Source organism: Nocardiopsis chromatogenes YIM 90109 (genome assembly GCF_000341185.1).
Classification (GTDB): Bacteria; Actinomycetota; Actinomycetes; order Streptosporangiales; family Streptosporangiaceae; genus Nocardiopsis_A; species Nocardiopsis_A chromatogenes.
The window spans coordinates 1-57103 of record NZ_ANBH01000137.1 but is presented as its reverse complement, the minus strand read 5'-3'; the positions used below and the strand labels follow the sequence as shown (position 1 = coordinate 57103).

Here is a 57103-nt window from a genome sequence, read left to right as displayed (position 1 = left end):
CGGCGGCGCCCGCCGCGCGGAGGAAGAGGAAGGCCGGGACGGTGGTGTGCGGCAGGCCCGCCTGCACGGCCAGCGGCCCGCTCGCCCACAGCAGGACGAACACGGCCGGGGCCGCGGCGGCCGCCGCCCGCACGGGCGCAGCGGAGGAGGCCATGGGGACTCCGATCCGGTTGGGGCCGGGGAAAAGGGGAAAAGGCCGACGTTGGACGTTCCACGGCCCGATTTCTTTTCTAGCCATTCACCGGTGGCGGCGGGAAATGCCGTTTCCCGATGGGGGTATGCTCTGCAGGCATGGGGGTCGAGATCCGCCACCTGCGGGCGTTCCTGGCGGCGGTCGAGGAGCGCAGCATCACGCGGGCCGCACAGCGCCTGCACATCACCCAGCCCGCCCTCTCGCGCACCCTGTCCGCGCTGGAGCAGCAGGTGGGCGCCGCGCTGCTGCGACGCTCGCCCCGGGGCGTCGAGGCGACCGCCGAAGGGGAGGCGTTCCGGGACCGGGCACAGCGCGCCCTTGACGCGTTCGAGGAGGCGGTCCGCGCCCCGGCCGGTCGCCCGCTGCGGGTCGGCCACGCCTGGGGCGCCTTCGGCCCCTTCACCAGCCCGCTGCTGCGCGCCTGGCGCGAGGAGCGCCCCGACCACCCGCTCGAACTGGTCCGCCGCGACGACGCGGCGGCCCGCCTGGAGGCCGGGGAGGTGGACGCGTGCGTGGTGCGCGGAACGACGCCGCCCGGGCGCGGGTACGCCCGGGCACGCCTGCACCGCGAGGAGCGGTGGGCGGCGCTGCCCTCCGGGCACCGGCTGGCCGGTGCGGGGGCGCTGCACCTGGCCGACCTGGCGGGGGAGGGGCTGCTGGTCAACACGGGCACCGGCACCACCGACCCGGGCATGTGGGGTGAGGGGCCGCGCCCGCGCGTCGTGGGCGACACGGCCAACGTCGACGACTGGATCGACCTGATCGCGGCGGGCGCGGGCATCGGGGTGACCCTGGGGTCGGTGGCGCTGACCCGCAGGCACGCCGAGATCGTGTACGTGCCCTTGGAGGACGCCCCCGCCGTGCAGGTGCACCTGGTGTGGCGCCGCGACGCGGCCCACCCGGCGCTGGGGTCCTTCGTCGAGACGGCCGGGCGCATCACCGGGGCGGACCGGCTCTGAGCCGTCGGCCCGCGCTCGGCCCGCGGCACGTCGTGGCACACGTCGCGGCGGTTCGCGGCGCTGGAAGGCGTACCCGCTCGGGGAGGCGGCTGCGCGCCCCCGCCCCTCGTCAGTCTTTGCGTCCCGTCACGGCGACGGTGACGCCCAGGCCGATCATGGCCAGCCCGCCCGCGCCGCCGATCGCCGACAGGCGGCGGGGCGAGCGGGCGAACCAGGCCCGCGCACCGGAGGCGCCCAGGGCCCAGCCGCTGTCGCAGACCGCCGCGAGGACGCTGAAGACCAGGCCGAGCAGGAGCATCTGCAGTGCCACGTGCCCTTGGGCGCGGTCGACGAACTGCGGGAGCACGGCGGCGAAGAAGACCAGGGTCTTCGGGTTGGCCGCGCCGACGGCGAACCCCTCCCACAACAGGCGCGGCAGGCCGCCTCCGGCGGCGGCGCCGGAGACCTCGGCCTGCAGGTCCCCGCGCTCGCGCCAGGCCTTGATGCCCAGGTAGACGAGATAGGCGGCACCCGCCAGCTTCAGCACGGTGAACAGCACGACGGAGCGTTCCACGAGCGGGCCCAGACCGAAGGCGACGGCCATGACCAGCGCGTAGGCTCCGATCGCGTTGCCCACGGCGCTGGCCAGGGCCACGCGGCGCCCGTGCGCCAGGGCGCGGCCCACGACGAACAGCACGCTGGGGCCGGGGGCCAGGATGATCAGCACGGAGGCGACGGCGAACGCCGCGAGGAGGTGTGGGTCGGTCATCCGGCCATTCGAGCACGGCCGGGAGCGGGGATTCCAGGCGTTTTCCGCGCCGGGGGCTCGGGGCGGGCGGGTGAGCGGGCGGTAGGCTTCACGCCGTTCACGGGCCCACTGGGACGAGCGGGGGAGAGGCATGTCGGAACCGATCCGGATGAGGCGGGCGCAGGCCGAGGACGTCGCCGAGATCGTCGAGATGCTGGCCGACGACATGATCGGGCGGGGCCGGGAGACCGCCGAGGACCTGACGCCCTACCTCAAGGCGTTCCAGGAGATCGACGCCGACCCCCGCCAGCTCCTCGCGGTCGCCGAGGCGGACGGGCGGATTGTGGGGACGCTGCAGATCACGTTCATCCCCTACCTGTCGCGGCGCGGCGCCACGCGGGCCCTGGTCGAGGCGGTACGCGTGCGCACCGACGAGCGGGGCAAGGGCATCGGCGCCCGGATGATGGAGTGGGCCGAGTCCCAGGCCCGTGAGCGGGGGTGCCCGCTGGTCCAGCTCACCTCCGCCCGCACCCGCGAGGACGCCCACAGGTTCTACGAACGCCTCGGCTACGAGCCGACCCATGTGGGGTTCAAGAAGCCGCTGCCCCCGTCGGCCGACTGACGGGAGCAGGGGTTTCCGCCGTCCGGGGCCGATCCGCCCAAGAACCGGTGCGGCCCCGGAGGTGCCGAGCGCATCTTCTGCCACATATCCGACGATTGCTTCGGCGATCCACGGCGCGGTCGAAGCGACTGCCACGATCTGGACGCCTGCCTCGGGGCGGAGGAGGAGATCGGCGCGCGCCGTGTGCCGAACATCAGGTGCGGGACCGGGGGATTCGTCCTTTCTCCTCGCCGACCGCGGGAGCGAAGTGGCCCAAAACGGGGAACGACCGCGTAGGGCGGGTCCGCGGCGACACACCTATACCTCTTCCCGCGCGGCGTTCATGACGCCGTAGTCATTGATGATCATCCGGAGGATATCCCCCTTTTCGAGGATGCCGTCCTTGTGCCCGAGGTCTTTGCGCATGGCCAGGATCAATTCCTCAAACTTGTTCATCATTGACATTCCTTTCCGAAGGGGGCGATCAGAGTTATCCTCTTTTCCGGCCTACCGAAACCCCAGCCAAGCCGTGAGCACCCTTGGGGCCCCCAGGACATGAACTTGCTTGAGAATTTGGCAATGAATTTGATCAGGGCGCCTTCATCGGGAGCCCCCCGCTCGTCTTTCTTTTTGTCCAGCTCCATGGTGCCCAGGAACTCGGCGATGAACTCGTCATAGACGGCCGCCCATTTTTCACGCTGCTTATTCTCGATCTCACGTTTACGCTCAAAGTACCGACCGAGGACAACCGCAACCGTGGCGGCGAAAACGGTCGCGAACGCGGTCACCAGCGTCGCAGAGACCTCGACCGTCAATACTGAAAGGGCCTCCCAGGCCCCCCAGACAAGCACGGCGAACAGCAGACCGACGAGAGCCAACGCAAGGAGCGCCGCAACAACACTGAAAGAGGTCGTTCGTCGAGAACGACTTTTCTTTCTCATTGCCAGATGATCGCACATTGCAGACGCACACTGCAGCCGAACCGAATATTCCATCACCTTTATCTCCCCGTGCTGCCCGGGCTGGCGTGCCAGAGCTTCCTCGGGGCCGAGTCGGCGCCGCCGCCCGGCGGGCCGATCTCCGCGTACGGGGTCAGCGTGAACCCGCTCGCGTAGCGCACCCGGCGTCCGCCCACCCCGGCCAGGCGGCCGCGGCCCGGCCCCCGGCACAGGTGGGCGTCCATCGCCTCGGGGCCCTCCTCGTGCCACAGGCGGGTCAGCTCCTCCAGGTCGAACGCCTCGGTGGCGTTCACCGTCGGCAGGCCCGACCCCGCCCTGCGCACCCGGCCGCGCACCGCCAGCAGCCAGGACCCGAACACCGTGGCCGCGCACCGGTCCTGGACCGACTCGAAGAACGTCAGGTCCACCAGCCCCGTGGCATCGTCCAGGGTCGTGAAGATGATCCGCTGGCCCGACCGCACCGCCGGGGTCTGGGTGGCCACCTTCACCCCCAGCACCAGCACCTGCTCCCCGTGCCGCGCGCGGGCCAGGTCGCGGGCGCGCACCGCCCCGTGCCGGGCCGCCAGGGCCGCCAGCACCTCGGCGTAGCAGTCCAGCAGGTGGCGGCTCGCGTCGTAGCCCAGCACCCGCAGCTCGGCCTGCACCTCCTCGGCCGGGGTCATCTCCGGCAGCCCCGCCGCCCGCGCCCCGGCCCCCGGCTCCACCGCCAGCCCCAGCTGGCCCCCGCCCGGCCCCGAGCGGCCCACACGCTCCAGCTCCCCGGCGCGCAGCAGCAGGTCGCGGCGGCCGACCCGCTCCCCGCCGGGCCCGGCGCCCACCCGGTCCAGCGCCCCCACCTCGATCAGCCGGTCCAGCACGTCCCGCGAGACGCCCGCCCGGGCCGTGAAGTCGCGCAGCGAGGCGTAGGGCGCCCCGGCGGCGACCGCGTCGATCTCGGCCGAGGAGATCCCCTTGACGTCGGCCAGCGAGGCCCGCACCCCCCACCGCCCCTCCGGGGTGCGCTCGGCCCGCCACTCGCGCCCCGACCGGTCGACGTCCACCCCCAGCACCGGCACCCCGAAGCGCCGCGCGTCGTCGATGATCGCCCGCTTGGGGTACATGCCCGGGTCGTGGGTGAGGATCCCGGCGTAGAAGGCCGCCGGATGGTGCCGCTTGAGCCAGGCCGACTGGTAGGTGGGCAGGGCGAACGCCGCGGCGTGGGCCTTGCAGAACCCGAACGAGCCGAACGAGGCCAGGATCTCCCAGGCCCGCTCGACCTCCTCCGCGGGCCGCCCGCACTCCAGGGCCATCCGGGTGAACAGCCCCCGCACCTGCTCGCGCCCCTCCTCGGTGCCCAGGCGGCGGCGCATCACCTCGGCCTGGTCCAGCCCGCACCCGGTCATCAGGTGCAGCATCATCAGCACCTGCTCGTGGTAGACGACCACCCCGCCGGTCTCGCGCAGCACGCCGGCCAGCACGGGGGAGACCAGGTCGGGGCCCTGGGGGAGGCCCCCGGGCGCGCTCTCGGCGGCCTCGCGGCGGGCGGCCAGGAACGGGGCGACCATGTCGCTGCCCACCGGCCCGGGGCGGAACAGCGAGATGTCGATGATCAGGTCGCCCATGTCCTTCGGCCTGAGCTTGCCGACCAGCTCCCGCTGCCCGGGCGACTCGATCTGGAAGCAGCCCAGGGTGGCCGAGGAGCCGATCATGGCGTAGGTGGCCGGGTCGCCGTCGGGCAGCGCGTCGATGTCGACCCGCCCGCCGCCGGTGCGCTCGATCTCGTCCAGGGCGTGCGCCATGGCCGACTGCAGCCGCACCCCGATCACGTCGAGCTTGATCAGGCCCATCTCCTCCACGTCGTCCTTGTCGAACTGGACCATGTCGAAGCCGGTGCGGCTGGGCTGCAGCGGCGCCCGGTCGCGCAGGGAGGGGTCCGACACGACGATGCCGCAGGGGTGCATGGCCGCGTGCCGGGGCAGCCCGTCGAGCCGCTCGGCCAGGCGGAACAGCGCGCGGGCCGGGTGCTCGCCCAGCCGCCCGGTGCGCAGCTCGGGCAGGTCCTCGCAGGCCTGGCGGATCTGCCGGGCCCGGATCCGGGGGAAGGCCTTGGCCAGCACGTCCACCTCGTGCGGCGGCAGCCCCATGGCCGCACCCGCGTCCCGGATGGCGCTGCGGGCCCGGTAGGTCTCCATCATCGACACGCAGGCGGCGTCGGGGTAGCCCTCGAACACCGCCTCGTAGGCATCCAGGCGGCGGGCCGACTCCACGTCCAGGTCGATGTCGGGCAGCCCCTTGCGGCCGGGCGAAAGGAAGCGCTCCATGAGCAGCCCGTTGGCCAGGGGGTCCACCGCCGAGATGCCGATGAGGTGGTTGACCAGGCTGCCGGTGCCCGAGCCGCGGATGGAGCAGCGGATGCCGCGGGCGCGGATGCGCTCGGCGATGTCGGCGACGGTCAGGAAGTAGGCGGAGAACCCCTTGTTCTCGATGGTCTCCAGTTCGGCGGCCAGGCGGGAGCGGGCGCGCTCGTCGCCGCGCAGGCCCCGCCGGTCCAGGCCGTCCTCGCAGGCGCGCCAGAGCCGGTCGCGGGCGTCGGCCACGTGCGGCATGTGCGGGCGCCCCAGGCCCAGGTCGGCCTCGGGGTCCAGGGCGCAGGAGGCGGCCAGGGCGCGGGTGTGCGCGAGCAGGCGGCGCGCCTCGGCCGGGTCGGGCCCGCAGACCCGCTCGGCGACCTGGAGCATCTCCTCGGTGCCCTTGAGGTAGGCCTGCGAGGTGGCCGGGCCCTGCGGCGGCGCGCCGCCGGGCAGCCACCGCCGCGCCTCGTCGATGACCTGGGCGACCTCGGCGTCCCGGGGGCGGGGGTAGCGCACGGCGTTGCCGAGCACGGCCAGGGTGCGGCTCTCCCGTGCCAGGGACAGCAGGGCGGCGGCGTGGCGGCGCTGTCCCGGGCCCAGGTGGTCGACGACCTCCACCGCGGTCTCGGCGGCGGCGCGCCAGCGCTCCAGCAGGCGGCGGGCGCGCTCGCGGTGGCCCCGGGCGGCGGCCAGGCCGGCGTCGGAGTCGGGGCCCAGCAGCACCACCAGGCCTTCGGAGCGGGCGGCGAGGGCCTCGGGGGAGACGGCGGGCACGGCGCCGGGGTCGGCTCCGGCGGCGGCGTGGGCGCCGGTGACCAGGCGGCACAGGGAGGCCCAGCCGCGGGCGCCGCGGGCCAGCAGGGTCAGGCGGCCGCCCCCGGGGGCCGCAACGGCCAGGTTCACCCCCAGGACGGGGCGGATCCCGGCGTCGCGGCAGGCCTTGAGGTGGGCCACGGCGCCGTACACGCCGTCGCGGTCGGTCAGCCCGAGCATGTCCATGCCCAGTTCGGCGGCGCGTTCGGCCAGCGCGGCGGGGTGGGAGGTGCCGTGGCGCATGGAGGCCGAGGAGGACACGTCCAGGTGGGCGAAGGGCGCGGGCGCGGCAGGGGTCATGGGCGCGCCCCTCGTGCCCGGCCCGTCCGCGGACCCACCGGCATCGCGTTCCTCCCCTTCGCGGATCGGCGCCCGGGACGGGCGCACGGCCCGGGGGGCGCGGCGCGGGGCCGGACGGTGAACCGCCCAGAGCACGCAGACCGGCACACGACGGGGAAGACAGGCCGAAATCGAACTTCTGTACGAATACTAACGCAGGTGGTGCGGAGGATGCACCTGTGACCTGGGGAGAAGGAGGGGGGCACACCTCCCGGGGCGCCGGGAGGCCCGCAGCCACAGGGGTTTCAGGAGTCACAGAAGACCCACGGGCACCGGTTCCGGTCGGCGCGGCGCAGGCACGGAAGGGACCTTCGGAACGCCCGCGCCCCCGGGGGCGCGGGCGGTGCGGGCCGCCGCATACGTGCCGGGACCGGCCTGAGACCGGCCCGGGGCGAGCCGGACCCAAACACCCCAGGGCGGCGCCGACTGGAGTGGTGGAACCTTCGGCCGTCGCGGCCGCGGTGGGCGGGCGGCCCGATGCGGCCCGCCCACAGGCCGGGCGCCGATCGAGTCGCCGACGCGGGGGCAGGGCTGCCCCGAGGCCGTGGCGATCACGCTCACCTGGTCGGACGGAAGTTCCGCGGACGTGATCGCGACCGCCGACGACGGGAGGGGCGCCGGTCCGGGCCCCGAAAGCGGTCCGGGCCCGCCCCGAGGCCGTGGCGATCGCGCTGACCTGCTCGGACGGAAACCGCGCCGCTCCGGCCGAGGCGCCCCTCCCCGGCGCGTCCGCCCGGACCGGTACCCCGCGCCCGGGCAGCATGGGGCCGGACGCGGCGGGAGGGCCCGCCGCGGCCCGCCCACCCGGCGGGCACGACCAGGAGGAACGGAAGGACACCCCCGTGTGGCACGAGATGTTCGTCCCCGACATCCCCACGGCCGAGAAGACCATCCGGACCGTCCTGGTCTACCTGGCCGTCTACCTGATGCTGCGCCTGGTGGGCCGCCGCGACCTCGCCCAGCTCAACACCATGGACCTGGTCGTGGTACTGCTGCTGTCCAACGTGGTGCAGAACGCCATCATCGGCCAGGACTACTCGGTCACCGGCGGCGTGATCGGCGCGGCGGTGCTCATGGCCGCCGACTGGGCCATGGTGCGGGTGCGCACCCGCTGGTACTGGGCCTGGCGGCTGTTCGAGGGCCGCACCAGCGTGCTGGTGCGCGACGGCCACTACGACCGGCGCACCATGTGGCGCCTGGGGGTGCGCAAGGCCGACGTCGAACAGGTGGTGCGCCGCGACGGCGGCTCGGACGTGGGCGACGCCAAGCGCGTGATGCTGGAGCCGGACGGCACACTGCTGGTCGAGCTGCGCCGCGGCAAACGCGCCGCGACGGTCGGCCAGGTCGACGCCCTGGAGGAGCGCCTGGCCCGCATCGAGGACCTGCTCCGCGGCAGGGCCGAGAACGGCCACGGCGGCGGCGAAGACGGGAAGGGCGGGAGGAACGGCCGCCGCTAGCGGTTCGTTCGACGGGCACACCGCCGGACGTGCGGGCCCCGGGAGGCCGACAGGCCGGGCGGACACCCCCTGACCGCGAGAAGGAAGGCCGCCATGGCAGCCCCCCGCGCCCTCACGCGCCGACTCCTGACCGCCGGCGCGCTCGCCGGGCCGCTGTTCGTCGCCGTGTTCACGATCGCAGGGAGCCTGCGCCCCGACTACGACCAGATCCGGCACCCGGTCAGCTCGCTGGCGCTCACCGGGGCCGGGTGGGTCCAGATCGCCAACTTCCTCATCGCCGGGGTCCTGATGCTGGCCCTGGCCGTGGGCATGCGCCGCTCGGCCCTGCTCGCCGGGCGCGCCCGCGCCGCCGCCTGGCTGGTGGGGGCCGCGGGGGTGGGCCTGCTCGGCTCCGGGGCCTTCGTCACCGACCCGGTCAGCGGCTACCCGCCCGGCGCCCCCGGCACCATCGAGTACACGCCGGTCGGGGTCGTCCACGACGTCGCCGCGCTGCCGGTCTTCCTCGGGATCCCCGCCGCCTGCGTGGTCCTCGCCGTGTGGGCGCTGCGCACACGCCGCCCGCTGCTGGGCGCCTACTCCCTGCTGAGCGCGGTCGCGGGGATCGTCCTGCTCCAGCTGTCCAGCCTGGGGTTCCAGCAGGACCCCGGCCTGGTCGAGGTGGCCGGGATCTACCAGCGCGCCACCATCGCGGCCCTGCTGGGCTGGACCACGGTGGTCGCGCTGGTGCTGCTGCGCGCGGAGCCCGCCGGGCACCGGGAGGGGGCCGGGCCGGGCTGAGCCCGCCCGGCGCCGTCCCCGGCCCATGCCGCTCGAACAGGGAACACAGGGGTTTCACGGTAGCGTTGGAGGCATGGAGTCAGCACCGGCGGAGCGGCCGTCCACCTCGGTCGAGGACTACGTGAAGGTCATCTACGACCTGCAGGAGAGGGGGAGCGGCCCGGTCACCATCTCGGCGATGGCCGAGCGGCTGTCGGTGTCCAACTCCTCGGTGTCGGGGATGCTGCGCAAGCTCGGCGACCTGGGGCTGGTCGACCACCGCCGGTACGGGTCGGTGCGCCTGACCGAGACCGGCACCAAGGCCGCCCTGGCGGTGCTGCGCCGCCACCGCCTGCTGGAGACCTACCTGGTGGAGGCGCTGGGCTATTCCTGGGACGAGGTGCACGACGAGGCCGAGGAGCTGGAGCACGCGGTCTCCGACAAGTTCGTCGAGCGCATCGCCGCCCACCTGGGCGACCCGGTGGCCGACCCGCACGGCGACCCCATCCCCACCCGCGACGGGCGGGTGGTCAACCGCGCCACCGGCCTGCTCTCGGACGCCGAGAGCGGCGCGGTGGGCACCATCGTCCGGGTCAACGACTCCGACCCCGAGCTGCTGCGCTACCTGGCCGAGCAGGACATCGGCATCGGCATGCGCGTGGAGGTCGTCGAGCGCCAGCCCTACGGCGGATCGCTCATCGTGCGCATCGGCACGGGTGACGGAGCCGAGGAGCGCTCCCTGGGGCTGGTGGCCGCCGAGGCGCTGTGGATCGCCCCGGACTGAGACCCCCTCGGCCCGCCTGCCGCACGGGTGCGGTCCGCCCTCCCGGCGGGAAGGGCGGACCGCACGCCCCCGTGCGGGGCGGCCAGGGCGCCCCGCTAGGTGTGGGACGCCGACGCGGCCCGGCGCCGCTCGCCCGAGCGCCGCGCCACGTCGGCCCCGATGAGCAGCCCGGCCGGAACCAGGCCCAGCAGGAACCCGCTGGGCCCGACCAGTGCCGCGCAGCCCAGGGCCCACAGGCCGATCGCCCATCCCGCGTAGGCCGGCACCGCTTCGCCGCGGCGCCCCGTCCTGGCCACGAGGAGGCCGAGTACGGCCAAGGGGACCACGAAGCCGCCCGGCAGCGCCCAGAAGCCCAGCATCGACTCCGTGGCCGCCCCGTGGCTCCACAGCTCGCCCGAGAACCATTCCCCCCAATAGGGGTGGGGGAGGAAGAAGAGGGTGTGCAGCAGGGCGATGGCCGCCATGCTCCAACCCCCTGCGACGGTGAGACGCGCTGAAGTGCTCATGGGGACCAGCCTGGCGCCCGGCGCCCGGCCCGGTGATCCCTCGCGCGGGGGAGAGCGCGCCCCGCGCGGGGGAACGTGCCCGGACCCCGGCAGCGGCCGGGGGCGGGCCGGGGCGGGCGGCCCCGGCCCTGGCCCGCGCGTCTGGGCCCCTATAGGTTCGGTGATCATGACCGTGCTGCGTGGTACCTACGTCACCCTGCGACCCGCCACCGACGACGACGTCCCCGCACTGGCCGCCATCCGCCGCGCCCCCGAGGTGCAGGCATGGTGGCGCGCGGGCGAGGACCTGGACGCCAAGGTCTCCCAGGAGCTGGCCGACCCCGAATCGCGCACGCTGGCCGTCGAGCACGAGGGCCGCACGATCGGCGCGATCCAGTGGTGGGCCGAGGAGGACCCCGAGTACCGGCACGCCGGGATGGACATCTACCTGGACCCCGCCGTGCACGGGATGGGGCTGGGCACCGACGCGGTGCGCACCCTGGCCGCCCACCTGGTCGACGAGGAGGGCCACCACCGCCTGACCATCGACCCGGCGGCCGACAACACCGCGGCCATCCGCAGCTACATCAAGGCCGGGTTCCGCCCGGTGGGCGTGATGCGCCGCTACGAGCGCGGCGCCGACGGCACCTTCCACGACGGCCTGCTGATGGACCTGCTGGCGGAGGAACTGGTGCGCTGACCCGTCCTGGGGCCGAGAAGGCGGCGACAGGGCGCATTTCCGGAGGAATCGATGACTTTCCTCTTTTCCGTGAAGGCGCCCTGCGCCGCCTTGTAATTTCTCCCCATGCCTTCCCTCGAACACGAGTTCCCCCTCGACATCATCCGGCACAACCCCGAGGCGGCCGTGGAACTGCTCGAATCCGCCCAGCGGGTGCCGGTACCGAAATTCGGCCGCGTACGGTGCGAATCGGGTGATGCGACGACGACCGCGGCGGTGGAGTACCGGATCGACTCCGCCGTGGTCTGCGAAGACGACGATGTGCCGAAAATGGCGATCATCATCGAGAACCAACTCAAAAAAGACGAAAATAAGGAGTACAGCTGGCCCGTTTACGTCGCCAACCTGCGGGCCCGGCTGCGCTGCCCGGTCCGGCTGGTGGTGCTGGTCCCGAAGGAGGGGGTGTCCCAGTGGAGCGGCACCCCGATCGACCTGGGGTGCGGGGAGATCCGCCCGCTGCCGCTGCTGATGGGGACCCTCCCGCCGGTCACGGACCCCGAAAAGGCCCGGGCCCACCCAGAGCTGGCCATCATCGCGGCCGCCCACAACACGAAGAGCCCCAGGAGCGAGGAGGGGCAGGCCGCCCTGCACGCGTTGCTGGCGGCGTTCGAGGCCATCGATCAGTCGATGACGAGTCTGTATTCTGATTACGTGCTTGCGGCGCTGCCGCGCGAGGCGCGTGAGTACTTGGAGGAGATCATGGGCACCGGCACCTACGAGTATCAGACCAAGCTCTTCCGCCGCAGCTTCGCGGACGGAAAGGCCAACGGCTTGGCGGAGGCCGTCGTGACCGTGCTGGAGAGTCGGGGTATCGACATTCCCAGCTCGGCCCGCGAGCGCATCGCCTCCTGCACCGACCGCGACACCCTCACCTCCTGGCTCCAGCACGCCGCGGTGGCCGACTCCGTCGAGGTAATGTTCGGCGACTCCTGATACCGGGGGGCGGGGCGCCCCGCCCCCCGGATCCATCTCCGACCGGGAAGGCCACCGACATGACCAGCAGGTTCACCGAGCTCGCCGTCGACTGCGCCGACCCCGACGGCCTCGCCGGGTTCTGGTGCGCGGTCCTGGACTATGAGGTGCTCGACAAGCACGAGGGGGTCGTCATGATCGGCCCGAAGGCGATCCCCGACGACGGGAGCCGCGGCGGCCCGGTGCCGCCGGTGATCACGTTCGCGCAGGTTCCCGAGGACAAGACCGTCAAGAACCGGCTGCACATCGACGTCAGCCCCTCCGACCGGGACCAGGCCGCAGAGGTCGAGCGGCTCATCGGCCTGGGCGCGCGCCGCGCCGACGTGGGCCAGGGCGCCGACGACAGCTGGGTGGTCCTGGTCGACCCGGAGGACAACGAGTTCTGCGTCCTGGCGGGCCGCCGCCCCTGACGCAGGGCGGCGCGCCCGGTCGGCGGGCCGCGCAGGGCCCGGGGACAGGGCACGCGCCCCGCCCCCGACCCCGCGACAGCGCCTACCCGGCCTCGCGCGCCGCGTTCGCGCGGGTGATGAAGTCGATCATCTCCTGCGTGGGGCCGCCGTGCTCGGCGGCGATCTCCTCGCTGTTGTCCTCCCGCATCCGGTACAGCGACGCCTTCAGCCCCTCGTCGCCGCCGTGGAAGGACTCCAGCAGCCGCATCCACCGCTCGGCCAGCTCCCGACCCCGCTCCGAGGCGGGGTCGGCGCCCTCCTCCACGGCCCGGCCCACGGCCGCGATCAGCTCCGGCCAGGCGGCCACGTCGGCGGCCACCGCCTCCTCGCCGCGCTCCTCGCGCCGCCGGTGCAGAGTCCGCATCTGCTCCTCGCTGAAGTAGGTCCGCATCGTCTCGTCCACTCCGCTCATCCCTTCGATCACGCGCATCAAGCGTTCCGGCTCCGGAGCCGGGCCGCCGCGCGAGGCGCTCACCACCGCCGACAGGCGCCCGCGTAGGGCGTGCAGCGCGGCGATGCGCCGCTCGACCTGCTCCAACTGGTCGGCGAGCAGCTCACCAAGGCGCGGCCCGCCCCCTTCGAGCACCGAGCGCACCTCGTCCAGGGACAGCCCCAGATCGCGCAGGGCCAGCGTGCGGTAGAGCAGGCGCACGTCCGCCCCGGTGTAGAGCCGGTGCCCGGAGGCGGTGCGCGCCGAGGGCCGCACCAGGCCGATGGCGTCGTAGTGGTGCAGCGTGCGCACCGTCAGCCCGGTCGACCGGGCCAGCTCGCCCACCTTCCACGTGCGGTCCGCGCCGTCCATGCCCGCTCCGCCTCCTGTCCCGTATCCGCCGGTGCCCGCATCCCGGAGCGCCTCAGGCGCCCCTTCGCGGTGCCGTGGCGACGACGCTAGGTCCTCACGCCGCGTGAGGTTCAAATCTGGACTATTGACAACTGATCCCCGCGAGTGAATGGATTGCGGACGCATCGCAGTGATCCACGGCACATTTTCCGGGTGGTTCGGTGCAGGGGGCGCCGCCCGGGGAGGGAGCGGCATGCACAGACGCTGGACGACGGCCCCCGCGGCGGCCCTGGCAATGGGCCTGGCGGCCACCGGCTGCGGCGGGGGCACAGGCGGCGGGGACGCCGCCCAGGTCGAGGTCTTCTCCTGGTGGACCGGCGGCGGCGAGGAGGCCGGCCTCGACGCCCTCATCGAGATGTTCGAGGAGCAGCACCCCGACACCGAGTTCGTCAACGCCGCCGTGGCCGGGGGTTCGGGCACCAACGCCCAGGCCGTGCTGGAGGGGCGGCTGCAGAGCCAGGACCCGCCCGACTCCTTCCAGGGCCACGCCGGGGCCGAGCTCCAGGACTACATCGAGGCCGGGTACCTCGAACCCCTCGACGACTTCTACGACGAGCACGGCCTGCGCGAGGCCATGCCCGACCAGCTCCTCGAACAGATCAGCTACGACGGCAGCGTCTACTCGGTCCCCGTCAACATCCACCGCTCCAACGTGCTGTGGTACAACCCCTCGGTGCTGGAGGAGGCCGGGATCGAGGAGCCGCCCCAGACCCTGGACGACCTCATCGCCGACCTGGAGGCCGTCGAGGAGGAGACCGGCGCCGTCCCCATGGCCGTGGGCGCCCAGTGGACCGTCGACCACCTGCTGGAGAGCGTCCTGCTCGGCTCCCTGGGCACCGAGGGCTACAACGCCCTGTGGGAGCCCGGCGCCGACTGGGGCACCCCCGAGGTCGCCGACGCACTGGCCGACTTCGAGGCCATCCTGGCCCACACCCAGGAGGAGTCGGCCTCCGAGGACTGGCAGGAGGCCTCCCGGCGCGTCGCCGAGGGCGAGGCCGCCTTCACCGTCATGGGCGACTGGGCCGCCGGGTACTTCGACGAGCTGGGCATGACCGCCGGAGAGGACTACGACTGGGCGCCCTCGCCCGGCACCGAGGGCACCTACCTGTGGCTGTCCGACAGCTTCACCCTGCCGGTGGGCGCGCCCAACCCCGAGGGCGCCACCGCCTGGCTGGAGCTGGCCGCGAGCCGGGAGGGCCAGGACGCGTTCAACCCCCTCAAGGGCTCCATCCCCGCCCGTGAGGACGCCGACCCCGAGATGTACGCCGACAGCCCCTACCTGTCCGAGGCGCTCGGGGAGTGGCAGTCCGGCCCCGAGCTGGCCGGGTCCTTCTGGCACGGGGTGGCCGCCGACAACCGGTGGAAGAACTCCGTCGACACCGCCGTGGGCCTGTACCTGCAGGACGGCGACACCGAAGCGCTCCAGGACGCCCTGGACGAGGCCTCCCAGGCCGCGCAGGACGAATGAGCGCGCGCGTGCCCGGCCGGGCGGGCGCGACCGCCCGGCGCCGCCCGGCGGCCGGGCGCGACCGCGTGCGCGCCTGGCTGCCGGGCCTGCTGCTGATCTCCCCGTCCATCCTGCTCATCGCCGTGTTCGTCTACGGGATGATCGGCTGGAACGCCCGCCTGGCCCTCAGCGACAAGCACAAGCCCATCGACGACGCCTCCTTCGTCGGCCTGGAGAACATGGCCGCGCTGTGGCAGGAGGCCCGGTGGCCCGGCGCGGTGGCCAACGCCGCGGTGTTCACCGTGGTGTTCGTGGGCGGCGCGCTGGTGCTGGGGTGGCTGCTGGGCCTGCTGCTCGAAAAGGGAATCGCCGGCGAATCGGTTTTCAGGACCCTGTTCCTGGCGCCGATGGCGGTGTCGTTCATCGCGACCGGAGTGGTGTGGCGCTGGCTGATGAACCCGGCCCCGGCCGAGCGCGCCACCGGCCTCAACGCCCTGTTCGTCCACCTCGGGCTGGACTTCCTGGTCAACGAGTGGTGGACCGCGCCGAACCTGGGGATGGCGGCGATGGCGCTGCCCGCCGTCTGGCAGCTGTCCGGCTACATCATGGCGCTGTACCTGGCCGGGTTCCGCGGGGTGCCCGAGGAGCTGCGCGAGGCGGCGCGGGTGGACGGCTGCTCGGAGTGGGGCGTGTACCGGCACGTGGTGCTGCCGCAGCTGCGCCCGGTCACCCTGACCGCGGTGATCATCCTGGGGCACATGTCCCTGAAGGTGTTCGACCTGGTCATCGCGATCGCGGGCCAGCAGATCGTGGCCGATGTCCCGGCGGTGTACATGTGGACGACCGTCTTCGAGGTGCGCGACCCGGCCAAGGGGGCGGCGATCGCCGCCTACATGCTGCTGGCGGTGGCCGTGCTCGTGCTGCCCTACCTGGTGTGGACCGTGCGCAAGGAACGGAGCGAGGGCCGATGAGCCGCGCAGGGGGCGGGACGGCGGCCGCCGGGGCCGTGCGCGGTGCGGGCGCGGCGGCCGAGCGGCGGCGAGGCGGATCGGGGCGGGCGCCGGGCGGCGGCCGGGTCGGCCCGGCGGTGCGGTTCACCGTGCTGGTGCTGCTGGCGGCGGTGTTCCTGATGCCGCTGTACGTGCTGGTGGTCACCGGGTTCAAGCCTTTCGCCGAGGCCGGGGCCGACCGGGCCTGGCTGCCGCCGCAGACCTGGAGCCTGGAGGGGTGGTCGGCGGCCTGGGAGGCGCTGGGGGCGGGGCTGTGGAACAGCGTCAGGCTGGTGGTGCCCAGCGCGGCGGCCGCGGCGCTGCTGGGGTCGCTGAACGGGTACGTGCTGTCCAAGTGGCGCTTCCCGGGCGCCGACACCGTGTTCACACTGTTCCTGTTCGGGATGTTCATCCCCTACCAGGCGGTGATGATCCCGCTGCAGCAGATGCTGGTGGGGGCCGGGCTGATGGGCGGGCTGTTCCCGCTGATCCTGGCGCACACCGTCTACGGCATCCCGATCTGCACGCTGATCTTCCGCAACTACTACTCCTCGCTGCCCCAGACCCTGATCGAGGCGGCGCGGGTGGACGGCGCCGGGCTGCTGCGGACCTACGCCCACGTGGTGCTGCCGGTGTCGGCACCGGCGTTCGCGGTGGCGCTGATCTGGCAGGTCACCTCGGCGTGGAACGACTTCCTGTTCGCGGTGTTCCTGACGGGCCCGGGGAGCTGGCCGGTGACGGTGCAGCTGAACAACGTGGCCGGATCGATGGTGGTGCCCTACAACCAGCAGATGGCCGCCGCGGTTCTGGCGTCGCTGCCGACGCTGGTGATCTACCTGGTGCTGGGCCGCTACTTCATGCGCGGTCTGATGGCCGGGGCGCTGAAGGGGTGAGGGCCCCGGCGCCGGGGCCGCCGCTCACCGCTCCAGCAAGGCGCAGTCGCCGCACTTGCCGCACCCGGGGATGCGGTAGTACAGGCAGCAGGTCCGGCGGACGAAGGAGTCGGCCATCGTTCCCCCGGGTCCGGGCCCGCCCAGGCCGTGCAGGGGCGGTCGGCCCATCAGCGCTTCCCCGAGCCCGACGGCCGGACCGGCCAGTGCGGGGCGGGCGGCGGCCAGGGCGGCCACCGTGCCCGCCAGGGAGGATGCGGCGTTGCCCCATAGCAGCCGCGGCGCCACCTTGACCCGGCCGCGCACGGCCTCCAGCAGCGGGGCGAGCATGCCCTCCAGCGCGGCTCCGGCCAGGGCTTCGGCCTCGTCCCCGGGGGCGACCCGCGCCCCGGGCTCCCCTGTGCGCGCCAGGGCCAGGGTGGGGCCGTCGGCGTGCCAGCCGAGGGCCCGCCGGTCGGGGAGCACGCCGCCGATGAGCACCGCGGCCACGGCGGGTGAGAGCAGCCGCGAGGCGATGCCCTGGAAGAAGATCGAGGCGGCCACGCGCGGTTCGACGTCGCCGAGCGGGCGCCCGGCACGCGAGGCCAGGCGTTCGCGGACCGCGTCGATGCGGGCGGACAGGAACGCGCCGTCGGCCCAGAGGTCCTCCATGGGCCGCACACGCCCGGCGGGGGAGCGCTCGACCGCGAAGAAGGCGTTGATCCGGGCAGCCTCGTCCAGCACACGGTCCAGCCCCGACCGTCCGGCGGCCACGGCCATCGATCGCCCTCCCGTCGTCGCTACCCCGGGCGCCCCGCCCGGCAAGGCCAGCCTAGATCGAAGGCCTGGCGGCGCCCCGACTCTCCCCCGTGCCTTGCGGCGGCGCCGCCGGTTCGAGCAGGGCCGGGCACCGATGAGTATGCACGGCTCTCCGAGGCCTACCGGTGGCGCCCCTGCGGCCGGTGGGGCACCGCAGAGCCGACACGGGAGGCACCATGCTCATCATCGCCGGACACATCACCGTGGACCCCGAAGACAGGGAGGACTACCTGCGGGGTTGCACCGACGTCGTGGAGCAGGCGCGCAAGGCCGTTGCGCGCCTGTTCCGTTGCGGTTCGGTGAAGTGCCGGGGACGCCGTGTCCGGCCGCCGTACCGTGTTCGGCGGTCGTTGCCCCCATCCGGAGAGGGCTGCCGGTGACCTCGATCGAGCGCACGGCCTACCCGCGGTTCAAGAAGTTGACCTCAGCGCGGATGCTGCACGTGTCCTTCCCCCCAACCCCGACGAGACCACGTGGGCGACCAAGCTGACCAGCACCCCCGGGGCGCTGTTCGCGGTGGTGCTCGCGCTGAAGTGCCATCAGCGGCACGGGTCTGGGGGTAGGCGCGGTGGTTGTGCGCCTGGGCGCGGAACCGGTCCAGGAAGTCGGCGCTGGCCAGGGCCAGGGTGAGCGCGCCGGGCCGGGGGAGGGGGTGGACGGTCGCGGCTCTTCCCAGACATGTGGCAGAGAACGTTACGGAGCCGCCCTCGAGCCCGGAGGCCGCGGCCCAGGCCGCTCGGGGCACGAGTCAGCCTGTGTGACAGAAAATATGTCATTCCCTGTCACACAGAGCGGTGCGACTCCTCCAGGTGGTTTGCGATCCGAGCAAGAGAAGCTGAGCGCAGATCCCAGAGTTCCTCCAGCGGAACCTCGAACTGCTCCTTGGCTGCTCGCGTAAGTTGCATGTATTGGATGGAGTCCAGCCCGAGAGACAACGGGGACTCCGTCGGGTCAACCTGCTGCGGGGCTTCATGAAGTAGATCTGCGGTCATGCCGACCAACCAGGACAAGGTCGCACCATCAGCAGCTTCGATGGCAGTTCGCTCTGCTCTGTTGACCTGGTCCTCGACTGTTGCCGGGGGTGGTGCTGTCGCAAGACGAGCGGCATGCGCGAACTGCTCCATCGCACCGCGCAGTTGCAACTGTTGGCGTGCGCATGAGCGCAAGTATTCGGAGCCGGTGGCGCCGACGGCGATCTCGTCATGAGCGGCAGCCAGACTGGCGAAGAACATCGCCACGCCGCTCTCCACGTGATGGCGAGCTTCCAGCACTTCAGGGGGCCCCTTGAGAGCGACCGTCGCCCCAGCATGGTGGACGGCGCGGACGTGTGATCGGGCCTGTTCAAGCTGCTGCCCGATACGCGGATGGCTGGGCTGCGACCGCAGGAGGCGCAGTAGGTCGCCCAACTCATCACGGCTCTGTGCTGCAGTTGCGAGGAACGTCGCGTGTGCTTCTTCCTGTTGTTCCCGTTGTCGCTGTTCGTGCTGAACGAGAGCCTGGGCTCGAGTCTGGCGATGCGCTGACCAACTGGTCAGAACAGCCGTAATCGTTGTGCCGATTAAAGCGAGAAGGGCCCCTAGCAAGGCCGCGACACCTGGATCCATAGCCGCATCTTCGAGGGTCGACGGAGAGGCGTAAAGCTATCCACGTGCTTCCGCACCCCGCCCTCAACGCCCTGACCGGCTCTTTCGGTCCGCTGCGGAGCTGGTCCGATCGCCTGTGAACCCCGGATACATCCGCGGGTGGAGGACCTCGATGCGGCGGATCCGGGCCATGGTCGCGGCCGACAGCCCGTCGATCGTGTCGTGTTCGCCACTTCGTGCCCGGCGGCGCAGTTCCATGCGGACGCGCTCCTCGGCACGGACTCGTCCCGGCCGCCTACGCGGCATCGGCCTTTCGGTCGGTGTCCATGGCCGCATCCTGGCAGAGCACGGCGTCCGCGGCCAGGGCCGAAGGCGCCGACAGGGCGGCCGGGGCCGCCGCAACGCATGACGTCCACGGCCCGAAACAGCGAGTTCAGCCCACCTGTGGTAAAAGTTGGGCATGCCGAACATTCGCGGTCGATCCTCCTCACTCCGCCTGTGGGGAGCGGTCTCGCTCACCGCCGCCCTGCTCGGCGGCGCCGCCTGCGCGGCACCCGCCGACGGCGGCGACGACCGCCCCAAGGTCCTGACCACCTTCACCGTCATCGCCGACATGGTCCGCAACGTCGCCGGCGACCACGTGCAGGTGGAGTCCATCACCCGCCCCGGCGCCGAGATCCACGGCTACCAGCCCACCCCCGACGACCTCGTCCGCGCCCAGGACGCCGCCCTCGTCCTCGACAACGGCCTGGGCCTGGAGGGCTGGTTCGCCCAGTTCACCGACCGCATCGACGCCCCCACCGCCACCCTCACCGAGGGCGTGGAGACCATCCCCATCGCCGCGGGCGAGTACGAGGGCCGCGCCAACCCCCACGCCTGGATGTCGCCCGACAACGCCGCCGTGTACATCGCCAACATCCGCGACGCCCTCACCGAGCTCGACCCCGACCACGCCGACGACTACGCCGCCAACGCCCGCGCCTACACCGACCGCGTCTCCGAGGTCGGCGACTACCTGCGGACCGAGCTGCAGGGCCTGCCCGTCGGCTCCCGCGCCCTGGTCACCTGCGAGGGCGCCTTCTCCTACCTGGCCCGCGACACCGGCCTCGACGAGAAGTACCTGTGGGCCGTCAACGCCGACTCCCAGGGCACCCCGCGGCAGATCGCCTCGGCCGTGGAGTTCGTCCGCGACAACGAGGTCCCCGCCGTCTTCTGCGAGACCACCGTCAACGACAAGGCCCAGCGCCAGGTCGCCGAGGAGAGCGGCGCCCGCTTCGCCGGACAGCTCTACGTCGACTCGCTCTCGGGCCCCGACGGCCCCGTGCCCACCTACCTGGACCTGCTCGGCCACGACGCGCAGACCATCGTCGAGGGCCTGACCGGCGAGCCCGCCGACCCGCCGCCCTCCCGCCCCGACGGCACCCGGCAGGACGAACGAGAGGAAGGGGGCGACACCCCGTGACCGCACCCGCCCGCGCCCCCGAGGCCGCCGCCGTGGCCGCCCCGGCCATCGACGCCCGCGGCCTGACCGTCCGCTACGGCGACGTGCTCGCCCTGGACGGCGCCGACCTGACCCTGGACCCGGGCACCGTGTGCGCCCTGCTGGGCGCCAACGGCTCGGGCAAGTCCACCCTCTTCTCCGCCCTCATCGGCCTGGTCCCGCTGGCCGCCGGGCAGGTGCGCCTGCACGGCCGCACCCCCGACCGGGCCCGCAAGCAGGGGCTGGTCGCCTACGTCCCGCAGAGCGAGCGCATCGACCAGGCCTTCCCCGTGCGGGTGGCCGACGTCGTCATGATGGGCCGCTACGGGCACATGGGCCCCACCCGCCGCCCCCGCCGCGCCGACCGCGACGCCGTGGACGCCGCCCTGGAGCGCACCGGCCTGACCGGCCTGGCCCACCGCCAGATCGGCGCCCTGTCCGGAGGCCAGCGCAAACGCGCCTTCGTGGCCCGCGGCATCGCCCAGGGCGCCGACGTGTTCCTGCTCGACGAGCCCTTCGCCGGCGTCGACAAGGGCTCGGAGGCCACCATCACCGGGGTGCTGGGCGCCATGCGCGCCGAGGGCCGCACCCTGCTGGTGTCCACCCACGACCTGGCCGGGGTGGGCGGCTTCTGCGACCGGGCGGTGCTGCTGCAGCGCCGCGTCCTGGCCGACGGGCCGCCCGAGCAGGTCCTCACACCCGAGCGCCTGGCCCGCGCCTTCGGCCTCGGCGCCGCAGGGCCCGGCGGACCCGACCGGCCCGCCGGGGACGACCGGGAGGAGGAGTCGCCGTGGACGCGCTGAACGCGCTGGTCCAGTGGTTCACCGTGCCGCTGCAGTTCGACTTCATGTGGCGCGCCATGCTGGTCAGCGTGGTCGCCGGGGCGGTGTGCGCCGTGCTGTCGTGCTGGATGACGCTGATCGGCTGGTCGCTGCTGGGAGATGCGGTTTCGCACGCCGTGCTGCCCGGCGTCGTGCTGTCCTACATGCTGGGGCTGCCCTTCGCCGTGGGGGCGCTGGTCTTCGGCGCCGGGTCGGTCGCCCTGATCGGCGTGGTCAACCGGACCTCCCGGGTCAAGGAGGACGCCGTCATCGGGGTGGTCTTCACCGCCCTGTTCGCGGTGGGGGTGCTGCTGGTGTCCAAGATCCCCAGCCAGACCGACCTGATGCACATCCTGTTCGGCAACGTGCTGGGCGTCTCCGACGGCGACATCGTCCAAGTGCTGGCGGCCGGGGCGGCGGTGCTGGCGGTGGTCCTGGCCAAGCACCGCGACCTGACCCTGTACGCCTTCGACCGGGTGCACGCCCACGCCATCGGCCTCAGCCCGCGCCGCCTGGAGGCGCTGCTGCTGGGCCTGCTGGCGGTGACCGTGGTGGTCGCCCTGCAGGCGGTGGGCATCATCCTGGTGGTGGCCATGGTCATCGTCCCCGGCGCCACCGCCTACCTGCTCACCGACCGGTTCGAGCGGATGCTGGTGATCGCGGTGGCCGTGTCGGTGACCGCCTCGGTGCTGGGCACCTACCTGAGCTTCCACCTGGACGCGGCCACCGGCGGCGCGGTGGTGGCGGTGCAGGCCTGCGCCTTCGCCCTGGCCTACCTGTTCGCCCCGCGCCACGGGGTGGCCGCCGGAGCGCTGCGCAGGGCCGGGCAGGCCCGCGCCGCCAGGGCCGGCCGGGCCGGCCGCGACCCGGCCGCCGCCCCCTGACCCCCGGGCGGCCCGGGGACGGCGGCCCCGGGCCCGCAGCCGCACCCCGGCGCCCCGGCGCCCTCAGTGGGCGAAGAAGTCCCGCAGCGCCGGCGCCAGCACCTCGGGGTCCACGTCGTGGGTCTGCCCGTCCAGGGTGACCCGCCGCACGTCGCGCAGCACCGCCGCCAGGGCGTCGGCGGCGTCGGCGAAGGTGTGCTCGCTCTTGCCGCCGTCGGCCACCAGCACCGGCGCCGTCACCGACGCCCACCGGTGCGGCGGCAGCGGAACCCCGGACATGGTGCCGCCCATCACCGCCGCGTCGTAGGCCAGGGTGTGCGCCACCTGCTCCATCCGCGCGAACGAGGGGTCCTCGCGCATGCCCCCGAGCAGCTCGGCGGGCAGGCCCACCGCGGCGGTCATGAAGTACTCCACCGCCTCGGCCCGCCGCCCCCCGGCGGCCAGCGCCCCCACCCGCACCGCGTAGTCCGGCGGCAGCGGCGGGCGGGAGCCGTCCACGATGAACGGCGGCTCGTACAGCGCCAGCGCCTCCACCGCCAGCCCGTGCGCGGCCGCGTCCAGCGCCAGCACCGCCCCCGAGGACATGCCGAACAGGTGGGCCCGCCCGCCCGCGGCGCGGATCAGCGCCTCGATGTCCTCGATCTCGCGCTCGACCGCGTAGGGGCCGCTGTCGCCGCTGTCGCCGCGGCCCCGCCGGTCGTAGGTGTGCACGGTGAAGGCGTCTTGCAACAGGTCGGCCAGGGCGGCCCCGTGGGGATTGAACGCCCGGTGCCCCAGGGCGCCGTCGACCAGGATCAGCGCCGGGCCCGATCCGCGCCGGTCGTAGGCGATGCGGGTGCCGTCGCGTGAGGTGGCCACGTCCATCGGTGTTCTCCTGTCGGTGCTCGTATCGGGAGGGGGGAGGGGGCGGCCTCTGCGGCGCCCCCGGGGGGGCTGCGGGGGTCTAGGAGGCCCCGGCCTTCCCGGCGTCCTCGGCGTCGGCGGCCAGGAACTCGGCGACCATGGGGGCCAGGTACTCCTCGCGCTCCATGGCGCCGATGTGGGTCGTGCCGGGCAGCACCGCCAGGCGCGCCGAGGGCAGCCCGGTCAGGTCGCCGGGGACGCCCCCACCCAGCAGGCGGAACATGGCGGCGGCGTGCTCGGGGCGCACGATGTCGGAGTCGCCCAGGGCCAGCAGCGTCGGCGCGGCCACCGAGGACACCTGCTCGGGCGTCCACTCGGGGGTGTTGCCGGGGGCGTCCATGTCCTTGACGCGCTCGACCAGCCCGGACCAGCCCTCCGGGTCGGGGGCCACGGCCACGTACTCCTCATGGAAGGGGGTGCCCTCCAGGTCCTGCGGCGTCAGCTCGCCGATGCCCGCGGCCACCTCGGGGTACATGCCCTCGGCGCGGAAGGACATCGACACCAGCACCAGGCGGTGCACCAGGTGGGGCCGGGTGAGCGCGAGCTGGAAGGCCACGGCCGCACCCAAGCTGTAGCCGAGCACGTCCACCTCGCCCAGCTCCAGGCCCTCCACCAGTGCGGCGATGTCCTCGGCCAGGTGCTCGACCCGCAGGGGCCGGTCGATGTCGGGGGTGCGCCCGTGCGCCTGCATCTCCACAGCGACCACGCGGCGCTCCCGGGCCAGCTCGGGCAGGAGCGCGCCGAAGCAGGACCCGATGCCCACCAGGGCGCCGTGCAGCAGCACCAGCGGCTCGCCCTGCCCGTGGACCTCGTAGTACATGTCCACGCCGTTGGCGGTGATGCGGCCGCCGGGGGCGGCGGTGGCGGGGGTCGCGTCCATGGCCCTGGGTCCTTTCGGTGAGCGGGCGCCCCGGCCGGGCGCCGTTCTCACCCCTTCAGACCCGGCCCGCGCGCCGAACTCATCGGCGCCGCGGGGCCGGATCTCCGGCGGCCGGTAGTGTGGCGCGGGTGATCGAGACCGTCCGCCGCCGCCTGCGCCGCCGCCACCTGCTGTACCGCTGGACCCCGGTGGCCGAAGGGGACTCCGGCGACCGGGTGTGGCGCCTGACGGGCCGCGGCCGCGCGGCGCTGTACGTCAAGATCGGCATGGACCCCGCGGCGCTGCGCGCCGAGGCCGAGCGCGCCCGGTGGCTGATCGGTGCGGGCGTGGCCGCCCCCGACCCCTTGGAGTCCGGCGAGGACGGCGGCACGGGGTGGCTGGTCTCGGCGCAGGTGCCCGGACGCCCGGCGTCGGGGGACTGGCCCGCGCACCTGCGCGCCCCGGTGGTGGCGGCCGTGGCCCGCCTGGCGCGGCGGCTGCACGACCTGCCGACGGGGGAGTGCCCGTTCCCGCGCGGGCTGGAGAGCGCCCTGGCCCAGGCGCGCGAGAACGTGCGCGCGGGCCGGGTGGACGCCGACGACTTCGACGAGGAGCGGCGGGGGATGAGCGCGCGGGAGGCGCTGGCCGAGCTGGAGCGGTCGGTGCCCGACGAGCCCGAGGAGGACCGCGTGGTCTGCCACGGGGACCTGACCCTGGACAACGTGCTGGTGGACCCGGCGACGCTGGAGTGGACGGGCGTGGTCGACCCCGGCCGCCTGGGCGTGGCCGACCGCCACCTGGATGTGGCGCTGGCCCTGCGCGAACTGGAGGACGGCCGGTCCTGGGGCCCCGGCTTCGCCCGCGCGTTCGCCCACCACTACGGCGACGACCGCATCGACCCCGGCCGCCTGGCGTTCTACCGCCTGCTGGACGAGTTCTTCTAGACGCCCCGCCGGGGCGCGGCCGCCGACGCGAGGGCGGCCGCACTGCGTCACCGCCCGCGGGGTGCGTGCGCCTGCGCGCGTATGCCGTCGAGGAGGTAGGCGGTCCGGCGGTCGTAGTCCTCCCGCCGGGGGCGGGCCCCGTGCTTGAGGGCGAGCGCGTTGTCGTGGAGCAGCGCGTGCAGGTCCTCGGCGGTCAGCTCGGGGCGCAGCGCGCCGGCGGAGTGGCCCTGCGCGACGAGTTCCTCGTTCATCCGGCCGCCGACCCGGCAGATCTCCATGAGGCCGCGGGAGTCGGGGTAGGCCTGCAGCATGGTGTCGACGAACGCGGGCTGGCGGTACTGCAGGTCCCGGACCGCGGTGACGTAGTAGGCCACCCGCTCCCATGCGCCGCCGAGGGAGCGGGCGCGGCCGATGACGGCGTGCACCTCGGCGGCCACGACCTCTTCGATGACGGCTTCGATGAGGCCGATCCGGCCGCCGAAGCGGTTGAAGACCGTGCCCTTGCTCACGCCGGCCGCCTCGGCGACCTCCTCCAGCGGCACCGAGAGGCCGCGGCCCTGGAAGGCCCCGATCGCCGCACGGCGGATCTGCTCGGTGTTGCGCCTGGCGTCGGCGCGCAGCCCGGATCCGGAAGGTGCCGCATCGGCCATCGTCCGCACCGTCCCCCGTCTCGCCGCCCCGGAAATTTGACTCGCCCGGTCAGCTTACCTACGGTGACCCGCGAAAGATAAGTTGACCATGTCGGTCAACTTGTGTGGGCCCCGCGCCGCCAGGCCGGATGCGGGGGTAGGGGGAAGGGCCACGAGCATGATCGTCGTCACCGGCGCCACCGGCGGACTGGGCGCAGCCACCGTCGAACACCTCCTCGCGCGCGTGCCCGGCGACCGGATCGGCGTCAGCGTCCGCGATCCCGCCAAGGCGCGGCACCTCGCCGACCGCGGCGTCCGCGTGTGGCAGGCCTCCTACGAGGACCCGGCCGCGCTGCGCGCATCGTTCGCCGGCGCCGAACAGGTGCTCCTGGTCTCGGGCAACGACCCCTCGGCCGACCTGGTCGCCCTGCACCGCAACGCCGTCGAGGCGGCCGTCGCGGCCGGTGCGGGCCGGATCCTCTACACGAGCCAGCACGGCGCCGCCCCCGGCAACCCGTACACGCCGACGGGGATCCACATCGCCACCGAGGCGGTCCTCTCCGCGTCCCCGGTCGCCTGGACGGCGCTGCGCAACGGGGCCTACGGCCCGCTCGACCAGGTGCTCGGCCCCTGGCAGGAGACCGGGCGGATCGCCCAGCCCGCGGACGGCCCCGTCCCCTACACCGACCGCGACGAGGTCGCCGAGGCCACGGCGGCCCTCCTCGCAGGCGAGCGCTCCTTCGACGGCCCCGTCGACCTGACCGCGCCGAGGGCCCTCACCTTCGACGACCTCGCCGCGACCGCCTCCCAGCTCACCGGCCGCACGATCACCCGCGTCGTCGTCGACGACGAACAGTGGGTCGCCGACCAGGCCGCACAGGGCCTCCCGGAACAGGCCGCCCGGCTCGTGCTCGCCTTCCACCGGGCCGCCCGGGCCGGATACTTCGCGAAGACCACCCCGCTGATGGCCGAACTCCTCGGCCGCGAACCCGCCGGTGCGGCAGCGCGCCTCGCGCAGGACATCACCACCTGAACACCTGCGGAGGCACTTCGGGTAACGGCCATCATCCCCGGTCCCGGCCCTGGCCCCTGGAGACGGCAGCCATGGATGCACTGCGATGGCTCGGGTGATTCAGCCGCTGTCGAGGTCGTGCGCGATACGAAGGAGCGTCTTCACGGCGTCGAGCTCGTACCGGGAGATCGACCCGAGCAGTTCCCCCTCCTCCAAAAGCCTGCGGTGGACGGGCTCCATGTCCAACACCAGGACCACTCCGCGGACGGGCTCACTGATGCGGGCGGCGAAAAAGGTCTCCTTCTCGCCGAGACCATCCACGACGGGGATGACCGGTATGAAGGGGTAGGACTCGTATTTCAGGGCGCCGCCACCGAGGACGACGACCTCGTTACGGCGCCGTCGATTGATCCGATAGGCGTCCCCTTCATGCACTGAGCCGGCGGTCCTCTCGTTCCTCGGCCTCTCGGCGGGCCCCGTACTCGGCCAGCACGTCCGCAGTGTCGGCCGCCATCTGCTCGATCATGGCTTTGCAGATGTAGGAGGACACGCTGACTCCCTGCTCAGCGGCCACAATCTTCACCTTGTCGGCAATGACCTGGGGAACGGTGATCGTCACTCTCGCAGAAGCCATGAACGCAGCGTACATCGGTATGCATCTCGATGCATACCACTCGGCGATCATCAATCGGGAAGTCAGGCGGCCGCACCGAAAACCGGTTGCCGCCGCCGGGCGCCCTCGCGAGGCTCTGCGGCCATGGACCTTCGCGCCGAACCCATCGCCACCGCGCGGCTGCTGCTGGAGCCGCTGCGCACCGACCACGCCGAGCCCATGGCCGCCGTCCTGGCCGACCCCGCCCTCTACACCCGCATCGGCGGCGCCCCGCCCACCCCGGCCGACCTGCGCCGCCGCTACAGGGCCATGCTCGCCGGGCCGCCCGACCCGAACGAGGCCTGGCTGAATTGGATCATCTCCGCCCCCGAACCCGCGGGCACGGTCCAGGCCACCGTGCACACCACCCCCGACACGGCCGCACCCGCCGCCGACCCGCCCTCGGCCGCCCTGGCCTGGGTGGTGGGCACCCCCTGGCAGGGCCGCGGCCTGGCCTCCGAGGCCGCCCGCGCCATGGCCGCCTGGCTGGCCCGCAACGGCGTGAGATACCTCACCGCCGCCATCGCCCCCGGCCACCTCGACTCCGAGCGCGTGGCGCGCTCCTGCGGCATGGCCCCCACCGCAGAACACCAGCAGCAAGAGCGGATCTGGCGCCGCACCGCACCCGCCGCACGCCCCCGCTGGTGAGGGTGGGCCCCCGGTCCTCACCAGCGGGGGCGTGCGGCGGTGAGGTCACTGTTTCGCCTGCGTTACGACATGACATTTCCCGGCAACGGCGGCTTCCTAGCGTCAACGGCGAATCCGACGATTTTCCGAGACCGACCGGAAGGCAGCGCCGTGACGAGCCGAGACACCGCGCACCGCCCCGGCGGGCGCTGGATCGCCCGCTGGGACCCCGAGGACCGCGATTTCTGGGAGGCCGACGGGCGCCGCATCGCCCGCCGCAACCTGTGGGCCTCGGTCTTCGCCGAGCACCTGGGCTTTTGCGTATGGAGCCTGTGGTCGGTGCTGACCCTGTTCATGGTCCCCGAGACCGGATTCGACTTCACCCCCGCCCAGAAGTTCCTGCTGGTGTCCCTGGTCTCCCTGGTGGGAGCCGTGCTGCGGGTGCCCTACACCCTGGCCGTGCCGATGCTGGGCGGGCGCAACTGGACCGTCATCTCGGTGCTGACCCTGCTCGTGCCCACCGGCCTGGCCGTCTACCTCATCCAGAGCCCTGACACCCCCTTCTGGCTCTTCGCGCTGCTGGCCGCCACCGCCGGGGTCGGCGGCGGCAACTTCTCCTCCTCCATGGCCAACATCAACGCCTTCTTCCCCGAGCGGGAGAAGGGCCTGGCCCTGGGCATCAACGCCGGAGGCGGCAACGTCGGTGTGGCCGTGGTCCAGCTGGCCGGGCTGGCCGTCATCGCCGCCGTCGGCGTGGCCGGGGGCTGGCTCCTGGCCGCCCTGTACATCCCCCTGCTGCTGGTGGCCGCCCTGGTCTCGGCCCGCAGGATGGACAACCTCAACACCGCCCGCGCCGACATCGGCGCCCAGGTCGCCGCCGCCAAGGACCGCGACTTCTGGATCATGTCGCTGCTGTACATCGGCACCTTCGGCTCCTTCATCGGCTACTCCTTCGCCTTCGGGCTCCTGCTGCAGAACCAGTTCGGCCGCACCCCCCTGGAGGCCGCCGCGGTCACCTTCATCGGACCGCTCATCGGCTCGCTCATCCGCCCCGTGGGCGGGCTGCTGGCCGACCGCTTCGGCGGCGCCCGCATCACCCTGTGGAACTTCGCCGCAATGGCGGGCGGGACCGGCCTGATCATCGCCGCCTCGGCCTCGGGGTCGCTGGCGGTGTTCACCTCCGCCTTCATCGTGCTGTTCGTGCTCACCGGCATCGGCAACGGCTCCACCTACAAGATGATCCCGGCCATCTACGCCGCCCGCGCGGCCGACCGCGCCTCGTCCGGGGCCGACCGCCGAGGCGCCGAGGAGCACTTCCGCCGCGTCTCCGGAGCGGCCCTGGGCCTGGTCGGCGCGGTGGGCGCGATGGGCGGGGTGGGCATCAACCTCGTCTTCCGCCAGTCCTTCGACGCCACCGGGGGAGCGGTGCCCGCCTACGCCGCCTTCCTGGCCTACTACCTGGTGTGCCTGGCCATCACCTGGGCGGTGTACCTGCGCCGCCCCACCGCGGCGCGCGCCGCGGGCGCCTCCGCCAAGGCCGATGCCGGGGCCGCCGACCAGGAGGTGGCCCGGTGAGCCCCACCCGCACCCCGCCCCCGGACCCGCAGGCCGGTACCGCCACCCACTGCCCCTACTGCGCCCTGCAGTGCGCCATGTACGTCGGGCCTGCCGACGGCGGCGGCTGGGCCACCCGCCCCCGCGACTTCCCGGTCAACCGGGGCGGGCTATGCCGCAAGGGCTGGACCGCGGGCGAGCTGCTCGCCTCCCCCGAGCGCCTCACCTCGCCGCTGATCCGCCGGGGCGGGCGCCTCGTGGAGGCCACCTGGGACCAGGCCCTGGACCTGGTCGCCGACCGCATCACGGCGCTGCAGGCCCAGCACGGCCCCGACGCCGTGGCCGTCTTCGGCTCGGGCGGCCTGACCAACGAGAAGTCCTACCAACTGGGCAAGTTCGCCCGCCTGGCCCTTGGCACCCGCATGATCGACTACAACGGCCGGTTCTGCATGTCCTCGGCCGCCGCGGCCTCCCGCCGCGCCTTCGGCCTGGACCGCGGCCTGCCCTTCCCCGTCACCGACCTGGGCGGGGCCGGGGCCGTCCTGCTGGCCGGGGCCAACCCCGCCGAGACCATGCCCCCGCTGATGGGCCACCTGACGGCGCCGGCCCTGGTCGTGGTCGACCCGCGCCGCACCCCCACCGCCCGCGTCGCCCTCGACGGCGGCGGCCTGCACCTGGCCCCCCGCCCCGGCACCGACACCGCGCTGGCGCTGGGCCTGCTGCACGCCGCCAAGCTGGAGGGCCTGCTCGACACCGGCTACATCGCCGAGCGCACCACCGGCTTCGAGGCCGCCTGGCGCCAGGCCGCCGCCTGGTGGCCCGAGCGGTGCGAACTGGAGACCGGCGTGCCCGCCGAGCAGATCCGGGAGGCCGCCCGCCTGCTCGGCACCGCCGCCCGCGAGCAGGGCGCCTACGTGCTCACCGGCCGCGGCACCGAACAGCACGCCAAGGGCACCGAGTCGGCCTCGGCCTGGATCAACCTGGCCCTGGCCCTGGGGCTGCCCGGCCGCGACGGCTCGGGGTGGGGGTGCCTGACCGGGCAGGGCAACGGCCAGGGCGGCCGCGAGCACGGCCAGAAGGCCGACCAGCTCCCCGGCTACCGGATGATCACCGACGCGGCCGCCCGCGAGCACGTGGCCGCCGTGTGGGGCGTGGACGCCGAGGACATCCCCGGCGCCGGGGTGAGCGCATTCGAGCTGCTGGAGTCCCTGGGCACCGGGGACGGCCCCAAGGCGATGCTGGTGTTCGGCTCCAACCCGGCCGTCTCGGCCCCCCACGCCTCCCTGGTGCGCGACCGGCTGGGCGCCCTGGACCTGCTGGTGGTCGCCGACTTCGTGCTCTCCGAGACCGCCGAGCGCGCCGACGTGGTGCTGCCGGTGGCCCAGTGGGCCGAGGAGGAGGGCACCATGACCAACCTGGAGGGCCGCGTCCTGCGGCGCCGCCGCGCGGTGGACCCCCCGCCCGGGGTCCGCACCGACCTGCAGGTCCTGGCCGACCTGGCCGCCCGGCTCGGCCAGGACCCCGACCGGTTCCCCGCCGACGCCGACACCGTCCTGGCCGAGCTGGGCCGGGCCAGCGCCGGCGGTGCGGCCGACTACTCCGGCGCCGCCCCGGAGCGCATCGAGGCCGGGGAGGAGGTGCACTGGCCCGCGCCGGGGCCCACCTCCTCCACGCCGCGCCTGTTCCTGGACGGCTTCGCCCACCCCGACGGGTGCGCCCGCTTCCACCCGGTGGGCCACACCCCGGCCGACGAGGCCACCGACGCGGAGTTCCCGCTGGTGGCCACCACCGGGCGCACCATGGGCCACTACCAGTCCGGCGCCCAGACCCGGCGCATCGGCGAGCTGGCGCAGGCGGCCCCGGCCGCGTGGGTGGAGGTCCACCCCGACACCGCCGCCGAGCACGGCCTGGCCGCGGGGGAGTGGGCGCTGCTGACCGGCCGCCGCGGCACCATGCGCGCCCGGGTGCGCCTGGAGGCCACGGCCCGCCGCGACACGGTGTTCGTGCCCTTCCACTTCGGAGGCGCCCAGACCGCCAACGACCTGACCAACCCCGCCCTGGACCCGGTCAGCCGGATGCCCGAGTTCAAGGTCGCCGCCGTGCGCGTCGAACCGGCGACCGCCCCCGGCACCGACACGGCCGCCGATGCCGCCGACGACACCGTCGTGGCCGCCCCCGGCTGACCCCGCACAGCACCCCGAGCCCCCCGACCCCGCCCGAAGCCCCCGCACCTGGAGGTTCCACCCGTGACCCGCCGCAGCACCCGCCCCGCCCGCCGCATCGTCGTGGTCGGAAACGGCATGACCGGGGCGCGCTTCGCCGAGGAGGTCGCCCGCCGCGACCCCGACGGGCACCGCGTCCACCTGACCGTCGTGGGGGCCGAACCCGGACCGGCCTACAACCGCGTCCTGCTGCCGGGCCTGCTCGAAGGCGCCTACACCCCCGGCGACATCGCCCTGCCCGAGCCCGAGGGCCCCGGCATCACCCGGCTGCGCGGCACCGCCGCCACCGGCCTGGACCCGGCCTCGCGCACCGTGCACCTGGACACCGGCGAGCGCCTGGACTACGACGACCTGGTGCTGGCCACCGGCGCCCGCGCCGCCCTGCCTCCGCTGCCCGGCCTGACCGCCCCCGACGGCACCCCCGCCGAGGGCGTCACCGCCCTGCGCGACCTGGCCGACCACCGCCGCCTGGAGAACCTGGTGCGCCCCGGCGCCCCGGCCGTCGTCCTGGGCGGGGGCGTGCTGGGCCTGGAGACCGCCCGGGCCCTGGCCGCCTCGGGGGTGCGGGTCACCGTGGTCGAGGCCGCCCCCTGGATCATGCGCCGCCAGATCGACCGGGCCTGCGCGGGCGTGCTCGCCGCCGCCTACGAGGACCTGGGGGTGCGGGTGCACGCCTGGCGGGTGGCCGACCGGTGGGCCCCGGGCACCGGGCTGGTGCTCGACGACGGCACTGTGCTGCCCGGCGACGCCGTCGTGGTCACCGCCGGGGTGCGCCCGGCCGCGGACCTGGCCGAGAAGGCCGGGCTGGCCACCGCCCACGGGGTGCAGGTCGACGACCGGCTGTCCACCAGCGACCCGCGCGTGCACGCCATCGGCGACTGCGCCGCCCACCCCGGCGGCGGCGCGGGGCTGGTGCAGCCCGGCTACGAGCAGGCGCGGGTGCTGGCCGACCTGCTCACCGGCACCGATCCGGCGGCCCGCTACACCGGGGCGCGCCCGGTCACCCGGCTCAAGGCCACCGGCATCGACCTGACCGCCATGGGCGCCACCGACGAGGACAAGGCCGCACACGGCACCGAGTCGGTGGTGGTCAGCGACCCGGCCAAGCGGCGCTACGCCCGCCTCGACGTGGCCGAGGGACGGGTGACCGGGGCGGTGCTGCTGGGCTTTCCCGAGGCCGCGCCGGAGGTGTCGCGCCTGTTCGACCGGGCGGCGGCGGTGCCCGAGGACCGGCTGGCGCTGCTGCAGGGCCTGCCCGCGGCGGCGGGGGAGGACGGCGGCGGGGCCGAGAGCGGGCGCGGCGAGGCGCACGTGTGCCGGTGCAACGCCGTGACCCGCACCGACATCGAGCAGGCGTGGCTGGACGGGGCACGCACCCGCCCGGCGGTCGCCCAGGCCACACGGGCCACCACCGGCTGCGGGGGCTGCACCCGGGACGTGGACGCCATCCTCAAGGCGATGGACAGCACCAAGGGCGCGGCCAAGGTGGGATAGCCGCGCCCCGGGACGTCCGGTACCAGGCCCCACGGCGTCACCCGGCGGGGCCGCCGATGTGCTTGCGCCATGCGGGGTCGTCCGCGATCAGCCAGTGGGGGACGAACGAGACAGGGAAGGGGAAGTCGGTGGTGAACACGTCAGTGCCGTAGACCATCTCCTTCTCAGCGTAGTTCTCCCCATCAAGCCGATATTCGACGATTCCGGGCCGGTCCCGGGTCGGGCTGATCACCCAGTACGCCTCGATGCCGAATTTGGCGTATTCGGCCCACTTCGTATTGAAATCGCGCAGAGCGCTCTCAGGGGAGAGGACTTCCACCGCCAGAAGCGGAGGGCGTGTCTGGTAGGGGCGCTCGTAATCCTTCCAGCGGAAGACCGCCGCATCGGGGATCCGATGGTGCGTCCGCTCAGCATTGAAGTTGATTCCCACTGTGCCGAATACCCGCACATCATCCGGGGCGTTCGTTTGAAGCCACCAACTCAGGCGGTGCTCGACCGTCGAGTGGTCGCCGACAGGCGCGGGCGACACGTCAAGCCGCCCGTCGACCAGCTCGAAGCGCCTGCCGTCGTCGGGCATGTCCGGCAGGTCGTCCACGGTCAGCGGCCGGTCCGGCGGCGTCCACTCGCCAATGCTCATGACACTCATCTTGCCTCCTCGAGTCCATGGCGGCCAGTTTGGCGAACCCGTGTTCGACCCCGCAGCGGAATCCCCGAAGTGTCCGCGATCAGGGCCGGCCGATACCACGGCCGCCCCGGAACACGGCGCCGCGGGGCCGTCCCGCGCCGACCCGCCGCCGGGCACTCAGCGCCTGGTCTCGTACCGGGTCAGCACCACGCCGCCGGGAAACGTCCGGGTCTCCAGCAGGTTCAGGTTCACCCGGTCGTCCAGGGCGGTGAAGAACGGCGTGCCGCCGCCCACCAGGACCGGATGGGTGACGAGCACGTACTCGTCGATCAGCCCGGCCCGCATGGCCGCACCGGCGAGCGTGGCACCACCGATGTCCATGGGGCCGCCGTCCCCGGCCTTGAGCCGGGTGATCTCGGTGACCGCGTCGCCGGTGACCAGACGGGTGTTCCCGTCGACCGTGCCGATCGTCGAGGAGAACACCACCTTCGGCATGTCCCGCCAGCGGCGGGCGAACTCGGCCGCCTCCGGTGCGGCGCCCGGATGCTCGTCGGCGGTCGGCCAGTGGGAGCTCATCGCCTCCCACAGCCTGCGCCCGTACAGCGCCAGGCCCGTGGCCTCCACCCGGTCGGACCACCACTGGAACAGCTCGTCGCTCGGCACGCCCCAGCCGAGGTCGCCGCCGGGCGCGGCGATGTAGCCGTCCAGGCTCAGGTTCATGCCGAAGGTCAGTTTCCGCACGGCGTCAGCCTTCCGTGAGTCGGTGTTCGGAGTCCGCAGTACAGACCGGAACGGCGCGCGAAAGCCATCGGCCGGGCCACAGCCAGGGCCGGCCGACGGTCCATGTCATGTCGCCCACACCCGGCCCCCGTTCACCCGCCCCCGGCCTGCGGTGACAGGACAACGAAACACCCCGGTCACAAACGGCTGACCGCCCAGAAACGCGGCCTGGGTTACCTGGAGGGCGAACCACCCACCCGGTCCGCCACCGACAGGAAGGGGACCCACGAGCCATGGCACGACTCATCGTCATCGGCAACGGCATGGCCGGCCACCGCCTGGTCGACACCCTCACCCGCGCCGACACCGGCCGAGCCTGGCAGGTCACCGTCATCGGCGAGGAGCCCCGCCCCGCCTACGACCGGGTCGCCCTCTCCAGCTACTTCGACGGCGCGAGCGAGGACGACCTGCTGCTGGGCGACCTGTCCGACCGCGCCGACCAGCGCCTGGCCGAGCGCGTCAGGGCCATCGACCGCGAGCGGCGCACCGTCACCACCGACGCCGGGACCACCCTGGGCTACGACGCCCTGGTCCTGGCCACCGGCTCCACCCCCTTCATCCCCCCGGTGCCCGGCGCCGACCTGCCCGGCTGCCACCCCTACCGCACCATCGAGGACCTGGAGGCCATCACCGCCTCGGCCCGGGGCGCCGCCACCGGCGCCGTCATCGGCGGCGGCCTGCTCGGCCTGGAGGCCGCCAACGCCCTGCGCCTGCTCGGACTGGACACCCACGTCGTCGAACTCGCCGGGCACCTGATGCCCGCCCAGGTCGACCAGGGCGCCGGGGCGCTGCTCGCCCGCATGGTCGCCGACCTGGGTGTCACCGCCCACACCGGCACCGCCACCTCCGCCGTGACCGCCGGCCCCGACGGCCGCGCATCCGGCCTGGACCTGGGCGACAAGGTGCTGCCCGCCGACGTCGTCGTCTTCTCCGCGGGCATCCGCCCCCGCGACGACCTGGCCCGCCGGGCCGGGCTGGAGCTGGGCCCGCGCGGCGGCGCCGCCGTCGACGACGCCTGCCGCACCAGCGACCCGCACATCTACGCCGTGGGCGAGTGCGCCAGCCACGACGGCACCGTCTACGGCCTGGTCGCCCCCGCCAACGCCATGGCCGACACCGCCGCCGACCGGCTGCTGGGCGGCACCGCCTCCTTCACCGGCGCCGACACCTCCACCAAGCTCAAGCTCATGGGCGTGGACGTGGCCAGCTTCGGCGACGCCCACGGCCGCTCCGAACCCGGCGCCCTGGACGTGGTCGTCAACGACGCCGCCTCCCGCCGCTACGCCAAGCTCGTCGTCTCCGACGACGCCACCCGCCTGCTGGGCGGGGTCCTGGTCGGCGACGCCTCGGCCTACGGCACCCTGCGCGCCCTGGTCGGGCGCGAGCTGCCCGGCGACCCCCTGGAGCTGATCTCCCCGGCGTCCTCCGGCGCCGGGGCCGGGGCCGCGGCGCTGCCCGAGGACGCCCAGATCTGCTCGTGCAACGCCGTCACCAAGGGCGACATCGGCGCCGCCATCGGCGAGGGCGCCTGCGACGTGCCCGGCCTGAAGAAGGCCACCTGCGCCGGGACCAGCTGCGGCAGCTGCGTGCCCATGCTCAAGACCCTGCTGGCCGACGCCGGCGTCGAGCAGTCCAAGGCCCTGTGCGAGCACTTCGCCCACTCGCGCGCCGACCTGATGGAGATCGTGCGCGCCACCGGCACCACCACCTTCTCCGAGCTCATCGCCCGCCACGGCACCGGCCGCGGCTGCGACGTGTGCAAGCCCGCCGTCGCCTCCATCCTCGCCTCCCTGGGCAACGGGCACATCCTGGCCGGGGAGCAGGCCGGGCTGCAGGACACCAACGACCACTTCCTGGCCAACATGCAGCGCAACGGCACCTACTCGGTGGTGCCGCGCATCCCCGGCGGGGAGATCACCCCCGAACGGCTCATCGTCATCGGCGAGGTCGCCCGCGAGTTCGGCCTCTACACCAAGATCACCGGCGCCCAGCGCATCGACCTGCTGGGGGCGCGCGTCGAACAGCTCCCGGCCGTGTGGGCCCGCCTGGTCGACGCCGGGTTCGAATCCGGCCACGCCTACGGCAAGGCGCTGCGCACCGTCAAGTCCTGCGTGGGCTCGACCTGGTGCCGCTACGGGGTGCAGGACTCGGTCACCATGGCCATCGACCTGGAGCTGCGCTACCGGGGCCTGCGCTCCCCGCACAAGCTCAAGGGGGCGGTCTCGGGGTGCGCCCGCGAATGCGCCGAGGCCCGCGGCAAGGACTTCGGGGTCATCGCCACCGACAAGGGCTGGAACCTCTACGTGGGCGGCAACGGCGGCTTCACCCCGCGCCACGCCGAACTCCTGGCCTCCGACCTGGACTCGGCCACCCTGGTGCGCTACCTGGACCGGTTCCTCATGTACTACATCCGCACCGCCGACCGGCTGCAGCGCACCGCCGCCTGGATCGAGTCCCTGGACGGCGGGCTGGAGCGGCTGCGCGAGGTGGTCGTCGACGACGCCCTGGGCATCGCCGCCGACCTGGAGGCCGACATGGCCGCCCACATCGACGGCTACGCCGACGAGTGGCGCGGGGTGCTGGAGGACCCCGACAAGCTCGCCCGGTTCGTGTCCTTCGCCAACGCCCCCGACACCCCCGACCCGACCATCTCCTTCGACACCGTGCGCGACCAGCCGGTGCCCTCGGCGCCCGTGCCGCTGGGGATGCCCCGCCCCGCGAACGCCGCTCCCGCCGCGACCGCTGTGGAGGCCTGACCATGTCCGTACTGACCACCCAGACCCCGGCCGCCGCCGACGCCTGGACCGCCGTGTGCCCCAGCGCGCTGCTGGCCGCCGAGCGCGGCACGGCCGCGCTGCTGCCCGGAGGCGAGCAGGCCGCCGTGTTCCGCACGGCGGCCGGGGAGCTGTACGCGGTCTCCAACATCGACCCCTTCACCGGGGCCGCCGTCATCGCCCGCGGCATCACCGGCGACCGCGCCGGGGAGCCCACCGTCGCCTCACCGCTGCTCAAGCACGTGTTCAGCCTGCGCACCGGGCTTCCCCTGGACGGGGAAGGGCCGGGGCTGGCCACCTACCCGGTGCGCGAGCGCGACGGACAGGTGGAGGTCGGCACCGCGGACGGCACCGCGGACGGCACGGGCGGAGGCCGCCTGTGACGCCGCCCGCGGCGGCCGCCGAGCAGGACCCCCACGCCCCGCCGCACGACCCGCACCAGGGCCCGGCCCCCGCCCCGCTGGAGGGCTTCACCGTGGGGGTGACCGCCAACCGCCGCGCCGAAGAGCTCGCGGCCATGCTGGCCCGCAAGGGCGCCGAAGTGGTGTGCGCCCCGGCGCTGCGCATCGTGCCGCTCAGCGACGACGAGCGCCTGGCCGACGTGTCGCGCGCCCTGATCGAGCAGCCCGCCGACGCGGTGGTGGCCACCACCGGCATCGGGTTCCGCGGCTGGCTGGAGGCCTGCGAGACCTGGGGGCTGGCCGAGCCGCTGACCGCGGCCCTGCGCTCGTCGCGGCTGCTGGCCCGCGGCCCCAAGGCCAAGGGCGCCATCCGCGCGGCCGGGCTCACCGAGGAGTGGTCGCCGCCCTCGGAGTCCTCGGCCGAGGTCCTGGACCACCTGCTGGAGCGCGGCGTGGCCGGTCTGCGCGTGGCGGTGCAGCTGCACGGCGAGCCGCTGCCCGACTTCTGCGCGGCGCTGCGCATGGCCGGGGCCGAGGTGGTGCAGGTGCCGGTGTACCGGTGGACCGGGCCCGAGGACCCCGCGGCGCTGGACCGGCTCATCGAGGCCGCCGCCGGCGGCGGCCTGGACGCGCTGACCTTCACCAGCGCCCCGGCGGCCGCCGGGCTGCTGCAGCGGGCGCGCGCCACCGGCGCCGACCGGGCGCTGCTGCGGGCGCTGCGCGCGGGGCGGCCGATGGCCATGTGCGTGGGGACGGTGACCGCGGCGCCGCTGGCCGCCGAGGACGTGCCGGTGCACTGGCCCGCGCGCGGGCGCATCGGCGCCCTGGTGCGGCGCCTGGCCGAGGAGCTGCCGCGCACCTGCCCGGAGCTCCCGGTGGCCGGGCGCGTGCTGCGGGTGCGCGGCCGCGCCGCCGAGGTCGACGGGGTCCTGCGGCCCCTCACCCCGGCGCCGATGCGGCTGCTGCGCGAGCTGGCCGACCGGCCGGGCCGGGTGCGCCACCGCTCGGAGCTGCTGGCGGCGCTGGGCCCGGAGGCCGACGCCCACGCGGTGGAGACGGCCGTGGCCCGCCTGCGGGCGGCGCTGGGCGACCCGAGGATGATCCAGACAGTGGTCAAGCGCGGCTACCGCCTGGCCCTGGACGCGCCGCCGTGCGAGTGAGGCGGCGCGCGCGCCAGGGGGCGGGGCCGGCCGGAGGAGGGCGGTCCCGCACCGGAGTGCAATCGGAGCGCACCGGCCCGGGCGGAGGGAAGGGCGCCGGGAACGCGGCGGCAGGCCCCTGGCCCCGGTACCGGCGACGGGCACGGCAGGAGACGAACGGTCCACGGCCTGCGCCCGCCAGGAGCCGANCCCCCGGCGGGTACGGCCAGCCGCAACCGCGGTGACGGCGCACCCGTCCCGCGCCGCTCCGGCGGATCCGGCGGATCCGGCGGGCGCGGGGCCCCTCGACCGCGGTGACCGCGCATCCGTACCCGCCCTACTCCGAGGGACACGATCCGGACACCCCCGCCGACGGGCGGTCGGCGCACCCGGCGACGGCGCCGGGCGCCCCGCCCTGTGCCTGACCCGCCACGGCCCGCCGAACATCCGACGCCTCCCGGGCAATGGGGCCCGGCCCAACCCGACCACGGACCCACGTCCCCGTTCAGGAGGCCCCCATGAGCGCCCCAACCCTGCTGCTGGCCGTCCACGGCACCCGCGACCCCGAGGGGGCGCGCACCGCCCGCCGCCTGGCCGCCGCCACCGCGGCGGCCTCCGGGGCGCGGGTGCGCCTGGCCTTCGCCGACGTGCGCGATCCCGACGTGGGCCAGGTCGCCGCCGCCGTCGACGGGCCGCTGGTGGTGGTCCCGGCCTTCCTGGCCTCCGGCTACCACGTGCGGGTGGACATCCCCGAACAGCTCGCCAGGGCCGGGCGGTCCGAGGCGCCCGTCGCCCCGGCGCTGGGCGCCGACCCGCGCCTGGTGGCGGCCGCGGCGCGGCGCCTGGCCCGGGCCGGGCACCGCAGGGGGGAGCCGGTGGTGCTGGCGGCGGCCGGGTCCTCGGACCCCGGGGCGCTGGCCGAGGTCGAACGCGCGGCCCGCGCACTGTCGGTGCTGGCGGGGGCGCCGGTGGAGCCGGGCTATGCGGCCACGGCCGCGCCGACCGTCGCCGAGGCGGTCCGCGGCCTGCGCGCACGCGGGGCGGGGCGGGTGGCGGTGGCCTCGTGGCTGCTGGCCCCGGGCCTGTTCCAAGAGCGCCTGAGCCGGTCCGGGGCCGACACGGTGGCGGGCCCGCTGTGCCCGGACCCGGCGGTGGCCCGGGTCCTGGCCGACCGGTACGCCACCGCGTGCGCCGAGGCGGGGGAGAGGGCCCTGGTCCCGCAGGCGGGCTGAAGGCCCGCACACACGCCCCGCCCGCCCCGCCGCGGGTTCCGGGTGTCCTGTTCCTGCCGCTTTCGGGCGCCCCGGATATCCGGATTCGGGGGGTGAGAGGGGTTTCGTGGCCGGATGCGGCTATCGGCTGGTGGGCGCCTCTCTAGAGGGCATAGACACAACGTGCCGCGGCAGTGACCACGAGGAGCCCCTCCATGCCCGCCGACGACCGCAACGAGCACGCCCCCTGGCACCGCGACGACCCCCGCTACGACCGCTGCGCCGGAGCCTGGGTCGGCGCCGCGGCCGCCGCGTGCATCGTGGGCGCCCCTCCCGCAATGGCCCAGGAGGCCACCCACCCCGACGGCGACGGCGCCGGGCCCGCCCTGCTGTCCTGGCTCATCGCCACCGCCCTGGAGGGCCTGGCCGACCCCGCCACCGTCCACAAGGCCGTCGACGCCGCCGCCGACCGCGCCTGGGCCCTGGCGCTGCGCTCCACCGCCGCCGAGGGCCGCATCCCCGACCCCGAACCGGTGGTGCCCCCGCACAGCCCCATGGGCGTGGGCTGGCGCGCCGCCGCCCGAGCCCCCGCCCCGCCGCTGGAGCCCGCCCGCGCGGTCTTCCCCTGCTCCCAGCTGGTGGAGGCCATCTGGCGGGCCTATGCCGCGGGGGGCGACGAAGCGGCCATGTACGCAGGGGCCATGGCCGGGGCGCGGTGGGGGGCCTCGGGCATCCCCCTGGAGGCCCAGCGCCGCCTGGCCGACATCGTCGCCCCCCGCTCCCTCATCGAGCGCGCCATCGTCCTGGCCCGCGGCAGCGAACCCGACACCTGGCCCCAGGCCGCCGCCCAGCCCACCGGGGAGGCCCGCTCGGTCAGCACCCCCTTCTGCACCCCCCACCCCCACGACCCCGGGGTGCTGCTGGGCAACATCGCCCACCTGCGCACCGGCCCCGACGTGGACGCGGTCGTCTCGCTCAACCGCATCGGCCCCGCCGACGCCCCCGCCCGCCTGCCCGCCCGCGACCGGGTCGAGGTCTGGCTCGCCGACGCCCAGGGCCCCGGCGTCAACCCCAACCTGCACTTCGTGCTCGACGAGGCCGCCGGCGCCGTCGCGGCCCTGCGCGCCGAGGGCAAGCGGGTACTGCTGCACTGCGCCGCCGGGCAGTCCCGCACCCCGGCCGTGGCCGCCCACTACGCCACCCTGGCCTGCGGCGCCGACGTGGTGCAGGCGCTGCGCCAGAACATCGAGGCCACCGGCGGCCACCTGCACACCCCGGCCCTGGCCCAGGCCGCGGCCGCCCTCAACGGCGTGGACATGCCCGACCCGGCCGCCGCCCTGTTCCCCGAGGGCACGCCCCCGCCCCGCCAGCACCCGCCGCTGTGAGGCCGACCGGCCCGCACACGACGAAAAAGGCGTGTGCGGCCCCCTGCCGGGGGTCCGCACACGCCGCGAGGGGCTCCGCCGGGGACGGGCCCCGGCGCAAGGGGCCCTAGCCGACGACCTGCCACTCCACGTCCACCACGCCCTGGCTGGCGCTGGCGATCGTCTCGAAGGAGGCCGTGGACAGGTCCAGGCACCGCCCGGCCACGTACGGGCCGCGGTCGTTGATGGACACCACCACCGACTTGCCGTTGGCGGGGTTGGTCACCTCCACCTGGGTGCCGAACGGCAGCGACTTGTGCGCCGCCGTCATCGCCGAGGGGTCGAAGGTGCCCCCGCTGGCGGTGGGCTGGGGGTCGCTGTACATCGAGGCCTGGCAGGCGCCGCCCTCGCCGGTGGGCTCCAGCCCCTGGGAGGAGCCGGAGTCCTGCTGGGAGCCGCCGCCGGAGGACTCCTGCTGCGCGGGCTCCTCCTCCTTCTCCTCCTCGGCCTGGGCCGCGGTCGCGCTGGCCGCCCCCTCGGCCTGCGAGGCGGCCTCCTCGCGCTGCTCCTTGGCCTGGTCGCGCTCCTTGTCGACCTGCTCCTGGTCGACCTGGGGCGCCTGCCGCCCCTGGGCGCCCTGCTCGGAGGTCTGGGCCGCCGGGACCTCGGCGGCGCTGCTCAGGTCCTGGGGCTGGGCGCCCCCCACGACAGCGGCGCCGGCGACACCGCCGGCGGCCAGCACCGCGCCCGAGGCGGCGGTGGCCACCAGGGCGCGCTTGCCCTTGAGGCGCTGGAGCACGGAAACGCGGTCGGGCTGATGACTGCCCACGGCTGATCGTCCTTTGAACGGGGACACGAAGATGCGGCTGCGCGGGGCCCGGAACCGCCGGGACCTGGTGCCCGGCGCCTCCCGGAACCGAGGGGCGCGCCGGCGCAGCAGTGCCGCCCGGGATCCAAGGGGCGGCGGGAAAGAGCTGGTCACGTGTGTGCAAAGGGGGTGGGGACCAACGGGGACCGACCCTAACCATCACGGTCGGGTAACGAGAACCGAAAACCCGGGTTTGTGCCACAATTCACTCTCGTCCGCTCCGCCGGGTGAGAACCCCGCCGCCCACCGTCACACCGCCGTGACGCCCGACGCCCCGCACCGTGTCCGCCCCCACCCCCGCGCACCCGCCCCGCGGCGGCCCCGCCCCCCCATCCGCCCCGCCGCGCGTGTGAACAGAGCTCAAACGGCGCACCACCGTGGCACAATTCCCCGCGAAGCAGCAGCCGGGGAGGGAGCGGCCAGGTGTTCCGCAACGAGACCGGATGGGTCATCTCGCCCACCGACCTGGTCGACTCCATGGAGTGCGACCACCGCAGCCGCCTCAAGGCCGCCCTGGCCGCCCACGTCCCCGGCGCACCCGCCCCCGCCGACATCGACCCCCTCGTCGCCCGCCAGGGCCACGAGCACGAACGCGCCGAACTCCAGCGCCTGCGCGAGCTGTTCGGCGAGGCCCTCGTCGCCATCGACGACCCCCGCCCCACCCACGCCGACATGCTCCGCGCCGCCCAGGCCACCCGCAAAGCCATGGACGACGGCGCCCCCGTCCTCTACCAGGCCGCCTTCTACCACCCCCTGCGCCCCGGCGTCGCCTTCCACGGCCGCGCCGACTTCCTCGTCAGCACCGCCGTGGACCCGGCCACCGGCCGCACCCGCCCCGACGAGGGCCCACACACCTACGAGCCCTGGGACACCAAGCTCGCCCGCCACCCCGGCCCCGGCGCCGTCCTGCAGCTGGCCGCCTACGCCGCCTCCGTCACCGAAGCCGGCGCACCCGCCCCCCGGCACATGCACCTGCTCACCGGCGACGGCACCGCCCACACCCACCGCGCCCCCGAGTTCCTGCCGGTCCTGCACCAGGTCCGCACCCGCCTGGCCGACCGCCTCACCGCCCCCGGAGGCGGCCCCCTCGACCCGGCCGCCCTCACCCTGCCCGACCCCCTGTGGGGCCCGCCCCAGCCCGCCTGCGACTCCTGCGGATACGCCGCCCTGTGCGCCGACGGCCGCGCCCGCGCCCGCCACCTGACCCTGGTCGCCGGAATCCGCACCGACCAGACCCGCAAACTCGCCGACACCGGCATCACCACCATCGACGCCCTGGCCGCCGCCGACACCGCCCAGCGCCCGCCCACACTCCCCCCGCACACCTTCGACCGGCTGCGCGCCCAAGCCGCCCTGCAGGTCCGCCAGGACGCCACCCGCACCGACACCGACCCCCGCGGCACCGTCCTGGCCGAAGTCCACTCACCCGAGGGCCTGGCCTCCCTGCCCGCCCCCAGCCCCGGCGACGTCTTCTTCGACATGGAGGGCTACCCCTACTACGAAGGCCCCCAGGGGCGCGGCCTGGAATACCTCTTCGGCGCCGTCGCCCGCGACCTGCCCGCCGACCCCCGCACCCCCGCCGACACCTCCGAGCGCTTCCACGCCTTCTGGGCCCACGACCGCGCCCAGGAGAAACGCGCCTTCGAGGACTTCGTCGACTTCGTGTGCGAACGCATCGACCGCGACCCCGGCGCCCACGTCTACCACTACGCCTCCTACGAGGCCGACCGCCTCAAACTCCTGGCCGCCGCCTTCGGCACCCGCGAGGCCCAGGTCGACGAACTCCTGCGCCACCGCCGACTGGTCGACCTGTACACCGTCGTCAAAAAGAGCCTGCGCGTCTCCCAGCGCTCCTACTCCATCAAGTACCTCGAACCCCTCTACCTGCCCCAGGCCCGCAGCGGCGACGTCACCACCGCCGTCTCCAGCATCGACGCCTACGCCCAATACGCCCGCGCCGCCGCCGACGGCGACACCGGCCGCGCCCGACAGATCCTGTCCGACATCGCCGACTACAACCACGACGACTGCGCCTCCACCGCCCGCCTGCGCGACTGGCTCGAAGACCTGCGCCGCGACAACGGCATCGACACCCGCCCCGCCGCCCAGGGCGAACTGGCCCCCGACGACGCCGACGAGCGCGCCGAGGACAACCGCCGCCGCCGCGAAGAGGCCGAAGCGCGCCTGCGCGCCCTGACCGACCCCCTCCTGGAAGGCGTGGCCGACGACCCCCGCCGCCGCGACCCCGGCCAGGACGCCCGCGCCCTGCTCGCCTCCCTGGCCGGGTACTACCGCCGCGAGGAGAACCCCGCCTGGTGGGACTTCTTCCGCCGCCTCAACGCCCCCATGGAGGAACTGGAGGCCGACAACGACTGCCTGGTCCCCGTGCGCGTGCGCACCGGCGAATGGGCCGAGCCCACCGGCCGCCAGCGCAAGTCCCGCCGCGAGATCCAGGCCCGCGCCGACCCCGCCCGCCCCCACCCCTTCACCACCGGCGACCGCGTCCGCCTGCTCTACCCGGCCACCCCCGGCCGCCCCGCCGACGCCGTCGACGCCCAGGTCACCGCCGCCTCAGCCGACACCCTCACCCTGGAGGAGACCAGCGACCCCCAGCAGACCTACTCCCGCGCCCCCGCCGCCGTCCTGCCCGGCGCCCCCGTGCGCTCGGCCCCCAAGGACGCCGCCCTGTGGTCGCTCACCGAAGGCGTCCTGCCCGACCTGCCCCACCTGCCCGAAGGCCCCGGCCTGGACCTGCTCCAGCGCCGCCCGCCCCGCCTGGCCCACCGCGGCACCCTGCCCGACCCCGCCGACCACGGCGGCGACACCGTGGCCGCCGCCATCGCCGCCGTCGACGCCCTGGACCGCTCCTACCTGGCCGTGCAGGGCCCGCCCGGGGCCGGAAAGACCTACCTGGCCGCCCGCCTCATCGACCACCTCATCGCCTCGGGCCGCACCGTGGGGGTCTGCTCCACCAGCCACAAGGCCGTGGAGAACGTGCTGGCCGCCGCCCTGCACACCGCCCGCGCCCAGGGCCGGGAGCTGCCCTGCGCCAAACGCCCCTCCGGCAAGCCCGACCCCCGGGCCCGCTGGGAGCAGCCCGCCACCGTCAAGGCCCTGGCCGCCTGGCGCGCCGCCAACCCCGGCGCCCACCTGGTCGGCGGCACCGCCTGGAACTTCGCCAACGAGGCCGTCGCCTCCGACCCCTTCGACGTCCTGGTCATCGACGAGGCCGGACAGTTCGCCCTGGCCGACACCCTCGCCGTCTCCGGAGCCGCCCGCAACCTGGTGCTGCTGGGCGACCCCCAGCAGCTCCCGCAGGTCGTCCAGGGCTCCCACGGCGAAGGCGCCGACGCCTCGGCCCTGGAGCACCTGGTCGGCGAGGCCGAGATCATCGACGCCTCGCGCGGCTACTTCCTGGACCAGACCCGCCGCATGCACCCCGCCGTGTGCGCCCCCGTCTCCCGCCTGGCCTACCGCGGCCTGCTGCACGCCCACCCCAGCGCCGCCGAGCGCGCCGTGGCCGGGGTCCGGCCCGGCCTGTACGCCCGCACCGTGGAGCACCAGGGCCGCACCAGCCACAGCCCCGAGGAGGTCGAAGCGGTGGTGCAGGCCGCCGCCCACCTGGTCGGGCGCACCGTGCACGAGCCCGGCGCCAGCACCGAACGGGAACTGACCGGCGAGGACGTGCTGGTGGTGGCCCCCTACAACCTGCAGGTGCGGGCGCTGCGCCGGGCCCTGGCCGAGGCGGGCCTGGAGCAGGTGCGGGTGGGCACCGTGGACCGCTTCCAGGGCCAGGAGGCCCCTGCGGTGATCTGCTCGATGACCGCCTCCAGCGGCGCCGACCTGTCCCGCGGGCTGGACTTCGTGCTCTCGCGCAACCGGCTCAACGTCGCGCTCTCGCGCGCCCAGGTGGTGGCCGTACTGGTCTACTCGCCGCAGCTGGCCCAGGCCGCACCCCGCACGGTGGAGGAGCTGCGGGTGCTCTCGGGCTTCTCGGGCCTGTGCGCCCAGGCGGCCCCCTGGCCGCCCCCGGCCCGGTAGCACCCCCGCCCGGCCGGCCGCGGGGGCGGCGATGCCCGGCTCCGCCCGTCCCGCAGCGGCCAGGGGAGGGGAGCGGGGCCCCGCGCGGGCGGGCCCCGCCTGCCTGCCGGCCCCGCGGACCGGCCCCACCGGAGAACCCTGCCGCGCCACCCGCCGCGCGCACGGCCCGGCGCGGATGCGCGGATGAAAGGGCGGGGGTCCCCCTTCGGCCCCCGCCCGATCCGCGCCCCGGCGCGTCCACCCTCTGGATCGCCGGCGGCCTCCAGCATCGCCCCCGCCGGTTTCGTTCGGCTTCCCGCCCGCTAACACCCCAGCTCGCGCACTGCCCCGCCCGCCGTGTCGCCCCCCGGTGATAGGAACGGCACCCCACCCCCAGCACCGCACCGCCGGGAGGCACCCGTGACGACCGCACTCCTGCTCATCGACGCCCAGCGCAACATGCTCCAGGGCCCCGACCCCGTACCCGCCGCACCCGGCGTCGGACCGGCCCTGGCCGACCTGCTCGCCCGCGCCCGCGCCGCCGGGGCCACGGTCGTCCACATCCAGAACGACGGCGGCCCCGACGAGCCCGACGAACCCCACACCCCCGGCTGGGAGCTGGTGCACCCACCGCTGCCCGGCGAGCCCGTGGTGCGCAAGACCGCCCCCGACGCCTTCGCCGGGACCGCCCTGGCCGACGAACTGGCCCGCGCCGGGGTGCGCACCGCCGTCCTGGCCGGGATGCAGAGCCAGTACTGCGTCGCCGCCACCGCGCGCGGCGCTCTGGGCCAGGGCCTGGACACGGTCCTGGCCTCCGGGGCGCACGCCACCTACGACGAGGACGCCCCGGCCCGCGGCATCTCCGCCGCCGTCGAGGAGGACCTGGCCGCCCGCGGCGTGCGCATCATGCCCGCCGACCGCCTGTTCCGCGCCCCGCAGTCCCGATAGAGGCCAAGGCCGCACACCCCCGCCCGTGCATGGGGCGCGGGGCCCACGTGGCCACCGGCGCAGGCCGCGGCCGCCCCAGGTGTGGTGTCCGGCGAGGCTGGGAACACGCTCGCCGGGTGTTCGGCCGCCGATTCCGGTGGGGCCTGCGATGCGGCCAAGAACGCCGCGGGCGCTTTGCTGACTGGATGGGGCGACAACGCCGCCGTCTTGCGCGACGCCTCCGTGTATCGGGCCCGGGACCGCCCGGTGACGGGGCCTGGCGGGGGCCGACCCGGCCCCGGCCGGGGCCGCGTGCGCGGCGGCGGTGCGGAGCATGTCGACGGCCGGGGCAGGGGCGATCCCCAACGCCTCATCCCGCCGGGACGTTCCCGTCTGGAACCCCCTATGCCACGGCCCGGCGCGTCCAGGCCTGCATGTCCGGGCCGGGCGGGCACCTGCTGGCGGAGGGGCGGACTCGGCCATCGCCCCCTGCTCCCGCCCGATGCGGTCTTCACCGCCGGGTCCGCGATACCCGTGGACGGCGGGCGCGCCGTCCCCGCGCACGACCCCGAGGCCCACGAGACGGGAGAGAAGGTGAGGACGGGCCGCAGACGCGGCCGAAGGAGCGGGTCCCGGGATGGAGGGGGAGTCGACATCCCGGGCACCCACAATGCGCACTCTACGTGACTTCCCAAATACCCATAGGCGTTTCACTGAATCCGAACGCCGCCGCCCGGGCCCCACAGCCCCCGCCCCCCGGGTGACCACGCCGACCGCGCCGAAGGCGGGACGCCCGCACACCCCGTGACACGCGGCAACGCACGCCACCGGCGGCGCACGGGCGACGCCCCGCCGCAGCGAAAGGCCCGCCTACCGCACTCGGGGCCGGTCGGCGCCCGCACCGACCCCTCGTGGGTGACGCCGTCCGGCGGATGTCCTCCCGGCACGTGCGAGGGACCGGCTCGTACGTGCGCTCACTGATGGCGTCCGCTGCAGTGCGTGGTGCCGCGTCTGTCGGCCCGGACCGGGCCCCCGGCCGCCCGCCGAAGGCGGCCGCCGGTCAGGGTTTCGAGGGCGGCCCCGTCCCCTCAGGAGCCGTAGCCAACGGGCCGAACCGGCCGGACGGAAGTCTCACCACTCCAGCGGACGCCGTCCCGGACCGTCGCGGCATCCGTGCCGCCAGGCGGCCCCGCCGGTCGTTGGGCGCGCCGAGCAGTGCGGCTCCCTTCCGGGGCTGGGGCGGCGTCCGCTGCAGTGGTGGGGCCTCTNCCGGGGGGCGGCCGGGAGCCGTAGCCAGCGGGCCGCCGCAGTACGAGGGTGCGCAGCAGCGGCGACCAAGAACGGCGGCGCCCCTTGCGACAGCCCGGTCGGCTGCCCGGAACGCGGGTGGCCGCCGCGCCCGGCTGCGACGGCGACACCGGGCGGTTCCCCAGCCCCACCACCCGGGCGCCGACTCGCCCGCGGTCCGGGCGGCTCGGCCGGTACCCGGCTCTGGGCCCCGGCCGGGTGACGGGCCACGTCCGCCGGGGCGGTGCCACCTCCATCCGCCCGGCCGACGACACCGTCACGCCCTCCGGGCGGACCCGCCTGTGCGCCGGGGCCCTGCCCTCCGGGCCCAGCCTGCCGACGGCCGAAGGCCCCACCACCCCGGCGGACGCCATCGGATGCAGGGGCGCCAGAGCAGGCGCCAGAGCATGGGGGAGAGGCGCCGATGACACGGCCGGGGACCGCATTGCGGGACCAGCGCCTCACCATCCGGGACGGCCCCCTCGGGGTGCACACGGTCGTCGAAATCGGCCCCTCCCCGCACACTCCGCGCACTCGGCGGCGCTGCGGCGGGGACGGCCGCCCGCCCCCGCCGCCTTCGCCGGGCCGAAGGGTCTTCCGGCAGCGGTAGCATGCCTTATCAGCGCCAGGCGGGCCCACCCGAACCCGCCTCCGCCCGCCCCCTCTCGCCCGCCGCACCGCCTGAAAGGCACCCGCGACACCGTGCGTCCCACAGACAACGGCGACCGCCCCCGCCGCCTGCCCGCCGGCACCAACACCCGCCACCCCGCCGGAATCCGCATCGTCGCCGCCGCCCTGGCCGTGGCCGCCCTGGTCCTGGGCCCCCTCGGCTACGCCAACGGCCTATCGGCCGACACCGACTCGGCCTCCGAGTGGTACACCCTGGGCTTCGCCGCCTCGGCCGGACTGCCCCTGCTGGCCGCCGCCATCACCACCGTCGCAGGCGACCGCCGCGCCGCCCTGTGGTGCCTGGCCCTGCTGGCCTGGCCGCCCGTCTTCATCACCGCCCTGCACCTGGCACCCGGCGCCTGAAGGCCCCACAACCGCCTAGGCTGGGCGCCGACCTGCGCACACCCAGGGGCACCGGGGGAGGGGACGTGTCACCCAAGAAGAAGAACAAGAACAAGCACAAGGCGGCCGCCACGCGCACCGCGCCCGGCCCCGCCCCGGCGGGCGGCACCCCGGAGGCCCCCTCGCGCCGCCGCACCCCCGTCCCCCTCGACGAGCCCAAGCCCCGCTGGCCCCTGGCGCTGTGGACCCTGCTCACCCTCGCCTGGCTCGGCGGCACCGCCCTGTTCTTCATCCTCATCCTGGCCGAAGGCCTGGCCATGATGGACGCCCGAACCCCCGCCGACCCCTCCCTGCGCACCACCGCCTGGTACCTGCTCGGCATGCTCACCTGCGCCCTGGCCGTGCCCGCCGCCGGCGCCGCCACCGCCGCCGTGCTGCGCCGCCGCATCGCCGCGGGCATGTTCGCCCTGGCCACCGCGGCCTCGGCCATCGCCCTGTTCACCCTGGCCGGCCCCACCGAGCTCCTCGCCGCCCTGCGCGGAGGCCTCGGCGCCTGACACCCGCCCCGGCGGCGCGCCCGTACGGCGCGCCGCCCCGGATACGCCATCATGGACCACCGTGGGCCCAACGACACCAGACCACCACCGGCACCCCGCCCCGGGCGGCGGCCACGACGGCACCGACCCCGCACACGGCACCGGCGACCCCGGACACGACGAGCACACCGACACCGCCGACGCGCTCCCCGTCCCCGCCGAGGTCCGCGCCCGCCTCCACCACGTCGACCACAGCGTCCTGGTCGACGAGCGCGCCCTGGCCGAGGTCCGCCGCCGCTTCGACGCCGACCAGGCCGGAGCCCTGGCCCGCTACCTCACCTCCGCCCAGTCGCCCAACACCCTGCGCGCCTACCGCACCGACTGGGTCGCCTTCACCGCCTGGTGCCTGGCCGAACACCGCACCAGCCTGCCCGCCGACCCCGTCGACGTCGCCGTCTACCTCGCCGCCGCCGCCGACACCGTCCGCGCCGACGACCCCGCCCGCTGGGCCCTGTCCCCCTCCACCCTGGAGCGCAAGGCCGCCGCCATCGCCGCCGTCCACGGCGCCCACGGCCTGCCCTCACCCACCCGCGCCGAGGTCGTGCGCCTCACCCTGCGCGGCATCCGCCGCCGGCGCCGCACCGCCCCCCGCCGCAAACGCCCCGTCCTCCTGCACACCCTGACCACCCTGCTCGACCACCGCCCCGACCCCGGCCACCCCACCGGCGCCGCCCGCGCCCGCGACACCCTCCTGCTGCTCACCGGATTCGCCGGGGCCCTGCGCCGCAGCGAACTGGCCGCCCTCACCTTCGACGACACCGCCGTGGGCACCGACCCCCGCACCGGCGACCCCCTGCTCGTGCTGCGCCTGCACGCCACCAAGACCGACCAGGAGGCCCGGCACGACCACCAGGTCGCCCTGCCCCGCGGACGCCACCGCCCCACCTGCCCGGTGTGCGCCTTCGCCGACTGGGCCGACCTGCGCACCGCCCTGCGCGACGGCGGAACCGGCGCCCTGCGCACCGCCCTGGACCGGTCCGCCGAGCGCGAACAGGACCCCCGCACCCCCCACCGCTGCCACACCTGGACCGGCACCGACCTGGCCGACGGCACCGCCCGCCCCCTCTTCCCGCCCGTGGACCGGCACGGCCGCATCGGCGACCGCCCCGTCTCCGGACGCGCCGTCGCCGAACTCGTCAAGCGCTACGCCCAGCGCGCCGGACTCGACCCCGACGCCTTCGGCGGCCACTCCCTGCGCGCCGGATTCGCCACCCAGGCGGCCCTGTCCGGCGCCGCCGACCGCGAGATCATGCGCCAGGGCCGCTGGACCAACCCGCGCACCGTCCACACCTACATCCGCACCGCGAATCCGCTGGAAGACAACGCCGTGACCCGCCTCGGGCTGTGATGTGACCGTGTCCGATATGTGCGACCATTTGCGGGTGATCGATGAGTTTCGCGCGGCATTCCAGGAGCTGATCGACGCCTCCGTCGCCTCGGACACCGAACGCTTCCCCGAAGCGGTGCACCGCGTCTACAACCTGGCCCACCACGTCCCCGCCGAAGAGCGGGAACTGGCGCTGGAGGCCCTGGGCACCCTGCTGTCCGGCGGCCACACCGGACCCGGGATCACCGCCGACCTGTGCGTGGTGGCCGGGGCGCTGGTGGAGTCGGGCGCCATACCCGGGGAGACCGGCACCACCGTCGTGCGCCTGCTGCGCACCATGGGCCAGGGCGCCGCCGTCTTCCTGCACGCCTGGAACGCCGCGGGCGCCGGAGAGGTACCCGACCCCGACGAGGTCACCGCCCAGGCCGAGCAGACCGTCGCCGAAGAACTGGGCGAGACCGCCGCCACCGCCACCATCTGCTGGTGGACCATCCGCCGCCACGCCCTGGCCGCGGCCACCATGCTGGCCGACCACCGCGTGCGCGCCGCCGTGCGCGGCGACACCGCCCTGGGCGCCGAACTGATCGCCATCTCCAACCAGCTTCTGGCCCCCCTGGAGGAGTTCGCCGAGATCCGCGCCCTGCTGCGCATGACCGGCGCCACCTCCGCACTGGTCCTGGACCGGGCCTCCGGCCGCGGCTTCCGCGTGTTCTTCGAGGGCATCGGCGACAACTTCCAGCTGCACACCCTGCTCGCCGACGCGCTGGTGGGCGAGCAGGGCCAGGGGCTGGCCGGGCACCGCCCCGACGAGCGCTGGACCGCCGCCTTCCGCGACGCCGAACCCGACCCGGCGGCGGGCCCGGTCAAGAGCTGGTGGAACCTGGTGGCGCTGGACGGCTCGTGGGTGTGGAACGAGGGCGTTCCCGCCGACATCCCCACCCACGACGGCGAGCACGTGCTGGTGCTGGAGGCCCAGCCCTTCCCGCGCACGTGGAACGCACGCAGGCGCCACCCCCAGGTGAACGGGTGGCTGGAGGTCGACGCCGAACTCGGCGCCCAGGAGACCGAGCAGTGGTGGGCCCGCGCCGCCGCGCCCACCGACACCGCCTCGGGCTCCTTCTCGGCCTTCGAGCGCCCGGCCGCCGCCGCGGCCGCGCCGCCGCGCCCCGAGGGTGCGGCGGANNCCCGCCGCGGAGGCGGGCCCGGACGCCGCCGAACCGGCCGCGGCCGAGCACGGCGCCACCGGGCCGGCCGACGAGACCGACCGCGCCCCCGCCGGGGCCGCCGGGGCCGTCGGGGCCGATGCCGAGCCCGAGGAGTCCGGGCCCTGGCCCGCGGCCGAGGTGAGGCTTCCGGGGACCGGCCCCATCGAGTCGGGGCTGGGCCCCTGGCCCGGGTACGGCCAGGACCCGCAGGAGGACCCGGCGGCCACCGGGTGGGACCGGGTCCCCGACCCGGTGCCGGTGCCCTCCTCGGGCCCCGCCGCCGCCCACGGGGACGACGGCGGCGCGGACGGCGCCCGGACCCCGGACGGGGACGCCCCCGAGGCCGACGAGGCCCCCAGCGCCCCGGAGGCGCCGGAAGACGAGGCCGCGCGGGCCCCCGCAGCCCAGGGCGCGGCGACCGAGCAGATCCCAGCGGTGACCGAGGAGATGCTGCGCGCCTACGACGAGGAGCGCGCCGCCCGGGCCGAGGAGGAGGCCGAGCAGGGGCCGCCGGGCAAGCGCATCCTGCCGCCGCTGCCGCCGGGGGTCTCCAAGAAGTCCGGCTGGGGCCCCACCTGGCGCTGAGGGGCCCTTCCCCGCCGCCGCCCGTCGGGGCGGGTCCACACGCCGGGCCGCTCAGGCCTCGTGGCGGCGCCTGGAGCGGGGGGCCTCCCCGTCCTCGTAGTCCTCGTCGTAGAGGCCGTCGAAGTACTCGTCCGGGCTCACGCCGCCCTGCTCCTCGCGCACCCACCGCGAGGGCACCAGCATGGGCGCCACCATCAGCACCGCCAGCGGCAGGTACACCCCCAGCCCCAGCAGTTGCACCGCCCCCTCCTGGCCCGGCGCCCAGGAGGGGACCCGGTCGGCCAGACCGGGCCGCAGCACCGCCACGGCGCTGGCGGCCATCAGGCTCAGCCCGGCGATCCCGGGCAGCATGGGCGTCAGGCGGGGGCCGACCAGCGTCACCGCCACGACCAGGGCCACGGCCCCCAGCCCCGCGACGGTGACGGCGCCCGCGGTATCGGCGAAGGTCCCCCCGGCCCCGTTGAGCGCGGCAAGGCGGGGCTGTGCCCACCCGATGCCGAGCACGACCACGGGGGCGAGGAGGAGGCCGACGAAGAATCCGACGACGTGTCGCACCGAACAGCTCCTCTCGAAGTCGAGCCTGCACCATAGCGACATTTGCCGCCACCTGGGCATCTCGGACACCCGGAGTGACCGGTGCGCCCGCCGCCCGCGCCCCCGCGCGCACCCCCATCGCCCGCCGGGCCGCCGCCGACGGCCCCGGCCCCGCCCCGGGGAAGAACACGCACAGTAGCCGCCCCGCGCGGTGCCCGCCCCGCCCCGCCCGTCGCCCCCACCCCGGGCCACACGTCCCCACTTGAGCAGCCGAAGGTCCCGACCCGGACACCGCACCCCCGCCACCGGCCCAGGCGCCCCGGTAGCCTGCCCCCATGGCCGATGCCCCGCCCCAGGAGTCCGACCCGCCGCCCGGAGCCGACCCCCGGACCGAGGCCGCCTTCTACGAGCGCCTCCCGCGCGTACGCGGCGCCGCCACCGCCCTGCTGCGGGACGAACCCGGCGGCCGCGTCCTGCTCGTCGACCCCGTCTACCGCCCCGCCTGGGGCCTGCCCGGCGGCGTCGTCGAAGAAGGCGAATCCCCCCTGGCCGCCTGCCTGCGCGAATGCGAGGAGGAACTGGGCCTGCACCCGCACCTGCACGCCCTGGTCGCCGTCGACTGGATCCCCCCGCACGCCGCACCCAACCGCCGCCCCGCCCTCATCCACGTCTTCGGCGGCCTGCTCCCGCCCGGCGCCCTGGACCGCCTCCGCCCGGCCCCCGGCGAGATCGCCGCCGCCGAACTCCTCACCCCCGGCCGGGCCGCCCACCGCCTGCCCGCCGACCTGGCCCGCCGCACCGCCCACGCGCTGCACGCCCAGGACACCGGGACCACCGTCTACCTCGAACACGGCCGCCCCGCCCCCTGGCCCCGCCGACCCGCCTCCCGGCCCCGCCGCCCTTAGGGTGGCGGGCGTGAGCGACAACCAGCAGCGGCCCGGCCCGGACCCCGCCGAGGACCCCGACGTGATCGAACTGGCCACCCGCGTGTTCACCTGCGCGCGCACCGGCGACACCGCCGCCCTGTGCGCCTACCTGGACGCGGGCGTGCCGGCGGACCTGACCAACGACAAGGGCGACACCCTGGTGATGCTGGCCGCCTACCACGGCCGCCCCGAAGCGGTGCAGGCCCTGTGCGACAGGGGCGCCGACCCCGGCCGCCTCAACGACCGCGGCCAGTCGCCCCTGGCCGGAGCGGTCTTCAAGGGCGAGGAGCAGGTCGTGCGGATCCTGGTCCGCCACGGCGCCGACCCGGCCGCGGGCACCCCCTCGGCCGTGCAGGCGGCGCGCATGTTCGACAGGCAGGAGTTGCTGGACCTGTTCGACGAGGGCCCGCAGGGCTGAAGGCCCAACAGGGCGCCGCAGGCCGCCCCGGAACCGCGGCAGGGGCCCTCAAAGACGGACAGGGGGCGGCGCCGCGCGCCGCCCCCTGAGAGTTCCGGGCCGCCCACCGGGCCGGCCGCCCCTACTCCGGCGGCCGCTCGCCCGCAGCCCCCCGGCCGCCCTCGCCACCGGCCCCCGACGCCAGGTCGCGCCCGTCGGCCCGGGTGTACAGCGGCTCAGAGCTCACCGGCGTGGCACCCCACCGGCGCCGCGCCTCATAGGCGGCCAGCACCGCCGCGACCGACACCAGCGTCGCAAGCAGGGGAGTGCGCTGGTCCGGCAGCACCGCCATCGCCCCCAGCACCGCCAGCAGCGCCACCAGCACCGCCCACGACACATACGGGAACCCCCACATGCGGAACCGCAGCCGCTCGGGCTCCTCGCGCCGCAGCCGCGCCCCCATCACCAGCTGGGAGGCCACGATCACCAGGAACAGCACCAGCAGGATCGCGCCGATCGAGGCCACCAGGAACCCGAACACCGCATCGCCCCACAGGTAGTTGCCCACCACCGAGGCATACCCCACGCACGTGCCCAGGAGGATCGCCCGCGCCGGCACCCCGCGCCGCGTGACCGACGCCAGCGCCCGCGGGGCGTCCCCCTGCCGGGTCAGCACGTGCAGCATCCGCGAGGAGGTGTACAGCGCCGCGTTCAGCACGCTCAGCACCGCGATGAAGACCACCACCTCCATCACCAGCGGCGCCGCGGGCACCCCCACCGTCTCCATCACCGACACGAAGGGGCTCTTGAGCAGCTCGGCGGTGTCCCAGGGCACCACCGCCACCACCACCAGGATCGAGGCGATGTAGAACAGCGCGATCCGCCACAGCACGTTGGTCGTGGCCCGCGCCACCCCCTGCTCGGGCTCGTCGCTCTCCCCGGCGGCGATCGTCACGATCTCCACACCCCCGAAGGAGAACAGCACGACCACCACGGCGGCCAGCACCGCCGCCCACCCGTTGGGCGCGAAACCGCCGTGCGCCCACAGGTTGGACAGCACCACCCCCTGGCCGCCGGGCCACAGCCCCAGCGCGTACAGCCCGCCCAGCACCAAGAAGCCCACGATCGTGGCCACCTTCACCAGCGAGAACAGCGACTCGGTCTCGCCGAACACCCGCACCGAGATCAGGTTGGCCCCGGTCATCACCACCAGCAGCAGCAGCGACAGCAGCCACCCCGGCAGCGGGATCCACCCCGACAGCATCGCCGCTCCGGCCACCGCCTCGGCCGCCACCAGCACCGAGTACATCCACCAGTACAGCCACCCGATGGCGAAACCGGCGCGCGGGCCCAGGGCCAGGCGCGCGTAGTCGGAGAAGGAGCCCGACGCCGGCCGCGCCACCACCATCTCGCCCAGCGCGCGCAGCGTCAGCAGCACCAGCGCACCGGCGATGGCGTAGGAGACCACGGCCGCCGGCCCGGCGGCGTGGATCACCGCGCCCGAGCCGATGAACAGGCCCGCGCCCACCGAGCCGCCGATGGCGATCATCGCCATGTGGCGGCGGCGCAGCGTGTGCGCCAGGCCCGGCCTGCCCTTGCCGTCAGCGGAAGAGGTCGTCGTCGCCCCCTGGTCGGGGGATTCATCGTGCGAGGTCACAGCCCACAAGGCTACGCCGTGCCACCGGCCGGGCACCCCGCGGGGGCCCCGATGCGCCCGCCCCCGCCCCCGGAAGTGGCCATGATCATGCCCGGGCGGCGGCCCGCGGCGGGCCGGTGCTCACCCCGCCGCGCCCCCGGCCCCCTCGCCGTCCGGCCGCAGCGGCCGCAGCGCGTGCTCGGCCTCCTCCTCGGTCAGAAGCCCGCTGCGCGCCGCCGTGCGCAGCGTCTCCTTGGCCAGCAGGATGTGCTGGCGCGACCTGCCGCCGGGCCGCGTG

The 57103-nt window shown here is 75.0% G+C and carries 52 protein-coding genes (1 of these 52 cut by a window edge); 32 read left to right on the top strand and 20 right to left on the bottom strand.

Annotation, left to right across the window (positions count from 1 at the left end; all coding sequences use genetic code 11):
* A protein-coding gene (locus tag D476_RS0113970) for a DMT family transporter (RefSeq protein ID WP_017624559.1) crosses the window boundary here: on the bottom strand, positions 1-154 show its start. 830 nt of this gene lie to the left of the window's left edge; the window shows 154 of its 984 coding nt (coding positions 1-154); its start codon is at positions 152-154; the stop codon falls past the left edge of the window.
* 137 nt (positions 155-291) lie between these two features.
* Between D476_RS0113970 and D476_RS0113965 the strand changes: the two genes are divergently transcribed.
* Positions 292-1152: a LysR family transcriptional regulator gene (locus D476_RS0113965; RefSeq protein WP_017624558.1), complete on the top strand. Its 861-nt coding sequence runs from the start codon at positions 292-294 to the stop codon at positions 1150-1152.
* A gap of 109 nt (positions 1153-1261) precedes the next feature.
* Here the strand turns inward: D476_RS0113965 and D476_RS0113960 are convergent, their stop codons facing one another.
* Positions 1262-1900: a LysE family translocator gene (locus tag D476_RS0113960; protein ID WP_017624557.1), complete on the bottom strand. Its 639-nt coding sequence runs from the start codon at positions 1898-1900 to the stop codon at positions 1262-1264.
* A gap of 130 nt (positions 1901-2030) precedes the next feature.
* Between D476_RS0113960 and D476_RS0113955 the strand changes: the two genes are divergently transcribed.
* Complete coding sequence (locus tag D476_RS0113955) at positions 2031-2501, top strand: GNAT family N-acetyltransferase (RefSeq protein ID WP_017624556.1); 471 nt, start codon at positions 2031-2033, stop codon at positions 2499-2501.
* A gap of 297 nt (positions 2502-2798) precedes the next feature.
* On the opposite strand, the gene D476_RS37955 is transcribed toward D476_RS0113955, so the two are convergent.
* Genes D476_RS37955 through D476_RS0113940 form a run of 3 tightly spaced genes read right to left on the bottom strand, consistent with a single transcriptional unit; the run spans position 2799 to position 6882 of the window.
* The gene (locus D476_RS37955; RefSeq protein ID WP_017624555.1) at positions 2799-2939 is read right to left on the bottom strand and encodes a hypothetical protein; all 141 of its coding nucleotides are present in this window, start codon (positions 2937-2939) and stop codon (positions 2799-2801) included.
* Positions 2936-3421, bottom strand: coding sequence for a hypothetical protein (locus D476_RS0113945; RefSeq protein WP_152529343.1), 486 nt, complete (start codon positions 3419-3421; stop codon positions 2936-2938). The genes D476_RS37955 and D476_RS0113945 overlap by 4 nt, the downstream gene beginning before the upstream one ends.
* A gap of 59 nt (positions 3422-3480) precedes the next feature.
* Positions 3481-6882 (bottom strand): DNA polymerase III subunit alpha, encoded by a 3402-nt coding sequence (locus D476_RS0113940; protein ID WP_017624553.1) that lies wholly within the window; start codon positions 6880-6882, stop codon positions 3481-3483.
* Between the two features lie 881 nt (positions 6883-7763).
* Between D476_RS0113940 and D476_RS0113935 the strand changes: the two genes are divergently transcribed.
* From D476_RS0113935 to D476_RS0113925, 3 genes are all read left to right on the top strand, one after another.
* Positions 7764-8378 (top strand): DUF421 domain-containing protein, encoded by a 615-nt coding sequence (locus tag D476_RS0113935; RefSeq protein WP_026123493.1) that lies wholly within the window; start codon positions 7764-7766, stop codon positions 8376-8378.
* A gap of 93 nt (positions 8379-8471) precedes the next feature.
* A complete protein-coding gene (locus D476_RS0113930) occupies positions 8472-9155 on the top strand; it encodes a DUF998 domain-containing protein (protein ID WP_017624551.1) in 684 nt (227 codons plus the stop codon).
* Positions 9156-9228: 73 nt separating this feature from the next.
* On the top strand, positions 9229-9918 hold the full coding sequence (locus tag D476_RS0113925; protein ID WP_017624550.1) for a metal-dependent transcriptional regulator: 690 nt from the start codon (positions 9229-9231) through the stop codon (positions 9916-9918).
* Between the two features lie 95 nt (positions 9919-10013).
* On the opposite strand, the gene D476_RS0113920 is transcribed toward D476_RS0113925, so the two are convergent.
* A complete protein-coding gene (locus D476_RS0113920; RefSeq protein ID WP_239648700.1) occupies positions 10014-10424 on the bottom strand; it encodes a DUF6463 family protein in 411 nt (136 codons plus the stop codon).
* A 166-nt stretch (positions 10425-10590) separates the two neighbouring features.
* On the opposite strand from D476_RS0113920, the gene D476_RS0113915 reads away from it, so the two are divergent.
* The 3 genes from D476_RS0113915 to D476_RS0113905 all read left to right on the top strand — a co-directional run bounded on the left by D476_RS0113915 (position 10591) and on the right by D476_RS0113905 (position 12524).
* On the top strand, positions 10591-11103 hold the full coding sequence (locus D476_RS0113915) for a GNAT family N-acetyltransferase (protein ID WP_017624548.1): 513 nt from the start codon (positions 10591-10593) through the stop codon (positions 11101-11103).
* Positions 11104-11208: 105 nt separating this feature from the next.
* The gene (locus tag D476_RS33255) at positions 11209-12075 is read left to right on the top strand and encodes a hypothetical protein (protein ID WP_017624547.1); all 867 of its coding nucleotides are present in this window, start codon (positions 11209-11211) and stop codon (positions 12073-12075) included.
* A 59-nt stretch (positions 12076-12134) separates the two neighbouring features.
* Positions 12135-12524, top strand: a complete 390-nt coding sequence (locus tag D476_RS0113905) for a VOC family protein (protein ID WP_017624546.1) — start codon at positions 12135-12137, stop codon at positions 12522-12524.
* Between the two features lie 82 nt (positions 12525-12606).
* Here the strand turns inward: D476_RS0113905 and D476_RS0113900 are convergent, their stop codons facing one another.
* Positions 12607-13365 carry a MerR family transcriptional regulator gene (locus tag D476_RS0113900; RefSeq protein WP_017624545.1) on the bottom strand — a complete coding sequence of 253 codons (759 nt, stop codon included), beginning with the start codon at positions 13363-13365 and terminating at the stop codon, positions 12607-12609.
* A gap of 232 nt (positions 13366-13597) precedes the next feature.
* Between D476_RS0113900 and D476_RS0113895 the strand changes: the two genes are divergently transcribed.
* From D476_RS0113895 to D476_RS0113885, 3 genes are read left to right on the top strand one after another with little or no spacing between them, the layout of a single operon-like run.
* The gene (locus D476_RS0113895; protein WP_026123492.1) at positions 13598-14872 is read left to right on the top strand and encodes an ABC transporter substrate-binding protein; all 1275 of its coding nucleotides are present in this window, start codon (positions 13598-13600) and stop codon (positions 14870-14872) included.
* Positions 14869-15822: a carbohydrate ABC transporter permease gene (locus D476_RS0113890; protein ID WP_020380455.1), complete on the top strand. Its 954-nt coding sequence runs from the start codon at positions 14869-14871 to the stop codon at positions 15820-15822. Before D476_RS0113895 ends, D476_RS0113890 begins: the two co-directional genes overlap by 4 nt.
* Positions 15819-16733 (top strand): carbohydrate ABC transporter permease, encoded by a 915-nt coding sequence (locus tag D476_RS0113885; protein ID WP_017624542.1) that lies wholly within the window; start codon positions 15819-15821, stop codon positions 16731-16733. Before D476_RS0113890 ends, D476_RS0113885 begins: the two co-directional genes overlap by 4 nt.
* Before the next feature lie 24 nt (positions 16734-16757).
* Here D476_RS0113885 and D476_RS0113880 read toward each other — a convergent pair whose 3' ends face one another.
* Positions 16758-17489 (bottom strand): (2Fe-2S)-binding protein, encoded by a 732-nt coding sequence (locus D476_RS0113880; RefSeq protein ID WP_017624541.1) that lies wholly within the window; start codon positions 17487-17489, stop codon positions 16758-16760.
* An 821-nt stretch (positions 17490-18310) separates the two neighbouring features.
* Positions 18311-19132 carry an acyl carrier protein gene (locus D476_RS36345; protein ID WP_083939513.1) on the bottom strand — a complete coding sequence of 274 codons (822 nt, stop codon included), beginning with the start codon at positions 19130-19132 and terminating at the stop codon, positions 18311-18313.
* Positions 19133-19571: 439 nt separating this feature from the next.
* On the opposite strand from D476_RS36345, the gene D476_RS0113865 reads away from it, so the two are divergent.
* From D476_RS0113865 to D476_RS0113855, 3 genes are read left to right on the top strand one after another with little or no spacing between them, the layout of a single operon-like run.
* The gene (locus D476_RS0113865; RefSeq protein WP_017624539.1) at positions 19572-20573 is read left to right on the top strand and encodes a metal ABC transporter substrate-binding protein; all 1002 of its coding nucleotides are present in this window, start codon (positions 19572-19574) and stop codon (positions 20571-20573) included.
* The gene (locus D476_RS0113860; RefSeq protein ID WP_017624538.1) at positions 20570-21394 is read left to right on the top strand and encodes a metal ABC transporter ATP-binding protein; all 825 of its coding nucleotides are present in this window, start codon (positions 20570-20572) and stop codon (positions 21392-21394) included. Before D476_RS0113865 ends, D476_RS0113860 begins: the two co-directional genes overlap by 4 nt.
* The gene (locus D476_RS0113855; RefSeq protein ID WP_017624537.1) at positions 21382-22296 is read left to right on the top strand and encodes a metal ABC transporter permease; all 915 of its coding nucleotides are present in this window, start codon (positions 21382-21384) and stop codon (positions 22294-22296) included. Before D476_RS0113860 ends, D476_RS0113855 begins: the two co-directional genes overlap by 13 nt.
* 63 nt (positions 22297-22359) lie before the next feature.
* Here the strand turns inward: D476_RS0113855 and D476_RS0113850 are convergent, their stop codons facing one another.
* Both D476_RS0113850 and D476_RS33250 read right to left on the bottom strand, forming a co-directional pair.
* Positions 22360-23160 carry an alpha/beta fold hydrolase gene (locus tag D476_RS0113850; protein ID WP_017624536.1) on the bottom strand — a complete coding sequence of 267 codons (801 nt, stop codon included), beginning with the start codon at positions 23158-23160 and terminating at the stop codon, positions 22360-22362.
* A 79-nt stretch (positions 23161-23239) separates the two neighbouring features.
* Complete coding sequence (locus D476_RS33250; RefSeq protein WP_017624535.1) at positions 23240-24079, bottom strand: alpha/beta fold hydrolase; 840 nt, start codon at positions 24077-24079, stop codon at positions 23240-23242.
* 131 nt (positions 24080-24210) lie between these two features.
* Here D476_RS33250 and D476_RS0113840 point away from each other — a divergent pair, with 131 nt between their 5' ends.
* Complete coding sequence (locus D476_RS0113840; RefSeq protein ID WP_394296934.1) at positions 24211-25002, top strand: APH(3') family aminoglycoside O-phosphotransferase; 792 nt, start codon at positions 24211-24213, stop codon at positions 25000-25002.
* 47 nt (positions 25003-25049) lie between these two features.
* On the opposite strand, the gene D476_RS0113835 is transcribed toward D476_RS0113840, so the two are convergent.
* A complete protein-coding gene (locus tag D476_RS0113835; protein ID WP_017624533.1) occupies positions 25050-25652 on the bottom strand; it encodes a TetR/AcrR family transcriptional regulator in 603 nt (200 codons plus the stop codon).
* 157 nt (positions 25653-25809) lie between these two features.
* Here D476_RS0113835 and D476_RS0113830 point away from each other — a divergent pair, with 157 nt between their 5' ends.
* Positions 25810-26664 (top strand): NAD(P)H-binding protein, encoded by an 855-nt coding sequence (locus D476_RS0113830; RefSeq protein ID WP_017624532.1) that lies wholly within the window; start codon positions 25810-25812, stop codon positions 26662-26664.
* Between the two features lie 99 nt (positions 26665-26763).
* On the opposite strand, the gene D476_RS0113825 is transcribed toward D476_RS0113830, so the two are convergent.
* Both D476_RS0113825 and D476_RS0113820 read right to left on the bottom strand, forming a co-directional pair.
* On the bottom strand, positions 26764-27078 hold the full coding sequence (locus tag D476_RS0113825) for a hypothetical protein (RefSeq protein ID WP_017624531.1): 315 nt from the start codon (positions 27076-27078) through the stop codon (positions 26764-26766).
* Entirely contained in the window at positions 27071-27277 is a 207-nt protein-coding gene (locus D476_RS0113820) for a hypothetical protein (protein WP_152529342.1), read from the bottom strand. The genes D476_RS0113825 and D476_RS0113820 overlap by 8 nt, the downstream gene beginning before the upstream one ends.
* Before the next feature lie 123 nt (positions 27278-27400).
* Here D476_RS0113820 and D476_RS0113815 point away from each other — a divergent pair, with 123 nt between their 5' ends.
* The 4 genes from D476_RS0113815 to D476_RS0113800 all read left to right on the top strand — a co-directional run bounded on the left by D476_RS0113815 (position 27401) and on the right by D476_RS0113800 (position 33192).
* On the top strand, positions 27401-27943 hold the full coding sequence (locus D476_RS0113815; RefSeq protein WP_017624529.1) for a GNAT family N-acetyltransferase: 543 nt from the start codon (positions 27401-27403) through the stop codon (positions 27941-27943).
* Between the two features lie 150 nt (positions 27944-28093).
* Entirely contained in the window at positions 28094-29497 is a 1404-nt protein-coding gene (locus D476_RS0113810) for an MFS transporter (protein WP_017624528.1), read from the top strand.
* Between the two features lie 77 nt (positions 29498-29574).
* A complete protein-coding gene (locus tag D476_RS0113805; protein ID WP_051061740.1) occupies positions 29575-31659 on the top strand; it encodes a molybdopterin oxidoreductase family protein in 2085 nt (694 codons plus the stop codon).
* A gap of 63 nt (positions 31660-31722) precedes the next feature.
* Positions 31723-33192 (top strand): FAD-dependent oxidoreductase, encoded by a 1470-nt coding sequence (locus tag D476_RS0113800; RefSeq protein ID WP_017624526.1) that lies wholly within the window; start codon positions 31723-31725, stop codon positions 33190-33192.
* Between the two features lie 37 nt (positions 33193-33229).
* Here the strand turns inward: D476_RS0113800 and D476_RS0113795 are convergent, their stop codons facing one another.
* Both D476_RS0113795 and D476_RS0113790 read right to left on the bottom strand, forming a co-directional pair.
* Positions 33230-33838: a Uma2 family endonuclease gene (locus tag D476_RS0113795; protein ID WP_017624525.1), complete on the bottom strand. Its 609-nt coding sequence runs from the start codon at positions 33836-33838 to the stop codon at positions 33230-33232.
* Positions 33839-33994: 156 nt separating this feature from the next.
* Positions 33995-34558, bottom strand: a complete 564-nt coding sequence (locus D476_RS0113790) for a dihydrofolate reductase family protein (protein ID WP_017624524.1) — start codon at positions 34556-34558, stop codon at positions 33995-33997.
* A 272-nt stretch (positions 34559-34830) separates the two neighbouring features.
* Between D476_RS0113790 and nirB the strand changes: the two genes are divergently transcribed.
* The 5 genes from nirB to D476_RS0113765 all read left to right on the top strand — a co-directional run bounded on the left by nirB (position 34831) and on the right by D476_RS0113765 (position 41507).
* The gene (gene nirB, locus D476_RS0113785) at positions 34831-37353 is read left to right on the top strand and encodes a nitrite reductase large subunit NirB (RefSeq protein WP_017624523.1); all 2523 of its coding nucleotides are present in this window, start codon (positions 34831-34833) and stop codon (positions 37351-37353) included.
* Positions 37354-37355: 2 nt separating this feature from the next.
* Complete coding sequence (gene nirD / locus D476_RS0113780) at positions 37356-37754, top strand: nitrite reductase small subunit NirD (protein ID WP_017624522.1); 399 nt, start codon at positions 37356-37358, stop codon at positions 37752-37754.
* Positions 37751-38932, top strand: a complete 1182-nt coding sequence (locus tag D476_RS0113775; protein WP_017624521.1) for a uroporphyrinogen-III synthase — start codon at positions 37751-37753, stop codon at positions 38930-38932. The genes nirD and D476_RS0113775 overlap by 4 nt, the downstream gene beginning before the upstream one ends.
* Positions 38933-39429: 497 nt before the next feature.
* The gene (locus tag D476_RS0113770) at positions 39430-40143 is read left to right on the top strand and encodes a sirohydrochlorin chelatase (protein WP_017624520.1); all 714 of its coding nucleotides are present in this window, start codon (positions 39430-39432) and stop codon (positions 40141-40143) included.
* 194 nt (positions 40144-40337) lie between these two features.
* A complete protein-coding gene (locus D476_RS0113765; protein WP_017624519.1) occupies positions 40338-41507 on the top strand; it encodes a protein-tyrosine phosphatase family protein in 1170 nt (389 codons plus the stop codon).
* Positions 41508-41613: 106 nt separating this feature from the next.
* On the opposite strand, the gene D476_RS39025 is transcribed toward D476_RS0113765, so the two are convergent.
* Positions 41614-42315 carry a septal ring lytic transglycosylase RlpA family protein gene (locus D476_RS39025; protein ID WP_239648699.1) on the bottom strand — a complete coding sequence of 234 codons (702 nt, stop codon included), beginning with the start codon at positions 42313-42315 and terminating at the stop codon, positions 41614-41616.
* Positions 42316-42777: 462 nt separating this feature from the next.
* Here D476_RS39025 and D476_RS0113755 point away from each other — a divergent pair, with 462 nt between their 5' ends.
* The 5 genes from D476_RS0113755 (at position 42778) to D476_RS0113730 (ending at position 51543) form a co-directional block, all read left to right on the top strand.
* On the top strand, positions 42778-46395 hold the full coding sequence (locus tag D476_RS0113755; protein WP_017624518.1) for a TM0106 family RecB-like putative nuclease: 3618 nt from the start codon (positions 42778-42780) through the stop codon (positions 46393-46395).
* A gap of 399 nt (positions 46396-46794) precedes the next feature.
* Positions 46795-47322, top strand: coding sequence for an isochorismatase family protein (locus D476_RS0113750; protein ID WP_017624517.1), 528 nt, complete (start codon positions 46795-46797; stop codon positions 47320-47322).
* Positions 47323-49290: 1968 nt separating this feature from the next.
* Positions 49291-49620 (top strand): hypothetical protein, encoded by a 330-nt coding sequence (locus D476_RS0113740; RefSeq protein WP_017624516.1) that lies wholly within the window; start codon positions 49291-49293, stop codon positions 49618-49620.
* 65 nt (positions 49621-49685) lie between these two features.
* Positions 49686-50156: a hypothetical protein gene (locus D476_RS0113735; protein WP_017624515.1), complete on the top strand. Its 471-nt coding sequence runs from the start codon at positions 49686-49688 to the stop codon at positions 50154-50156.
* Between the two features lie 61 nt (positions 50157-50217).
* The gene (locus D476_RS0113730; protein WP_017624514.1) at positions 50218-51543 is read left to right on the top strand and encodes a site-specific integrase; all 1326 of its coding nucleotides are present in this window, start codon (positions 50218-50220) and stop codon (positions 51541-51543) included.
* Positions 51544-51669: 126 nt separating this feature from the next.
* On the opposite strand, the gene D476_RS39910 is transcribed toward D476_RS0113730, so the two are convergent.
* Both D476_RS39910 and D476_RS0113715 read right to left on the bottom strand, forming a co-directional pair.
* Entirely contained in the window at positions 51670-52626 is a 957-nt protein-coding gene (locus D476_RS39910) for a hypothetical protein (RefSeq protein WP_017624513.1), read from the bottom strand.
* Positions 52627-53363: 737 nt separating this feature from the next.
* Positions 53364-53867: a hypothetical protein gene (locus D476_RS0113715; RefSeq protein WP_017624511.1), complete on the bottom strand. Its 504-nt coding sequence runs from the start codon at positions 53865-53867 to the stop codon at positions 53364-53366.
* A gap of 314 nt (positions 53868-54181) precedes the next feature.
* Between D476_RS0113715 and D476_RS0113710 the strand changes: the two genes are divergently transcribed.
* A complete protein-coding gene (locus D476_RS0113710) occupies positions 54182-54751 on the top strand; it encodes an NUDIX domain-containing protein (RefSeq protein WP_017624510.1) in 570 nt (189 codons plus the stop codon).
* Between the two features lie 10 nt (positions 54752-54761).
* Positions 54762-55190 carry an ankyrin repeat domain-containing protein gene (locus tag D476_RS0113705; RefSeq protein WP_017624509.1) on the top strand — a complete coding sequence of 143 codons (429 nt, stop codon included), beginning with the start codon at positions 54762-54764 and terminating at the stop codon, positions 55188-55190.
* 121 nt (positions 55191-55311) lie between these two features.
* Here the strand turns inward: D476_RS0113705 and D476_RS0113700 are convergent, their stop codons facing one another.
* Positions 55312-56724, bottom strand: a complete 1413-nt coding sequence (locus D476_RS0113700) for an amino acid permease (protein WP_040726320.1) — start codon at positions 56722-56724, stop codon at positions 55312-55314.
* Positions 56725-57103: the final 379 nt, after the last annotated feature.

Bases quoted from the DNA above. Each gene is read 5' to 3' on its own strand.
- D476_RS0113905 (WP_017624546.1), top strand. From the start codon at position 12,135: ATGACCAGCAGGTTCACCGAGCTCGCCGTCGACTGCGCCGACCCCGAC.
- D476_RS0113710 (WP_017624510.1), top strand. From the start codon at position 54,182: ATGGCCGATGCCCCGCCCCAGGAGTCCGACCCGCCGCCCGGAGCCGAC.
- D476_RS0113805 (WP_051061740.1), top strand. From the start codon at position 29,575: ATGTACGTCGGGCCTGCCGACGGCGGCGGCTGGGCCACCCGCCCCCGC.
- D476_RS0113700 (WP_040726320.1), bottom strand. From the start codon at position 56,724: ATGGCGATGATCGCCATCGGCGGCTCGGTGGGCGCGGGCCTGTTCATC.
- D476_RS0113920 (WP_239648700.1), bottom strand. From the start codon at position 10,424: ATGAGCACTTCAGCGCGTCTCACCGTCGCAGGGGGTTGGAGCATGGCG.
- D476_RS0113815 (WP_017624529.1), top strand. From the start codon at position 27,401: ATGGACCTTCGCGCCGAACCCATCGCCACCGCGCGGCTGCTGCTGGAG.
- D476_RS0113885 (WP_017624542.1), top strand. From the start codon at position 15,819: ATGAGCCGCGCAGGGGGCGGGACGGCGGCCGCCGGGGCCGTGCGCGGT.
- D476_RS0113820 (WP_152529342.1), bottom strand. From the start codon at position 27,277: ATGGCTTCTGCGAGAGTGACGATCACCGTTCCCCAGGTCATTGCCGAC.
- D476_RS36345 (WP_083939513.1), bottom strand. From the start codon at position 19,132: ATGGATCCAGGTGTCGCGGCCTTGCTAGGGGCCCTTCTCGCTTTAATC.
- D476_RS0113835 (WP_017624533.1), bottom strand. From the start codon at position 25,652: ATGGCCGATGCGGCACCTTCCGGATCCGGGCTGCGCGCCGACGCCAGG.
- D476_RS0113915 (WP_017624548.1), top strand. From the start codon at position 10,591: ATGACCGTGCTGCGTGGTACCTACGTCACCCTGCGACCCGCCACCGAC.
- D476_RS0113900 (WP_017624545.1), bottom strand. From the start codon at position 13,365: ATGGACGGCGCGGACCGCACGTGGAAGGTGGGCGAGCTGGCCCGGTCG.
- D476_RS0113865 (WP_017624539.1), top strand. From the start codon at position 19,572: ATGCCGAACATTCGCGGTCGATCCTCCTCACTCCGCCTGTGGGGAGCG.
- D476_RS37955 (WP_017624555.1), bottom strand. From the start codon at position 2,939: ATGATGAACAAGTTTGAGGAATTGATCCTGGCCATGCGCAAAGACCTC.
- D476_RS0113770 (WP_017624520.1), top strand. From the start codon at position 39,430: ATGAGCGCCCCAACCCTGCTGCTGGCCGTCCACGGCACCCGCGACCCC.
- D476_RS0113830 (WP_017624532.1), top strand. From the start codon at position 25,810: ATGATCGTCGTCACCGGCGCCACCGGCGGACTGGGCGCAGCCACCGTC.
- nirB (WP_017624523.1), top strand. From the start codon at position 34,831: ATGGCACGACTCATCGTCATCGGCAACGGCATGGCCGGCCACCGCCTG.
- D476_RS0113895 (WP_026123492.1), top strand. From the start codon at position 13,598: ATGCACAGACGCTGGACGACGGCCCCCGCGGCGGCCCTGGCAATGGGC.
- D476_RS0113955 (WP_017624556.1), top strand. From the start codon at position 2,031: ATGTCGGAACCGATCCGGATGAGGCGGGCGCAGGCCGAGGACGTCGCC.
- D476_RS0113940 (WP_017624553.1), bottom strand. From the start codon at position 6,882: ATGACCCCTGCCGCGCCCGCGCCCTTCGCCCACCTGGACGTGTCCTCC.
- D476_RS0113765 (WP_017624519.1), top strand. From the start codon at position 40,338: ATGCCCGCCGACGACCGCAACGAGCACGCCCCCTGGCACCGCGACGAC.
- D476_RS0113965 (WP_017624558.1), top strand. From the start codon at position 292: ATGGGGGTCGAGATCCGCCACCTGCGGGCGTTCCTGGCGGCGGTCGAG.
- nirD (WP_017624522.1), top strand. From the start codon at position 37,356: ATGTCCGTACTGACCACCCAGACCCCGGCCGCCGCCGACGCCTGGACC.
- D476_RS0113925 (WP_017624550.1), top strand. From the start codon at position 9,229: ATGGAGTCAGCACCGGCGGAGCGGCCGTCCACCTCGGTCGAGGACTAC.
- D476_RS0113930 (WP_017624551.1), top strand. From the start codon at position 8,472: ATGGCAGCCCCCCGCGCCCTCACGCGCCGACTCCTGACCGCCGGCGCG.
- D476_RS0113880 (WP_017624541.1), bottom strand. From the start codon at position 17,489: ATGGCCGTGGCCGCCGGACGGTCGGGGCTGGACCGTGTGCTGGACGAG.
- D476_RS33250 (WP_017624535.1), bottom strand. From the start codon at position 24,079: ATGGACGCGACCCCCGCCACCGCCGCCCCCGGCGGCCGCATCACCGCC.
- D476_RS0113890 (WP_020380455.1), top strand. From the start codon at position 14,869: ATGAGCGCGCGCGTGCCCGGCCGGGCGGGCGCGACCGCCCGGCGCCGC.
- D476_RS0113945 (WP_152529343.1), bottom strand. From the start codon at position 3,421: ATGAGAAAGAAAAGTCGTTCTCGACGAACGACCTCTTTCAGTGTTGTT.
- D476_RS0113850 (WP_017624536.1), bottom strand. From the start codon at position 23,160: ATGGACGTGGCCACCTCACGCGACGGCACCCGCATCGCCTACGACCGG.
- D476_RS33255 (WP_017624547.1), top strand. From the start codon at position 11,209: ATGCCTTCCCTCGAACACGAGTTCCCCCTCGACATCATCCGGCACAAC.
- D476_RS0113795 (WP_017624525.1), bottom strand. From the start codon at position 33,838: ATGAGTGTCATGAGCATTGGCGAGTGGACGCCGCCGGACCGGCCGCTG.
- D476_RS0113960 (WP_017624557.1), bottom strand. From the start codon at position 1,900: ATGACCGACCCACACCTCCTCGCGGCGTTCGCCGTCGCCTCCGTGCTG.